Origin of the sequence: Pseudorhodoplanes sp. (assembly GCF_050250235.1) — a bacterium.
Classification (GTDB): domain Bacteria; phylum Pseudomonadota; class Alphaproteobacteria; order Rhizobiales; family Xanthobacteraceae; genus Pseudorhodoplanes.
This window is the reverse complement of record NZ_JBFWPA010000017.1, coordinates 1-54,509: the sequence shown is the minus strand read 5'-3', so window position 1 is coordinate 54,509 and position 54,509 is coordinate 1. Positions and strand designations below refer to the sequence as shown.

Below are 54,509 nucleotides of genomic sequence, written 5' to 3'. Positions count from 1 at the left end.
CCTTCCTTGATTTCCCCCAGCAGCGCGCCGACCGCAACGGTCTCGCCATCCTTCGCCGAGATGGCTTCCAGCACGCCGGCGGCAGGCGCCGGCACTTCGATCGTCACCTTGTCGGTCTCGAGCTCGACCAGCGGTTCGTCGACCGCAACGGCATCGCCGGGCTTCTTGAACCACTTGCCGATGGTCGCTTCGGAGACGGATTCGCCCAGGGTGGGTACGCGGATTTCGGTCATCTCTGTTTCCGTTCAATTCGATTTCTTTGTCATCGCCCGCCACCCGGTCCGCGCGCAGCGCGGCCGGATGACAAGCTCCGGCGGGCGATCCAGTGACCCACCGCATTGCGCGATCGATTACTGGGTCCCCCGCCTTCGCGGGGGACGACAGCAACAATTACCCAAGCGCCTCGTCGAGGAACTGCTTGAGCTGCGCATTGTGTTTCGACATCTGCCCGACCGCGGTCGACGCCGACGCCGGGCGGCCGGCATAGCGCGGACGACGGTGCCTGGCCTGAATCTGGTTCAGCACCCATTCGATGAAGGTGTCGACGAAGAACCACGCGCCCATGTTGCGCGGCTCTTCCTGGCACCACACGATCTCCGCCTGCTTGAATCGCTGCAATTCCAGCATCAGCGCCTTGGTCGGGAACGGATAGAGCTGCTCGACACGCAGGATGTAGATGTCGTCGATGCCGCGTTTCTCGCGCTCGTCGTAGAGATCGAAATAGACCTTGCCGGTGCACAGGATGACACGGCGAATCCTGTCATCGGAAACGAGCTTGATCTTCTCGTCCTCGAACACCTGCGCGTCGTCCCACAGCAGGCGGTGGAAGGTCGTGTCGGAGCCAAGTTCGTCGAGGCGCGACACCGCGCGCTTGTGGCGCAGCAGCGATTTCGGAGTCATCAGGATCAGCGGCTTCCTGATCTCGCGCTTCAGCTGGCGCCGCAGGATGTGGAAATAATTCGCCGGCGTCGTGCAGTTTGCGACCTGCATGTTGTCTTCGGCGCACATCTGCAGAAAGCGTTCGAGCCGGGCCGACGAATGTTCCGGCCCCTGCCCTTCGTATCCATGCGGGAGCAGGCACACGAGGCCGGACATGCGCAGCCATTTTCGTTCCGCCGACGATATGAACTGGTCGAAGACGACCTGCGCGCCATTGGCGAAATCGCCGAACTGCGCTTCCCAGAGCGCGAGGGCGTTGGGCTCGGCGGTCGAATAGCCGTATTCGTAACCGAGCACGGCCTCTTCCGAGAGCATCGAGTTGAGCACCTCGTAGCGAGCCTGACTGTCGCTCAGGTGATTGAACGGGGTGTAGCGTGCTTCGGTACGCTGATCGAACAGGACGGAATGGCGTTGCGAGAAGGTGCCGCGCTCGGAATCCTGTCCCGACAGCCGCACCGCATGGCCTTCCAGCAGCAGCGAGCAAAAGGCGAGCGCTTCGGCAGTCGCCCAGTCGATGCCCTGCCCGCTTTCGATCGCCTTCCGCCGGTTATCGAGAAAGCGGTTGATGGTGCGGTGGACCTGGAAGTCTTCCGGCACGCTGGTGATCTTCGTGCCGATCTCCTTCAGCGTCGCGACATCGACGCCGGTCACGCCGCGGCGCGGGTCGTCGATTTCGGTGCCGGCCTTGATGATCGACCAGCGGCCATCGAGCCAGTCGGCCTTGTTCGGCTTGTAGCCCTGCCCGGCCTCGAACTCGGCTTCGAGACGATGGCGCCAGTCGGCGCGCATCTTGTCGACCTCGCCCTCGGTGACGACGCCTTCGCCGATCAGCTTCTTCGCATAGATGTCGAGCGTCGACGGATGCTGGCGGATCTTCTGATACATCAGCGGCTGGGTGAATGCCGGCTCGTCGCCCTCGTTATGGCCGAATCGACGATAGCAGAACATGTCGATCACCACAGGCTTGGCGAAGCGCTGGCGATATTCGATCGCGACCTTGGCCGCGAACACCACCGCTTCCGGATCGTCGCCGTTGACGTGGAAGATCAGCGCCTCGATCATCTTCGCCACATCGGACGGATAGGGCGAGGAGCGCGAATAGCGCGGATAGGTGGTGAAGCCGATCTGGTTGTTGACGATGAAATGCAAGCTGCCGCCGGTGCGGTAGCCCTTCAGCTCCGACAGCCCGAAGCATTCCGCCACCACACCCTGACCCGCGAATGCCGCATCCCCGTGAATCAAGAGCGGCAGCGCCATGGTGCGGTTGTCGGGGGTGGCGCCGAGCTGGTCCTGCTTGGCGCGGACCTTGCCGAGCACCACCGGATCGACGATTTCGAGATGCGACGGGTTCGGCGTCAGCGACAGATGCACCTTGTTGCCGTCGAACTCCCGGTCGTTCGAGGCTCCGAGGTGATACTTCACGTCGCCCGAGCCTTCGACCTCGTCGGGCGTCGCGGATCCGCCCTTGAATTCGTGGAACAGCACGCGGTGCGGCTTGCCCATGACCTGGGTCAGTACGTTGAGCCGGCCGCGATGCGCCATGCCGAACACGATGTCCTGCACGCCGAGATTGCCGCCGCGCTTGATGATCTGCTCCAGCGCGGGAATCAGCGATTCCGCGCCGTCGAGACCGAACCGCTTGGTGCCCGTGAACTTCACATCGAGGAATTTCTCGAAGCCTTCGGCCTCGACGAGCTTGTTCAGGATCGCGCGCTTGCCCGCGCGGGTGAAGGTGATTTCCTTGTCCTTGCCTTCGATGCGCTCCTGGATCCACGCCTTCTGCTGCGGATCGGAGATGTGCATGAACTCGACGCCGAGCGTGTGGCAATAGGTGCGGCGCAGGATCGCAACGATCTCGCGCATGGTCGCGAATTCGAGCCCGAGTACCTTGTCGAGATAGATTTTGCGGTCCATGTCGGCTTCCGTGAAGCCGTAGGAGCGCGGGTCGAGCTCTTCCTCGCTCTTCTCGGGTTCGAGTTCGAGCGGATCAAGCTTGGCGTGGAAGTGACCGCGGATGCGATAGGCGCGGATCAGCATCAGCGCATGCAGCGAATCGCGCGTCGCCTGCAGGACGTCAGCGGAGGTCAGCTCAACACCGGCCTTCTGCGCCTTGCTCTTGATCTTGTCGGAGACGGCTTTTTCGGTCTCGGCCCAGTTGCCGTCGAGGGCTGCGACCAGTTCGCCGTTGCCGACCGGTGGCCAGCCCGGCTTTTTCCACGACGCGCCGCGCGCGCTCTTGGCGACGCTCGCGGGATCATCTTTCAGGGATTGGAAGAAGGATTGCCATTGTGCGTCAACCGACGCGGGATCGGCCTCGTAGCGGGCATACAGGTCCTCGATATAGGCGGCGTTGGCGCCATAGAGGAAAGAGGTAAGAGCAAAGGCTGCGTTCGCGTCCTGGCGAGACATGCGGGCCGTCCTGGCGTGGATAGTTTCCGTGATCCCTGCGTTGGATCGATGGCGTGTGAGGTCGTGCTGACCGCCGGAAGCGGCCATTTCGAGTCGAATCGGCTGGTAAAACGCGTTCCGGCAGTGACCCTTTTACAGATATGGGGACGATTGGGCCACGATAAGATGACATTGAAATGAATATGGATTCGTTTCTTTGTGCTGCGTCCGGTCTCCGGGGCCAGCCATCCACGAAAAAAGGCCCCGGTCGCCCGGGGCCTTCAGGCCTGTGTTCAGGCGTGGCTCAATATCTCGCGACGACCGGCGTCTTGCCAAAGTCGCCGAAGCGGTAGTTGATGCCGAACTTCACCGTCGAAATGTGGCTTTCGATGTCGGCATTGACCGGAAGCGTCAGCAGGCCTGCGATCGGAATTCCGTCAAACGTCCGGTTCTTCTGACCGAAGTCTGCATAGGTGCCTTCGACCTTCATCGTCCAGTTGCCCGCAAACGCCCACTCGATACCGCCGCCAATGAGCCAGCCGATCTCGGTCTCCGACACCGTCGACGCGTAGTTGAAGCCGATGACGGGAATCGAGGCGCTCACCGAATAATCGTTGTTCGCCCAGGCGACGCCGGCCTTGCCGTAAATCAGCAGCGTGTCGAAGGCGACGCCGAGGCGGGTCGCGGACGTGAACATCCAGTTGTTCTGGTAGGTACCGGTGACGGTCGCTCCCGGAACGAGCCCGAAGAGGAAGTTGGTATTCGAGCTGCCGCTGATGTCGGACCACGACCATTCGCCCTCGAAGCCGAGGACAATTCTGCCGGCCTGATAATTGTAGCCGAAGGTCACGCCGGCGAACCAGCTGTCATTGTCCGTGGTGAACGGATCGACCAGCAATCCGACGATGCCGGTCGGGGTTGCACCGGTTTCACCCCAGCCATATCCAACATGGCCGCCGACATAGAACCCGGTCCAGTTGTAGGAGGGAATGACAGGCGCGGGCGCCGCATACTTGACTGCCATGTCGGCCGCATAAGCCTCGCGGGCCGCATTCACCTGCTGCGGAGTCGGACCTGTCGATACATTGCCGATCGGCCCGATGTAACCCTGCTCTTGTTGTGGCCTGGCAGCGCGCGGCGCGGCTTCGACCTTTGTGAGCCGCGAACGAAGCGAGGCGTTCTCCTTCGCGAGCGCATCGATCTTCGCTTCCAGGCGACGGATCGCATCATCGGATGTCTGTGCATGTGCGGCGCCAAGCAGCGCGACGCTGGCGAGAGACGCAATGGCGAAAATACGAACAGGATGTGTTGACATGATGGTGACCCCCTCATCAGGACGTGATCACCAGCAGTATTCTCCGATTAAGGAAGCACCGATGTAGCCCGCGCGCAACATGTGTGGGTCGAACGGCACAGACGCTCTACCTAATTACCTTTTTTGATCACAATTCACAGGATCGGCGACAAATCGCTTACGTTCGCGCCATCAGGAACATCGTCCTGTTTGGTTTAACCAAGCACAACCGGCATCGGTCCTGATCGTTTCATGGTGCCAGCCACGAAGCCGCGCCTTGATCGATTTCCAGGCCAGACTACCCCTTCAGCACCTCGACCAATGTCTTGCCGACGCGCGCGGGCGACGGCGACACCTTGATGCCGGCGTCTTCCATCGCCGCGATCTTGGATTCCGCGTCACCCTTGCCGCCGGAGATGATCGCGCCGGCATGACCCATGCGGCGGCCGGGAGGCGCGGTGCGGCCGGCGATGAAACCTACCACCGGCTTCTTGCGGCCCTTGCGGGCTTCGTCCTTGAGGAATTGCGCAGCGTCCTCTTCCGCCGAACCGCCGATCTCGCCGATCATGATGATCGACTCGGTTTTCGGATCGCCGAGGAACATCTCCAGCACCTCGATGAATTCGGTGCCCTTGACCGGATCGCCGCCGATACCCACCGCCGTGGTCTGGCCCAGGCCCTCGCGCGAGGTCTGGAACACCGCCTCATAGGTCAGCGTGCCCGAGCGCGACACGATGCCGACCTTGCCCGGCTTGAAGATGTTGCCCGGCATGATCCCGATCTTGCATTCGCCCGCGGTCATCACGCCCGGACAGTTGGGCCCAACGAGGCGCGATTTCGATCCGCACAGCGAGCGCTTGACCTTGACCATGTCCATCACCGGAATGCCTTCGGTGATGCAGACGATCAGCGGGATCTCGGCGTTGATCGCCTCGCAGATCGCGTCGGCGGCCCCGGCCGGCGGCACGTAGATCACGCTCGCATCGGCGCCAGTTTTGATGCGCGCCTCGGCGACGGTGTCGAACACCGGCAGGTTGAGATGCGTAGTACCGCCTTTGCCGGGCGAGGTGCCGCCGACCATCTTGGTACCGTATGCGATCGCCTGTTCGGAATGGAAGGTGCCGTTCTTGCCGGTGAAGCCCTGGCAGATGACCCTGGTGTTCTTGTCGATGAGGATGGACATTAGTTTTCACCATCGACGTCATGGCCGGGCTCGTCCCGGCCATTCACGTCTTGCCTGTTGAACGGAGAAGTCGTGGATGGCCGGCACAAGGCCTGCGCTCGGCCCGCGCGCAAGCGCGCCGACCCATGTGCCGGGCATGACGGATGTTGCGAGGCCGGTCTGCGCATCACGCCCCGGCCTTCTTCACGGCGGCGACGATCTTCTGCGCGGCGTCGTCGAGATCGTCGGCCGGCAGAACGTTCAGCCCGGATTCCTTGATGATCTTCTTGCCGAGATCGACATTGGTGCCTTCGAGGCGGACCACCAGCGGCACCTTCAGCCCGACCTCCTTCACCGCCGCAACCACGCCCTCGGCGATCACATCGCATTTCATGATGCCGCCGAAGATATTGATCAGGATGCCCTGAACCTTCGGGTCCGACGTGATGATCTTGAAGGCCGCCGTTACCTTTTCCTTGGAAGCGCCGCCGCCGACATCGAGGAAGTTCGCAGGCTCGGCGCCATAGAGCTTGATGATGTCCATGGTCGCCATCGCGAGGCCTGCGCCATTGACCATGCAGCCGATCGAACCTTCGAGCGCGATATAGTTCAGGTCGTATTTCGACGCCTCGATCTCCTTCTCGTCCTCCTCGGTCTCGTCGCGCAATTCGGCGATGTCGGGGTGACGATAGAGTGCGTTGCCGTCGAACCCGATCTTGGCGTCCAGACACAAAAGCTTGCTGTCCTTGGTGACGACCAGCGGGTTGATCTCCAGCATGCTCATGTCCTTGTCGACGAAGGCCTGGTAGAGCCTGGTCAATAACGGACCCATCTGCTTGGCGAGCTCGGCATCGAGACCGAGCGCCTTCGACACGCTCCGCACGTGATGCGCCATGATGCCGGTCGCCGGATCGATGGTGATGGTGAGGATTTTTTCCGGCGTCTCGTGCGCCACCGCCTCGATATCCATGCCGCCTTCGGTCGACACGACGATGGCGATGCGCGACGATTCGCGGTCGACCAGCATCGAGAGATAAAATTCCTTCGCGATCTGCGAGCCGTCCTCGATATAGAGTCGGTTGACCTGCTTGCCCTTCGGTCCGGTCTGTGGCGTGACGAGGGTGGAGCCCAGGATTCGGGTTGCTTCGGTCTTCACGTCGTCATGCGACTTGACCACCTTCACGCCCCCGGCCTTGCCACGGCCGCCGGCGTGAATCTGCGCCTTCACCACCCAGACCGGCCCGGGCAATTCGCCCGCGGCCTTCATCGCCTCTTCGACCGAGAATGCCGGAATGCCTTTCGGCACCGGAACGCCAAATTCGCGCAGCACGGCCTTGGCCTGATATTCGTGGATGTTCATTCTTGTTTCCTGCCCCCGGTGTCATTGCCCGCGCAGGCGGGCAATCCAGCTTTCGAGTGGGAGATCACTCCCCCGGAAGTTGACTGGGTGCCCCGCAACTGCGCGGGGCACGACAGTGTGGAGTTTACTTCTTCAAATCCGGCGCGATGTTCTTGCAGGCATCGACCAGTTGCTGGACCGACAGCGCGGACTTGTCGAACATTTCGCGTTCCGCTGACGCAAGATCAATCTCGACGACGCGTTCGACACCCTTGGCGCCGATCACCACCGGCACGCCGACATACATGTCCTTCACGCCGTATTCGCCGTTAAGCCAGGCGGCGCAGGGCAACACGCGCTTCTTGTCCTTCAGGTAGCTTTCCGCCATCGCGATCGCCGACGACGCCGGCGCATAGAACGCGGAGCCGGTCTTCAGCAGGTTGACGATCTCGGCGCCGCCATTGCGGGTGCGGATCACGATGTCGTCCAGCCGCTTCTCGGTGGTCCAGCCCATCTTGATCAGGTCCGGCAGCGGGATGCCGGCAACGGTCGAATAGCGAACCAGCGGGACCATGGTGTCCCCGTGCCCGCCAAGCACGAAGGCGGTCACATCCTCCACCGACACGTCGAATTCGTCGGCCAGGAAATAGCGGAAGCGCGCGGAGTCGAGGACGCCCGCCATGCCGACCACCATGTTCTTGGGCAGGCCGGAATATTTCTGCAGCGCCCACACCATCGCGTCCAGCGGATTGGTGATGCAGATGATGAAGGCATTCGGTGCATATTTCTTGATGCCGGTGCCGACCTGCTCCATCACCTTGAGGTTGATGCCGAGCAGATCGTCGCGGCTCATGCCGGGCTTGCGCGGCACGCCCGCGGTAACGATGCAGACCGAAGCGCCCTCGATCGCATCGTAGGAATTGGTGCCCGACAGGCGCGCATCGAACCCGTCGACGGGCGAGGACTGGGCAAGGTCGAGGGATTTGCCCTGCGGAATGCCTTCCGCGATATCGAACATCACAACGTCGCCAAGCTCACGCAATCCGATGAGGTGGGCGAGCGTACCGCCGATCTGGCCGGAGCCGATCAATGCAATCTTGGGACGCGCCATGAGGAGATGAACCTTCTTGTCAGGACAACCTGGGCCCCATGTCCTCCGAAAGGCGCAGCGCGCTTCTCGGCATGAGGCCCGTGGAAAGGCCGCGCGAGGAACGCAGCCGCGCGGTGGTTAACGTGTCCCGCCATCGACGACAAGGATGCGAAAGGCCAACGCGCATGGTTCAGTCTCATTGCTGATATACATTATTCCAGCGCGGTTCGGCTTTGCCAAGAGCGAAGACGCCAAAGCATACACAAATCGACGTTGCAGCGCACAAGGGATGTTGTGCGAGTGCGAAGCGCCCGTCTGCGCCGGGACAAGCCGGCCTGACGCCATCCGCGATGCCCATGTCTGGCCTGACGGTGGGCCGCGCCGAGGCATCCAAACGTATCGGGTCCCTACACTCCGGCATACGCGACGCCGTGCGCCTTCCGGCCGATAGTGTCGGAGGGACAGGGGCTGACTGACGATGACCCAGAATTTGCGCGGGACGATTCACCGCATCGGATCGTCGATCTGGTTCATCCCGTTCGTCGCCATCCCGCTCGAACTGATCGCCGTCCGGATCGTGCACCGGCTGGACGAACAGCTGAACTGGACGCTGCTCGGCCTGGACATGTCGGGCGCCAAGGCGATGCTGGACGCGATCGTGACGGCGAACCTGTCGTTCCTGGTTTTCACCTTTGGCTCGCTGCTGGTCGCGGTCCAGGTCGCCAGCGCGCAACTCACACCGCGCATCATCGCGACCACTTTGCTCAGCGATCACACCATCAAGGTTTGCGTCGGCCTTTTCATCTTCACGCTTCTGTTCTGCGTCAGCGCACAAAACCGCATGGGCGCGGAGGTGCGTCAGCTCCCGGCCTTCGTCGCTGCGTCGCTCGGAATCATCTGCTTCGCCGCCTTCTTCTTTCTGATCGACCATGCATCACGGCTGCTCCGGCCGGTCACCGTGCTCGCACAGGTCGGGAACAGGGGCCTGGACGTCATCGCCGCGGTCTATCCGGAGCCGAGCCGCGGGTCTGCTGCAGAACCGGAGCCGGACCCGCGCGGCGATCCGGGCACCGTCCTTGGGCACCACAAGAGATCCGGCATAGTGCTCGCTGTCGATACATCCGCACTGACGGCGGAAGCAGCACGCACCGGCACCATAATCGAATTCGCACCGCAGGTCGGAGACTTTGTCGCGACCGGAGAAGCGCTGTTCCTCATCTATGGCCAGGGTGCAATCGACGAACCAAAACTTCGCGACGCCGTCGAGTTTGGCTCGGAGCGGACGATGGATCAGGATCCGACCTTCGCATTCCGGATCGTTGTCGACATTGCACTGCGCGCGCTGTCGCCAGCCATCAACGATCCCACGACCGCGGTGCTCGCGATCGACCAGCTTCACCGCCTGCTCCGGTCGGTGGGCATGAAGCATCTGCGGACCGACGAATTGCGCGACCGGAGCGGGCGCCTGCGCGCAATCGTGCGCACGCCGAATTGGGAGGATTTCGTCCACCTGTCGTTTCGCGAAATCCGGCGCTGCGGCAGCGACAATTTGCAGGTGGCGCGGCGCCTGCGCGCAATGATCGAAAACCTGCTGCAGGCCCTTCCGGCGCATCGCCTTCCCGCCGTCGCCCAGGAACTGGAGCTTCTCGACCGCGAGATCGAACAGAAATTCCCGTACCCCGAGGATCTCGCGCTCGCCCGTATCGGCGATCCGCAAGGTCTCGGCGGACGGTCCGGAGTGACCACCTGATGCCGCCCGGGACCAGCAATATGGATGAAGCCGCGCCATCAACGGGGGCGCAACTCAGAACACCGAAGGCCGCGGCAATCGCAGGCATCGTGTTCGCGATCCTGCTGATCGCGATCTTCATTCTGCTGCGCAGTGCGGTGCCGGGCAGTCCGACCGAAGCCGGCGACTGGCTCGTGGAGGATTGGCATACGGCCGCGATCGCACTGAACCTGATTCCGTTCGCCGGAGTCGCCTTTCTGTGGTTCATCGGCGTGCTGCGTGACCGGCTGGGCGCGAAGGAGGACCGCTTCTTCGCCACCGTGTTTTTCGGAAGCTCGCTGCTTTTCCTCGGCCTGATCTTCACGGCCGCATCTCTGGTCGGCGCGCTCATCCTGGTCGGTACAGCCGTGGGCCCGGGCGCGCTGGCGGGAACGCCGACATTCTACCTCGCGCGCGCCGCCTCATTCATACTGGTCAACGTCTATGCGGCCAAGGTCGCAACGGTCTTCATGGTGTCGACCTCGACGGTGATCGTCTACACGCGCATTGCACCGCGCTGGATTGCGCTGCTCGGTTATGCGCTCGCGGTCGTGCTACTGGCAGGCAGCTATGTGACCACCTGGGTGATCGTCGTGATGCCGCTTTGGGTGCTGCTGATCAGCGTCGCGATCCTGATCGATAACCTGCGCGAGCCGTCAGCATGAGCGAGGCGCATCACGTATCGATGATCTGCCCGCCCTTGACCGCGTCAGCGTCGCGGCGCGGGCCATGCGGAAGCGCGAGATAGCTCTGCGAACCCATTTCGATCAGGCGTGACACCGTGCGCTGGAATTCGAACAGTTCGAGCCCTTCGTCGGCGACATAAAGCTCGTGCGGCTGCGCTTCGGCGGAGGCGATCAACTTCACCGCGTTGTCGTACAGCGTATCGATCAGGATGATAAAGCGCTTGGCCTCGTTGCGCTGGGCGAAGCGCATCACCGGAATGCGGTCGATGACTAGCGTATGATATTCATGCGCCAGCCGCAGGAAATCCGCCGAGCCGAGCGGCAACACACACAAATCCGGGAACGCGAAACGCGCGGCGCCGATCGCGGCCTGCGGTACGCGCAGCTTGTGGCCCTTCACGGTCAGTTCATGCGGCGTGCCCTGCTGCCCGAGCGTGATGCGCGACCATGCCTCGTCGATCTCGCGCTCGGCCCGTTCGTCGGGCGGAACGTACCAGACCCGGCCCTTGACCAGCTTTTCCAGCCGGAAATCGGTGCGGGCATCGAGCCGCACCACGTCCACCTTTTCGAGCAGCAGCTTGATGAACGGCAGAAACTGCCCGCGATTGAGGCCGTCCCTGTAGAGATCGTCCGGCGCCACATTCGAGGTCGCGACCACCACCATGCCGCGGTTGAAGAATTGCGTGAACAGCCGGCCGAGGATCATCGCGTCGGCTATGTCGGTGACATGGAATTCGTCGAAGCAGAGCAGCGACGCATCGTCCGCGATCGCATTCGCGGTCAGTACGATCGCATCCTCGTCCGGAATCTCGCCAGCCTTGGCCTTCTGCCGGAAGTCGTGGATGCGCTCATGCACCTCCGACATGAATTCATGAAAATGCACACGCCGCTTCTGGCCGACGCGGCTCGCATCGAAGAACAGATCCATCAGCATGGTCTTGCCGCGTCCGACCTTGCCGTAGATGTAGAGTCCCTTCAGCGTCGCCTGCTTCTCGCGATTGCCGAACAGCCAGCCGAGCGACGACGACTTGGATGCACGGCGATGGTCGGCAAGGCGCTGTTCGAGGACCGCAAGCTTCTCGACCGCGGCGGCCTGAGCCGCGTCCGGCGTGATCGCGCCCTCCGCGATCAGGGCGGCATATCGGTCGCTGATGGAGGAGATCATGCGCAGGATCGGAGGGACGAAAGCGAATGCGAGGCATAGCCGCCACCGCGCGCCGCCTGCAAGGCAAGCTTTGCTTCGTTAACCAAGGTTTAAGGAGCACGCCTCGCTCTGCCTTAAATTGCGGCTTGGTTCTGTCTTAAAAATGCTGCATCGCAGCATTATCTGCGGGTGGCGGCGGCGGACGGCAACATTCGCCCGGCGCGTCTCTGGGGAGGGACGCAATATGGAGGTCTGCGACGCAAATGTCAGGAGACCCAATGAGCGCACTCGACCCGCTTCCCGATTCAGGCCTGATCCGCAAAATGTGGATCGGCGAGGCCTACAAGTACCGGGATCACCTGCTGCGGCTCGATCCGGAGAGCCGTCATCGCCGATTCGGCGGCGGAGTCTCGGACGCCTATATCCGGAACTTCGTCGAAACCACGGTGTGGCTGGACGCCATCGTGCACGGCTTTTTCGTGGACGGAAAGCTGCGCGGCGCCGCCGAACTGCGCGCCATCGGCGGCCGGTTCAGCAAGGAGGCCGAGGCCGCCTTCAGCGTGGAAAGCGACTGGCAGAGCCATGGGGTCGGGTCGGCGCTGCTCCAGCGCACGCTTTTGACCGCCCGAAACCGCGGCGTCACGCATCTGCACATGGCCTGTCTTGCCGACAACCGGCGGATGCAGCAGCTCGCCCGCAAATTCGACGCCGAATTGAGCTTTGATTTCGGCGAGGTCGTGGGCGAGGTCGCGGCGCCGCATCCCACCCCGCTTTCCATGGTCCGCGAGATGGTGTCGGACGGCCATGGTTTCGCAAACGCGATCCTGGATGCGCAATCCCGCCTGTTCAAGGCAACCTGACGTTAACCAGCCGGTACCGTTTCGGGCGCAAGCTTCCACCTCTCCGCATGCGGTGAGGATTCGGCCATGAACGGCAACGGCTTCAATATCAAGGTGCTGTCCAGCTGCAGCATCGAGGATCATTACGCACATCTGCTGCGGCTCGACTATCTCGATCGCTGCCTGTTCTTCTCGGTCGGCAACGACGACCGGGCCGTTGACGCGCATTGCCTGCGGCTGCTGTCATCCCAGGCGATCGTGATCGGCGCCTATGACGCAGGCCGGCTGCGCGCCAGCGTCGAGATCGTGCCGGAGCGCGACGGCAAGCGCGCCGCGGCGACGCTCATTGCCGAATGCGGCTATCAGTCCGACGGTCTGGCGGAAGCCCTGATGAACCGGGCGCGCGACGAAGCGAAGAAGCACGGCCTCGGACGGCTGGACGTGGTCGGCATGACCGGCGCGCCGCAGACGGTTCGCACGCAGATGGCGCGGTTCGGATAAGGACGTCGCGCGCTCAAATCGCGCGCTGCGCCGCAAGGGCCGCGAGCGGATAGGCTTCCTCGACGACATACGGCCCGCCGCCGACCGACGCACGCGACGAATACAACACGAACCGCTCGACGCGGAATGCAGCCGAGCGAAACGAACCGCGCTCGCTCAGATAGTCCGCCACCTGCCGGCTCGATGATTCGCGCAGCCGCGCCAGCGTTACATGCGGCGTATATTTGCGGCCTTCCGGCCCAAGTCCGACGCGCTGCATCAGCCGCTCATGCTCGGCCTGCAGATCCATCAGCGCCTGGGACGGCGCGACATTGGCGAAGACCGAGCGCGGCTTGCGGCCGCCGAAGGCGTCCAGCCCCTCCAGGCGCAGCTCGAACGGCGCGCGATTGACCCGATCCAGCATCGAGGCCAGTTCATTGGCCACGCTTGCGTCGACGTCACCGATGAAGCGCAGCGTGATGTGATAGTTCTCGGGATCGATCCAGCGCGCGCCCGGCAATCCGCCGCGCAGAAACGCCAGCATCTGCGCGACGCTTTCGGGAATCTCGATCGCGGTGAAAAGGCGCGGCATCGAGGACCTCCCATCTCCGTCACGTCCAGGACGTGACAATCGCGTGACAAGAACGCAGCAGGTGGCACGCCCGCTACAAGAACGGATTCGCCGGTTGCGTGCAAGCCTCAGCTCGGCGCGCGCTTCTTTGCGCGCGCAATCAGTTCTTCGACCTTCGGCAAGATGCCGTCGACGATGATCTGCACACCCGCCCCGTTCGGATGAACCCCATCGCGCAAGGCAAGCCTTGGATCGGCCGCGACGCCATCGAGAAAGAACGGATAGAACACCACGTCATATTTCTTCGCGAGATCGGGAAAAATCGCCTCGAACTCGCGCACATAATCCGCGCCCATATTGGGCGCCCCGCGCATGCCGCTGAGCAGCACCGGGATGTTGCGTGCCTTCAGCCTGGCAAGAATGTCATCCAGCGCCTGCCGCGTCACCCTGGGCTCGACGCCGCGCAGCATGTCGTTGGCGCCGAGCTCGACGATCACCGCGTCGGTCCCATCGGCGATCGACCAGTCAAGCCGCGACAACCCGCCCGAGGCGGTGTCGCCGGAGACCCCGGCATTCTCGATTTCGACATTGTAGCCCTTGGCCCTCAATGCACGTTGCAGGCTGGCGGGAAAGGCGTCCTGCGCAGACAGGCCGTAACCCGCGGTGAGCGAATCGCCGAAAGCCACAATCTTCAGAGGCGCATCCGTTTGCGCGGCAACCGGCGCCACAATGACGGCCGCGAAACCGGCCAGCGCCAGCATCGTAGCTGTCAATCTCTGGACTAAGCTCGTCATCGCACCATATGACCTTGAGACCGCGCCGGCCCGGATTCTGCCATATCGTCCTGTGGACCAAAGATTTCAATGCAGCAAAAGCCCTCGTCTGCCGGAACCGCGGTCACCCTGTCCGGTGTCAATCTGTCGCTCGGCAGCGGCGCCGCCCGGGTCCACATTCTCAAGGACATCGATCTTACCATCGGCCGCGGCGAGGCGATCGGCCTTGTCGGCCCCTCCGGCTCCGGAAAATCCACATTGCTGATGGTCCTTGCTGGCCTCGAACGCGCCGATGCCGGCGCGATCGTGGTTGCCGGGGAGGATCTGCGCCGCCTCGACGAAGACGCGCTGGCGCGCTTTCGCGGCCGCAATGTCGGCATCGTCTTCCAGTCCTTTCACCTCATTCCGACCATGACGGCACTCGAAAATGTCGCCGTCCCGCTGGAGCTTGCAGGGGTGCCCGACGCGCATGAGCGCGCCGCGGCTGAGCTCGCCGGCGTCGGACTGAGCGAACGCCTGTTGCACTATCCCGCACAATTATCAGGCGGCGAGCAGCAGCGGGTGGCGCTGGCGCGCGCGCTTGCGCCCAATCCCGCGATTCTCGTCGCCGACGAGCCCACCGGCAATCTCGATGAGAAGACCGGTTCGCAGGTGGTCGAGTTGCTGTTCAAGGGTCATGTCGATCGCGGCATGACGCTGATCCTGGTCACGCACGATCCTTCGCTCGCGCGCCGCTGCGCGCGCGTGGTGCGGCTGCGGTCGGGTCGCATCGAGACCGACGGATCGCAGGAAAGCCTGCGCGAGGCCGCGACCGCATGAGCCTCGTTGCGACACCTCCGCGGACACGTGGCTGGTCGCTGCCGCTTCGATTCGCAGCGCGCGAATTGCGCGGCGGGCTGCGCGGCTTCTATGTGCTGATTTTCTGCATCGGGCTCGGCGTGATGGCCATCGCCGGCGTCGGATCGTTCTCGGAAAGCCTCGCAGGCGGACTGGCGCGCGAGGGCCGGACCATCCTTGGCGGCGATGTTTCATTCGCGCTGTTTCATCGCGAGGCAAGCACCGGCGAGCGCGCATTGCTGACGCGATATGGCCGGGTGTCCGATGCAGCCACCCTGCGCGCCATGGCGCGAGCGTCCGGGGAACGCAGCGCCCTGGTCGAGGTCAAGGCCGTGGACGGGCTCTATCCGCTTTACGGCACGGTCTTGCTCGAACCGGCGATGCCGCTGTCCGATGCGCTCGCGGCTCGCGACGGAATATTCGGCGCTGCTGTCGACATCGCGCTGCTGACCCGGCTCGAACTGAAACTCGGCGATCGCGTCACCGTAGGCGACGCCCCGGTCGAAATCCGCGCCGTATTGCGCAGCGAGCCCGACAAGCTCGCCGGCGGGATCGGATTTGGCCCGCGCATGATCCTGAGTGTCGATGCGCTGCGCGCCACCGGCCTGCTGCAGCCCGGAAGTCTGGTACGCTGGCATTATCGCGTCGCGCTTCCGGACAACGATGCGAGCGACAGCGCGGTCAAGGCACTGATTGCGCAAGCCGACAGGCAGTTCCCGGAAGCCGGCTGGGAGACCCGGTCGCGCGACAATGCTTCGCCACAGCTCGAACGCAACATCGAGCGTTTCACCCAGTTTCTTACGCTGGTCGGCCTGACCGCACTCCTCGTCGGCGGCGTCGGCGTCGCCAATGCGGTCCGCAGCCATCTCGAGCGGCGCCGGGACACCATCGCGACCATGAAATCGCTTGGCGCGACCGGCGGCCGAATCTTCGCGATCTATCTGGTACAGGTCATGACGATCGCGGCCATCGGCACGGCACTGGGACTGGCAGCCGGTGCGGCGCTGCCGTTCCTGATCGCATGGGCTTTTGGCGCCGTGCTGCCGCTGCCGGTCGAGCCCGCCTTGCAATGGTCGCAGCTCGGGCTGGCCGCGATGTTCGGCCTGCTGACAGCGCTCGCCTTTGCGATGTGGCCGCTCGGACGCGCGCACGACATCCCGGTCTCGGCCTTGTTTCGCGAAGCGGTGAGCGGCGCTTTCAGCCTGCCGCGCAAGCCCTATCTGCTCGCCGCCGCCGCCGTGACGCTCGCGCTGGCCGCGCTATCCATCCTGCTCGCCTATGACAGGCGGATCGCAACCGTTTTCGTCGCCGCCTCGGCCGCGACCTTTCTCCTGCTGTACGTGATCGCCATCCTGATCATGCGGTTCGCGGCGATGCTGCCCCGCTCGAAAATCACCGCGCTCCGGCTCGCCATCGCCAACATCCACCGGCCGGGCGCGCTCACCCCATCGGTGGTGCTGTCGCTCGGCCTGGGACTGGCGGTGCTGGTGATCGTGGTACAGATCGACGGCAACCTGCGGCGGCAATTCGAGCAGGCGCTGCCGGACCGCGCACCGGCCTTCTTCTTCGTGGACATCCAGAACAACGACGCCGCACGGTTCGACGCCTTCATCCGCAAGACCGTGCCGGCTGCCAGCGTCGACCGTGAACCGATGCTGCGCGGACGGATCGTTGCTGCGAACGGCGTCAGGGCGGACGCGCTCAAACCAACGCCGCAGGCGGCATGGGCGCTGCAAAGCGACCGCGGTATCACCTATTCAAACGATGTCCCGCCCGGGTCGCGTCTGGTGGCGGGCGAGTGGTGGCCGGCCGATTATCAGGGGCCGCCGCTGCTTTCGATGGAGCAGCGGATCGCCGACGGGCTCGGCCTTAAGGTCGGCGACACCCTTACGGTCAACGTCCTGGGGCGCAACATCACCGCCCGCATTGCCAATCTGCGGGTGGTCGACTGGCAGAGCCTCGGAATCAACTTCGTGCTGGTGTTTTCGCCGAACGCCTTTCGCGGCGCGCCCCACACCCATATCGCAACCCTGACCTTCACCGGCGATACAACGGCGCAGCAGGACGCGGCGATCCTGCGCGACATGGCCGCGGCCTTCCCGGCGGTGACCGCGGTTCGGGTCAAGGATGCCGTCCAGGCGGTGGGCTCGGTGGTCGGAAACCTGATCCTCGGCATCCGCGGCGCGAGCCTCGTCACCCTGATCGCGGCGGCGCTGGTGCTGGCCGGAGCGCTGGCGGCAAGCCACCACAACCGGGTCTATGACGCGATCATCTTGAAGACACTCGGCGCCACCCGCGGACGGCTGATTTCGGCCTATGCGCTCGAATACGCACTGCTCGGGCTGGCGACGGCCATGTTCGGGGTGCTTGCCGGCTCGGTCGCGGCCTGGCTGGTCGTTACGCGGATCATGAACCTGTCCTACGTCTGGCTGCCCATCCCGGCGCTGGCCGCGGCGGCGGCCGCGCTTGCGGTCACGATTGTTTTCGGACTTGCAGGGACTTTCACGGCACTGGGACAGAAGCCGGCGTCGGTATTGCGAAACCTGTAAATTTGCGACATTCAGCCGCGTGGGTCGGTCGAAGCTGCGACGTTCACGACAGAGTATTTTTACCCCGATCCCCTGTATCATAGGCAAAGCTTCGCCATATGAGCGTCGAATCGCGCGATTGGCGATGAAGCTTGGGCGACACATTAGGGAGTTCGATGATGTCGGACTTTGATCGGAACGCGGCCACCTATGACAGGGCCGCAGGGCGCGCAACAACCGCGGTCATAGACCAAGGCCTGCGCTCCTACATGCTGCAAGTCTACAATTACATGATGCTCGGCCTGGCCATCACCGGCTTCGCCGCGCTCGGAATCTACATGCTGTCGGTGACCGGCGACGTTGCGGCAGCCGCAAAGGTCATGCGCAACGGCGCGGAAGTGCCGGCGGCCATCCGTGGCGGCCTGTTCCTGACCCCGATCGGCTACACGATCTTCGTCAGTCCGCTGAAATGGGTCATCATGCTGTCGCCGCTGGCGCTGGTATTCGCGCTCAGCTTCGGCATGGAGCGGATGCGTCCGGCGACGGCGCAGATGCTGTTCTGGCTGTTCGCAGCGCTGATGGGCATTTCGCTCGGCTCGATCTTCATGGTCTATACCCAGACCTCGATCACCCGGGTGTTCTTCATCACGGCAGCCACCTTCGGCGCTCTCAGCCTGTGGGGCTACACCACGCAGCGGGACATTTCCGGCTGGGGCTCGTTCCTCTTCATGGGCCTGATCGGCGTGATCCTTGGTTCTCTGGTGAACCTGATCTGGCCGAGCGGCATGCTGACTTTCGTGGTGTCGATCGTCGGTGTCCTGGTGTTTGCCGGGCTCACCGCCTACGACACGCAGCGCCTGAAGAACGAGTATGTCTATGGCCAGCTCGAAGGCGACATGCGCGAGCGGTCCGCCATCATGGGCGCGCTGTCGCTGTACCTGAACTTCATCAATCTGTTCACGCTGCTGCTGCAGCTGCTGGGACAGCGCGAGGAATAGCAGGGCGCAGCCCGCCGACGTTACGAAAGGTTAAGGGGCCCGGGGGTTTTCCGGGCCCTTTTTCGTTGGGCGGACGCCGAGTCGCTGGAAACAGACGCCGAGCTTCCCTACATTGGCGCCTTGTGTGGCTACCCGCCGGGCGGCCATCCGGCCCGGCGGTATCCGGGCTATCGAGAGGGTTTTCCATGTCCGATTTCGATCGGAATGCGGCCGCCGCACGCGGCGGCTACGCGGACCGCGCCGTCACCTTTGATGCCGGCCTGCGCGCGCACATGATCCGCGTCTACAATTACATGGCTTCGGCGGTCGCGCTGACCGGCGTCGTCGCCTACCTCACCTTCCAGATGGTTGGCGGCAACGCCATCACCGTCACGGGCGGACAGATAAGCGGCCTCACCCCGCTGGGCCAGTTCCTGTTCGGCGGCCCGTTCATGTGGGTGCTGATGCTGGCGCCACTGGCCATGGTGTTCGTGCTGAGCTTCGGCATCAACCGGCTCGCCGCCGGCACCGCGCTGCTGCTGTTCTATGTCTATGCCGGCATTCTCGGCGTATCGCTGGCGACGATCTTCATCGTCTACACCGCCAACTCGATCGCCAATGTGTTCTTCATCTCGGCGGCGGCATTCGGCGCCTTGAGCCTGTACGGCTACACCACCAAGCGCGACCTCTCCCCGATCGGCTCGTTCCTGATCATGGGCCTGATCGGCCTGATCCTCGCCTCGCTGGTGAATATCTGGCTGAAGTCGGACGCGATGTCGTTCGTCATCTCGATCGTGGGCGTGCTGGTCTTTGCCGGCCTGACCGCCTGGGACACCCAGAAGATCAAGGAAATGTACTCGGCCGCCGACGACGACCAGTCGGCCGGCCGCAAGGCGGTGATGGGCGCGCTGTCGCTCTATCTCGACTTCATCAACCTGTTCCTGATGTTGCTGCGGCTGTTCGGCGGCCGTCGCTGACGGCGGCAACTTCCGTGTCCTGCAAGCGCCCCGGTCGAAGCCGGGGCGTTTTTCTTGCTATGATCGGGTGGACGCCGCCCGATCGCGCCGCCTGACACCCTAGCCCATGTCGGTCCCCATCACCATTCGTCCCGTCGCGCCCGAGGATATCAGGGACATCGCGGCGATCTATGCGCATGCCGTCGCGTATGGCACCGCCTCATTCGAGATCGAGCCGCCAAGCGAAGCGGAGATGGCGACGCGCCGGAAAATGCTGGTCGATGGCGGCTTCCCATACCTCGTCGCCGATGTCGGCGGCCGGATCGCGGGATATGCCTATGCGGGTCCTTACCGGCCGCGCTTCGCCTATCGCCACACCGTCGAGGACAGCGTCTATGTCCATCCCCGCGCGCACCGCCACGGTATCGGACGGATGCTGCTCCAGGGCCTGATCACTGAGGCGGAAGAACGCGGATTTCGGCAGATGATCGCGGTGATCGGAGATTCGGCGCAATTGCCGTCGATCGAACTGCACCGTTCGCTGGGCTTCGAGCCGGTCGGAACATTGTCCAATATCGGCTTCAAGCATGGCCGCTGGCTGGACTCGGTTCTGATGCAGCGCGCGCTGGGTGACGGCGCGGCGACATTGCCGTAGCCACGGTCACTGTGTGTCCAGCGCTTTGCACCGCCTGAAAAGGACGGCCCGTGTTCAACCCGCAACCAGACGCAGCTCTTTCTCGAATACGCGCAGCACGCGGTCGAGTTCATGCCCGCGCCGCATGATCAGCCCGGTTGCCGAGATGACGCTATAGGCGCCCTGCCGGCGCGACAGCTTCGGGTTCTTCTCGATGCGATAGATCGGGACTTCGGAAGACCGACGGAAAATCGAGAACACGGCACGGTCCTTCAGGAAATCGATGGCGTAGTCCCGCCATTCGCCGTCGGCGACCTTGCGTCCGTAGACGCCAAGGATGCGGTCGAGTTCGCGGCGTTCGAATCGGACCGGCTGAGCGGGGGCGGATGCCGTGACGGCCGGGACGCCCCCGTGTCGCTCGCTCGGCTCAGTGTCGCCCGTCAAGCTCATGGGCGCCTCCTTTCCTGTGTGACAATCCGATGATGGCCGATGATTGCCGTTGCGGCCTCGCGCCGCAAGTCCCGCGCGCAATGGCAGACGCCGCGCGGCGAGCAAAAAAACCGCTGATCAATCAAGAGCGTGACGCGGTGCCGCAGTCACGGCTTCGTGCGGCCAACCACAATAACGCCCAAATTCGGTCCAGTGCATGCCCCTATGGATTGCGAGGTATGGGCCCTAAGACCCGGTCCGGAACGAGTTCCGGATTCCTCAGCCCCCCAGCCCCCCGGGGCTCCAACGGATCGGGTCCATTGTACCGCGTACGGTTCAATCCCCAATGCTTCAAGGCCGGCTTCGTGCCGGCCTTTTTTTGTCCGCAGACAGGATCGGGCGTTGCAGGAATGCGCGTCGCGCAATTCGCAGGTTCACCGAAGCGATGCAGTGGTGGCGCCGTAGACCTTGCCCGGTGCTTCCGGCTTTCCCGCCTGTACCAGCACGGCTACCGCATCGAAGTCGCCCTTCGCCACGATCTCCGAGATCGACTTTGAAAACTGCATCGGCTCGCCCTTCCAGTCACCGAGCTTGACCCAGCCGCGCACAACATTCGTATAGGTGACGGTGTGCCCGCGATTTTCACCGCGGCCGATCGGGACCGGAACCTTCTTGCTGAGCGGACACAGCCAGACCTCCGCCGGTTGCACGGGCTGCTTCGCCGCCGGCAGATCGACATTGATCTTGCCGTCAGCGATCGAAACCTTGAGCGGAAGCTGCGAATTCTGTGCGCCGGCGCGCGCATGCTTCACGGCGCGTTCGATCGCGTGCCTGTCACTGCCAAGCACATGCGCCGCGCCGTTGACCACCACTTGCGGCGTGTAAACCGCGCGATCGCCCCGCGCGCCCGCATAACCGCGTTGGCGTTTCACATGACCGGGCAGTGCAAGGGTGTCCTTCCAGCCGAGATAATCCCAATAATCAACCGACAGGCTCATCGGCAGAATTGTCGGGTCCTTGGAAAGCTCGCCGAGAAGCCGGTCCGCGGCTGGGCAGGACGAGCAGCCCTGACTGGTGAAGAGTTCGACCACCACGCGAGAATCTCCGGCCGCAACCGGGCCACCCGTCAACACCATCCATGCCGAACAAGCGGCTGCGAGAGCAGAACAGGACCTGCCGAGATTCATGCCGGACTTTCTGTTTCTTGGCCGGCGCGCCCGCACCGGCAATGGGACCGCCGTCCACATAGCCCCACCGCCCACGGCCCGCCACTCAATTCGGAGTGACATGGCCCCCGGAAAACCCTTGCTGAATCGCGGGAAAACGGCGCGGCATAACGACACCGCCAAACCGCGAATCGTCTCAGGCTGCAAGCTGCCGCAGCACATATTGCAGGATGCCGCCATTCTTGAAGTATTCGAGCTCGTCGAGCGTATCGATCCGGCAAATCAGCGGCACGTTCTTCATGGTACCGTCCGCCATCGTAATTTCTGCGGTCAGTGTCTGACGCGGTCGCAAATCCTGCATGCCCCGGATCGTGACGGTTTCGTCACCCTTCAGCCCCAGCGTCTGCCACGACGTGCCTTCCTCGAACACCAGCGGCAGCACACCCATGCCGACCAGATTGGATCTGTGGATGCGCTCGAAGGACTGCGTGATCACGGCGCGGATGCCGAGCAGAATCGTTCCCTTGGCGGCCCAGTCCCGCGACGAGCCGGTGCCGTATTCCTTGCCCGCAAACACCACCAGCGGGACCTTCTCCTGCTTGTAGCGCATGGCGGCGTCGTAGATCGGCATCTGCTCGCCGTCCGGATAGTGGATAGTGACGCCGCCTTCGACGCCCGGCACCATCTGGTTCTTGATGCGGATATTGGCGAAGGTGCCGCGCATCATCACCTCGTGATTGCCCCGCCGCGTGCCGTACTGATTGAAGTCGATCGGCTTGACGTGATGCTCGATCAGATACTTGCCGGCGGGAGAAGCCTGCTTGATCGAACCGGCCGGGGAGATGTGGTCGGTCGTGATCGAGTCGAGGAAAAGCCCCAGAATATGCGCGTTCATCACGTCGGTCGGCGGTGTCGGACGCGGCTGCAGCCCAACGAAATACGGCGGGTTCTGCACGTAGGTCGAGTTGCTGTCCCACGCATAGGTCAGCCCTTCGGGCACCGTGATCTTGCGCCAGTTGGCATCGCCCTTGAACACGTTGGCGTATTTCTTCGCGAACACTTTCCTGGTGACGTTCCTGCGGATGAAGCTGTCGATCTCCTTGGTGGTCGGCCAGATGTCCTTGAGCATCACCTTCTTGCCGTCCTTGTCGAAGCCGATCGGCTCCTTGGCCAGATCCTTCTGCATCGAGCCCGCGATCGCATAGGCGACGACCAGCGGCGGTGATGCCAGATAATTCGCGCGCACGTCCGCATTGACGCGGCCTTCGAAATTGCGGTTGCCGGACAGCACCGCAGCGGCGACCAGATCGTTGTCGTTGATGGCTTTCGAAATCTCCTCCGGCAGCGGCCCTGAATTGCCGATGCAGGTGGTGCAGCCATAGCCGACGAGATTGAAGCCGAGCTTGTCCAGATCCTTCTGCAGGCCCGAGCTCGCGAGATATTCGCCGACCACCTGCGAGCCGGGCGCAAGCGACGTCTTCACCCACGGCTTCGACGTCAGGCCCTTGGCAGCCGCCTTGCGCGCCAGCAGACCCGCACCGATCATCACGCTCGGATTGGAGGTGTTCGTGCAGGACGTGATGGCGGCGATCACCACATCGCCATTGCCGAGATCGTGCGCGCGACCGGGAACGGCGACGCGCGTGGCAAGCTCGCCGGCCTTCTTGAATTCCTTGTCCATCGCCGACGCAAACTCGGCCTTCACCGCCTTCAGCGTCACGCGGTCCTGCGGGCGCTTCGGACCGGCAAGCGACGGCTCCACCTTGGCGAGATCGAGCTTCAGCACGTCGGTGAATAGCGGATCCTGCGTCGCCGCGGTCAGATACATGCCTTGCGCTTTGGAATAAGCCGCAACCAGCTTGACGCGCTCGTCCTTGCGGTTGGTGTCGCGCAGATATTTGACGGTCTGCTCGTCGACCGGGAAGAAGCCGCAGGTCGCACCATATTCCGGCGCCATGTTGCCGATGGTTGCGCGATCCGCGATCGACAGATCGAGCACGCCAGGGCCAAAGAATTCCACGAACTTGCCGACCACGCCGCGCTTGCGCAGCATCTCGACCACGGTGAGCACAAGGTCGGTCGCGGTTACGCCTTCCTTCAGCTTGCCGGACAGCTTGAAGCCGACCACCTCGGGCAGCAGCATCGACAGTGGCTGGCCCAGCATCGCGGCCTCGGCCTCGATGCCGCCGACGCCCCAGCCGAGCACCGCCATGCCGTTGACCATGGTGGTGTGCGAATCGGTGCCTACCAGGGTGTCGGGATACGCGATCTCCGCCGCGACCGGCTTGCCGCCGACCTTGAGCTTGGTCTTCTTGCCGGTCCAGACAACCTGCGAGAGATATTCGAGATTGACCTGATGGCAGATGCCGGTGCCGGGCGGCACCACTCGGAAATTGTCGAACGCCTTCTGCGCCCATTTCAGGAATTTGTAGCGTTCCTGGTTCTGCTTGTATTCCTCATCGACGTTCAGCTTGAACGCGGCATTGTTGCCGAAGAAATTCACGATCACCGAATGGTCGATGACCAGATCGACCGGCACCAGCGGGTTGATCTTCTGCGGATCGCCACCGAGCAGATTCATCGCATCGCGCATCGCGGCAAGGTCGACCACCGCCGGCACCCCGGTGAAATCCTGCATCAGCACACGCGCCGGACGAAACGCGATTTCGCGATCCGAGGATTTCTTCTTGAGCCAGGCTGCCACCGCCAGGATGTGCTCCTTGGTGACGGTGCGCCCGTCTTCGTTGCGCAGCAGGTTCTCCAGCAGGACCTTCATCGAGAAAGGCAGCCGGGAGATTCCCTTCAGGCCGTTTTTCTCCGCCACCGGCAGGCTGTAATAGGCGTAGGTCTTGGCGCCGACTTTCAGGGTGCGGCAGCAGTCGAAACTGTCGAGCGAGGTCATGGATTTGTGTCTTCCGTTTGCCTTCCGGCCCTCGCGAATCACAGCTAACGTGTTGGGAACACGTCACTTTTCCGGGCGCGCCGGCGCGGCGCCAAGGATTGGCGAGAAGCGATCTAATCTACGGCTTATAAAATCTTTTTGCGCGATCTGCCATATGAACCAAAGGCTTCAACAACATGTCGCAGCAGGCGACCGCCCGGAAAGATCATAAGTGGCTGATACGATGACCCTTTCGGCGCAAGCCCTGAGCTGCCAGCGGGGCGGCCGCCCGGTTTTCGAAGGGCTTGGATTTTCCGTCGCAGGGGGCGAAGCGCTGCTGGTGACCGGGCGCAACGGCGCGGGCAAGTCATCGCTGCTTCGGATGATCGCGGGGCTGCTGCGGATTGCGGGGGGCACCTTGTCGCTTGCCGGCGGAGACCCTGAGCGCAGCATCGGCGAGCAGGCGCATTATCTCGGTCACAGCGACGCGCTGAAGCCCGCGCTGACGGTCGCGGAGAATCTCGCATTCTGGTCCGCATGGCTCGGCGGCGCCAGCGAACCGCGCGAGGCGCTCACCGCGGTCGCGCTGGAGGCGCTGGCCGAGTTGCCGGCGGCCTATCTCTCGGCCGGACAGAAGCGGCGCCTCTCGATCGCGCGCCTGGTCGCCGTGAAGCGGCCGCTCTGGCTGCTCGACGAACCGACCTCGGCACTTGATGCCGCCTCGCAGGCCGTGCTGCTCGATCTGATGCGCGGGCATCTCGCGGGCGGCGGAATGATCGTCGCGGCCACGCATCTTCCACTCGGCCTCCATGGCGCAAGCGAACTCAGGCTGGAGCGCGCCGCATGAGCGCGCTCAAAGCGCTGTTCGTGCGCGACATCCGGATCGCGATCCGCGTCGGCGGCGGCGCGATGATCGGGGTGCTGTTCTTCATGACCGTGGTGACATTGATGCCGTTTGCGATCGGGCCGGATCTGGCGCTGCTGCAGCGCATCGGCCCGGCGATCCTGTGGCTCGGCGCATTGCTGGCGAGCCTGCTGGCGCTCGACCGGCTGCTGGCCGCCGACCAGGAGGACGGATCGCTCGACCTGCTGGTGATGGGAACCGCGCCGCTGGAACTGGCGGTTGCAATCAAGGCGCTGGCGCATTGGCTCACTACTGCGCTGCCGCTGGTGATCGTCGCGCCGCTGCTCTCCCTGTTCCTGAATCTCGATCTGGCCGCCACCGGCGCGGTCACCGCCACGCTTCTGGTCGGAACTCCTGCGCTGACTTTCATCGGCCTGATCGGGGCCGGCCTGACCGTGACGCTGCGGCGGGGCGGTTTGTTGCTTCCCGTACTGATCCTGCCGCTGGCGGTTCCGGTGCTGATTTTCGGGGTGTCCGCTTCGAATGCCGCGGTGATCGGTCCGGTACCATTCGGCACGCCGTTCACCATCCTCTGCGCGCTGACCCTGATGTCGTTCGTGGTGGGTCCCTTTGCCGCGGCGGCGGCGCTCAGGGCGGGACAGGAATAGATCACGAATCCGTGTTCTTGGCTGCCCAGTGGCGGCTTTGTGCGACCAAAGCGGGAGACATCTTCCGCCATTTCGCGCGGATTGGATCGTGTATAAATAGCGGACGCCATCAAAAGCGAACGTCATGGCCCTGATCGATCTCGCCAATCCGACCCGCTTCCTGTCGCTGTCCGCGCGCATCCTGCCCTGGATCGCGGCGGCGACCGCGCTCTGTTTCGCCTGGGGTTTCTGGCTGATCGCCGGTGCGCCGGACGACTACCAGCAGGGCGCGACCGTCAAGATCATGTTCATCCATGTGCCGTCGGCCTGGCTCGCCATGATGGGCTGGACGGTAATGACCATTGCGGCGCTCGGCACGCTGGTGTGGCGCCATCCGCTCGCCGACATGGCCGGCAAGGCCGCAGCTCCGATCGGCGCGGCCTTCACCCTGATCTGCCTGCTCACCGGCTCGCTCTGGGGCCGGCCGATGTGGGGCACCTACTGGGTGTGGGACGCGCGGCTGACGTCGGTATTCGTGCTGTTCCTGATGTATCTCGGCGTGATCGTATTGTGGCGCACCGTCGACGATCCGACTCGCGCCGGACGTGCCGCCGCGATCCTGACGCTGGTCGGCGCCATCAACATTCCGATCATCAAGTTTTCGGTCGACTGGTGGAATACGCTGCACCAGCCCGCCTCCGTCGTGAAGATGAGCGGACCTGCGATCCATTCCAGCATCCTGATCCCGCTGCTGGTGATGGCGATCGCGTTCACGCTGCTGTTCTTCACGCTGCATCTCGCCGCGATGCGAAACGAAATCCTCAAGCGCCGCATCCGCTCCATGCAGTTGCTGCAGGCGGAAGCCGCACCAGGCCGCTAACGGATAGAACCCATGGACCTCGGACCGCACGCCACTTTCATCATCGCGTCCTACGCGGCGACCGCATTCATTCTCGCGATGCTGATCGGCTGGATCGTGGCGGAGAACCGCGCTCTGAAGCGTAGATTGGCCGACTTGGAATCCCGGGGCATCAAGCGCCGCTCCGATGAGCGCAAGGCAGCGCCACGGAAGTCCGAGGCGCATTCCCTCGCATGAGCATGGCATCCGAAACCACCGGCAGCGGCCTGCGCCGGAAGCTGCTCGTTGCGCTGCCGCTGATCCTGTTCCTCGCTCTCGCCGCGCTGTTCCTCTACCGGCTGGGCGCCGGCGACCCCTCGCGGATTCCGTCCGCGCTGATTGGGCGGGAGGCCCCGCGCGGCGACCTCCCGCCTGTGCTCGGACTGGTGACGGACGGCAAGCCGGTGCCCGGACTCAATGGCGCCGACTTCAAGGGCAATGTGACACTTGTGAATGTGTGGGCATCGTGGTGCGTGCCCTGCCATGACGAGGTCCCGCAACTGGAGGAGCTTGCGAAAGACAAGCGCATCCGGCTGGTAGGCATCAACTACAAGGATCAGCCGGACAATGCGCGCCGCTTCATCGGCCGCTACGGCAATCCGTTCACGGCGGTCGGCGCCGACCCGAACGGGCGCGCCGCGATCGAATGGGGCGTCTATGGCGTGCCGGAGACCTTCGTGGTCGGACGCGACGGACGCATCGCCTACAAGCTGGTCGGGCCCATCACCGAGCAGAACCTGAAAGCGGTGCTGATGCCGGCGATCGAAAAGGCGCTGGCGGCGAAATAGCCGCCGATCCGAGGTTCAGCCGCCTTTCGCTTTCAGCGCCTGCGCGGCCTGTTCGACCAGCGCCTCGCGCCGCTCGCGTCTGGCACGTCCCAACTCCGTCGCCGCGGCGACGATATGCGGCGGCGACGTGAACGGCGTGCCGCCTTCGAACGGCGGCGCCGGGTCGTATTCGATCAGAAGCTGGATCTGCCGCGCGGTGTCTTCGCCCATGACATCGGCGACCACACGGAACGCCGCGTCGATCCCGGAGGTCACGCCTCCCGAGGTGTAGAACTTGCCATCCACGGTGAGCCGCTCGTCGGAGGGCGTCACACCGAACTTCGCGAGGAAATCGCGCGCCTGCCAGTGTCCGCCAGCGCGACGGCCCGTCAGCAATCCGGCCGCGGCCAGCAGCAGCGAGCCGGTGCAGATGCCAAACACATATTTCGCGCGCTCGGCCTCCCGGCGGGCGTAATCGAGCCACGCCTCGTCGAGCATCGCGGTATCGATGCCGGTGCCGCCCGGGATCACGAGGATGTCGCTCGGCGCAGCGGTGTCGCGCGTCTGCGTCGGCAGGATGGTCAGCCCGCGATCGGTGCGGACCGGGTCCATCGACACGGCGACAAGGTCGAGCGTCCAGCCCGGCACTCGCGACAGCACTTCGTAAGGCCCGGTGATGTCGAGCTGCACCATCTCGGGGACGATGATGACGTTAACCTGCATGATGCGCATGTCCCTGGCGGCGAAGTGTCAGCCCTGCGCCTCATCCGCCTTCGCGTATTTCTGCAGCACCGGCAATTGCGCCAGCGCATAGACAATCGTCAGCGGAATGAAGCCGAAGGTCTTGAACGCCACCCAGAAATCCGTGGACTGCGTGCGCCATACGACTTCGTTGAGCATCGCCATCGCAACGAAGAACGCAATCCAGCGAATGGTCAGGATGCGCCAGCCTTCCTCGGTGAGGTGAAAGGCGGAATCGAACGCGATTTCCAGAAACGGCTGCTTCAGGATCAGACCGGCAGCCAGCACACCCGCGAACAGCAGATAGATAATGGTGGTCTTGAGTTTGACGAATGTCGGATCGTGCAGCCAGATCGTCAGCCCGCCGAATACCAGCACCACCGCGCCGGTCACCAGCGTCATCACCGGAAAGCGGCGGATCAGCGCGTAGGAGACCGCGACCGATACCACGAAAGCCGCCATGAACGCGGCCGTCGCCCAGAAAATCCCGGCGCGCCCATTCACCACGAAAAACAGGATCAGCGGCCCGAAATCGAGCGCGAGCTTCACGAACGGATTGAGCTGGGCTTTCTGTTCCATCGCCGATGTCTAGCCGATCTGATCCCTTGGCGCGACCTGCATGCTTGCGGTCGATCCTCACGGAGCCGACGCAGCCCGCGGCGTGCAGTCAGAACCGCGGCGCCGCCAGCATCTCGGCGTGCTCCTCCCTCGCGACCGGAACGAATTCGCCGCCCTCGCGATCGCATGCATACAGCGCGCCGGTCGCCACTCCGAAATAGGCGCCGTGGATCGAGACCATGCCCCGTTCGATCATCTTGGCAAGCCGCGGGAAACTCATCAGGTTGTCGAGACTGTTGACGATATTGGCCTGTTCGAGCCTGCGCAGATAATCGGCCGGAGATTCCGCGCCGCGCGGGCCGATGCGCTCCATCGCCGGCGCCATCAGCTTCATCCATTTGCCGATGAAGTCGCCGGGCGAGAGCGGCTCGGCGTCTTCCGCGAAGGCCCGCACGCCGCCGCATTGCGCGTGTCCCAGCACGACGATGTGGCGGATCTTCAGCGCGGCGACGCCGAATTCCAGCGCCGCCGACACGCCATGCGGCCGGTCGTCCGGCGCGTAGGGCGGCACGATATTCGCGACATTGCGCACCACGAAGAGTTCGCCCGGCCGCGCGTCGAAAATCACCTCGGGCGACACCCGGGAGTCGCAGCAGCCGATCACCATGATCTCGGGCGATTGCCCACTTTCGGCGAGCTCCCGGTAGCGATTCTGCTCCTCGCGCAGGCGGCCACCGAGAAATGCCGAATAGCCTTCAACGAGGCGGTTGGGGAAAGACATGGAACGCTCGCTTTCTGTTCGTCGTTCCGAGGCGCGAGCGCAGCGAGCGAACCCGGAATCCAGAGCGGGGAGCGGCGGTATTTGACGCGCTGGATTCCGCGCCCCTTCGCTGCGCGAAGGTCCCGGAATGACCATACTTATTCACGCCCAGATCGCCATCCGCAACCCGTAACGATCGACCGGCGGCGGATCGGGGAATGGCGTCGCCACGCCCGCATGAATGCGCCGCGCGATCGCGGCGCAAGCCAGCGCATCGAGCAGATCATCGGCGGCAGCGCCTCTGGGTGCCGCGCAATTGATCAGCGCGGCCGGAAGCGCGCTTGTCAGCAGCAGATGACGGCGCAAGGCGAGGCCCGCCTCGCAGAGCTTTCCCCTGACCTTCTTGGGCTCGGTCAGCGGCCGGGCGCCGTTCAGTCGCCAGAACGCGAGTTCGGGATGCACCTCGTGCACCCGCGCAGCCGCAGCGGCATCGGACCGGAGGCAGGCATCGACTTCGCGGATTTTCGGCGCGATCATGAAAAGCTGCCTGGAAATCTTGCGCGGCGGTTCGGAAGTCGCCAGCGCGATGTCGCAGGCAGCGCGGTAATCGGCTTGCTCCAGTGCCGCGCGCGACGGAACCGAAAACACGGCGGATTGCCGCGCGCCGAGCAGCGGACGAACCGCGTTTTCGGCCGCGCGTCCGCCAGGCCCGGTGCGCTCGGGCAGTCCGACGGGCATGTCGACCGCGATCACTGCGGGCGTCTCCGGCGCGCTCAGAATTTCGGCAAAATGCGGCGTGACCCGGATGCGCGCTTCGTCACCGGACCGCCGGACAAATGCAGCCACCCATCCCGCCCGGCAGCCGTCCACCCCGGCAAGCCATGCGTCCGCGTCATCCGTTCGGCCATTGTCGTCCATGGCTTACGCTGGCATGAGAATGGCAGCGCCGCTAGGCTGGCGGGACCAGGGAGACACCATGACGATCCGACCGCGCCGATCGGTCCTCTACATGCCGGGCTCGAACGCGCGCGCCATCGAAAAGGCTCGCACCCTGCCCGCCGACGGCGTGATCCTCGATCTCGAAGATGCGGTTGCACCGGACGCCAAGACGGCGGCCCGCGAGCAGGTCACCGCCGCGGTGAAGCAGGGTGGCTTTGGCGCGCGCGAAGTCTTCATCCGCGTCAACGGCATCGACACGCCATGGCATTCCGACGATCTGACGGCGGCGGCGCTGGCGGCTCCCGACGCGATCCTGGTGCCGAAAGTCAATTCATCGGCCCAGCTTGAGATTCTCGGACAGCGCCTGCTGGACATGAAGGCCGACCACAAGACGCGCATCTGGGCGATGATCGAGACGCCGGCGGCGATCCTCAACATCGTCGATATTGCGGCTGCCGCGAAGGATTCCGAAACACGGCTCGCGGGCTTCGTGCTCGGCACCAACGATCTTGCCAAGGAAACATCGGCTCGGCTCGTTCTTGGCCGCGCACCGATGCTGCCCTGGCTCACGACCTGCGTGCTGGCGGCGCGCGCCTATGGGCTCGCCGTTCTCGACGGTGTCTTCAACGATATCGGCAATGCGGAGGGCTTCTTCGCCGAGTGCGAGCAGGGCCGCGATCTCGGCATGGATGGCAAGACGCTGATCCACCCCAATCAGATCGAGCCCTGCAATCGCGCCTTCTCGCCGAGCGAGTCGGAGATTGCGCAGGCGCGCAAATTCATCTCCGCCTTCGATCTGCCGGAGAATGCGGACAAGGGCGCGATCATGCTGGACGGGCGCATGGTCGAGCGCATGCATGCCGACATCGCGCGGCGAACCGTTGCGATCGCGGACGCGATCGCGGCCAAGGGCTAGTCGTCCGCGCGGACAGGACCATGCTTGAACTCTATCATCACGGCTCGTCGGTCTGCGCCGCCAAGGTGCGGTTCGCGCTGGCAGAAAAGCGGCTCGGCTGGGACGGTCATTACGTCGACATTCTCGCCGGCGAGCAATTCCGGTCCGATTTCCTGCGCGTCAATCCGCGCGCGATGGTCCCCGCGCTGGTGCACGACGGCCATATCATCATCGAATCGACGGTCATCTGCGAATACCTCGAGGAGGTCTTTTCTGACCATCCGATCTTTCCGCGGGACCCGATCCTGCGCGCGCAGGCCCGGGTCTGGACCAAGGCGGTGGACGAGGAATTGCACCCCGCCTGCTCCGCCATCACCTACGTGGTTTCGCATCGCCATACCATTCTGCGGAGCGTGCAGAAGTTCGAAGACTTCCTGAAGGCGCCGTCTTCCGACAGCGCCGAGGCGCGCAAGGTCAAGTGGCAATGGATCGAGCACGGCCTCGCCGCACCGGGTGCGCCGGAAAAAATCCGGCTCTATGACCGCTATCTGCACAAGATGGAGGAGAGCCTGAAGGATCGGGACTGGCTGGTGGGAGACGCCTTCTCCATCGCCGACATCGCGCTTGCCCCCTATGTCAATCGTCTCGACATGATGTCGATGAATCCGATGTGGCAAGACGGCAGGCTGCCGCGCGTGGAGGACTGGTTCGAGCGTGTGCGCAGCCGCCCGAGTTTCAAGCCGTCCTTCCTTGACTGGATACCCGATGGCCTCAGAAACGATCTTGCCGCCAACGGCGCGAGGTCGTGGCCGCAGGTCAGAGCGACGCTGCAGATGCAATGAGCCGGAGTTGTCATGTCCATCGAACTCTTCGCCGCCTACCTTCTTGCCTGTGTCGTCTTTACGCTGGTGCCTGGTCCGACCGTCACGCTGATTGTCGCGAATTCGCTGACACACGGCACGCGGGCGGGCCTCGCCAATGTCGCCGGCACCCAGGCCGGCCTGGCCGTGTTCGTCGGAGTGTTGTTGATCGGGCTCGCTTCCGTGATCGAGACCATGGGCGTGTGGTTCGACTGGATCCGCTTTCTCGGCGCGGCCTATCTGATCTGGATCGGCATCCGGATGTTTCGCTCATCGGGCCGGCTCGACGATCCGGGACAGACGCCGAGGCCGCGCGGCGGCTTCTTTCTGCAGGGCTTTCTGGTGATGCTGTCGAATCCGAAGGTGCTGATCTTCTTCGGCGCCTTCATCCCGCAATTCGTCGATCCCGCGGGCGATTATGTCCTGCAGGTGATCCTGCTCGGATTGACCGCGATGCTGACGGCCGCAATCACCGACGGCGCCTATGCGATCCTGACCGGGAGAGCCCGCGTGATGTTCACGCAGGCGCGGGTGCGGCTGGTCTCGAAGCTGAGCGGGGTGTTCCTGATCGGCGGCGGCGTGTGGCTGGCGCTGACACGGACGCGGTAAGCGCGCGCTGCCATCTGTAGCCCGCATGAAGCGAAGCGAAATGCGGGACGGGCCGTCCCGGGTTTCGCTGCGCTCAATACGGGCTACGGTCCGTCCAGGCGATCACATCCAAGGCCGTTCTTCGCCGACCTTGCTCTCGAAGGTATCGATCTTGTCCTTCTTGATCATGGTGAGCCCGATATCGTCGAGACCGTTCAGCAGGCAATGCTTGCGGAAGGCATCGATCTCGAACCTGATCACGCCCCCGTCGGGGCCGCGGATCTCCTGCTTTTCGAGGTCGATGGTGAGCGTGGCATTGGCGCCGCGCTCGGCGTCGTCGAACAGCTTGTCAAGTTCGTCCTGTGTCACGCGAATCGGCAGAATGCCGTTCTTGAAGCTGTTGTTGTAGAAAATGTCGCCGAACGAGGTCGAGATCACGCAGCGGATGCCGAAATCAAGCAGCGCCCATGGCGCGTGCTCGCGCGAGGAGCCGCAGCCGAAATTGTCTCCGGCGACCAGGACCTTGGCATTGCGGTAGGCGGGCTTGTTGAGCACGAAGTCCGGGTTCTCGCTGCCGTCGTCGTTGAAGCGCTTCTCCGAAAACAGGCCCTTGCCGAGCCCGGTGCGCTTGATGGTCTTCAGGTATTGCTTCGGAATGATCATGTCGGTGTCGACATTGACCACCTTCAGTGGCGCCGCCACGCCTTCCAGAATAGTGAATTTTTCCATCGTTCCGGTACCCTTTGGCCGGCCGCCCCGAGGGCCGCCTGGAATTGTTGTTGTCATGCAATCGGCCGGGTCCGGGGTCAAGTAGGCGGCCCCGGCGCCGGTGTCGGGTCTGATGTGCAGGGTCGCGCGGGGGCGCGGTCAGCCGATTGTGTCGATGCCGGCCTTCGCGATCACCTCGTCTTCGTGCGACTGCACGCCCGAGACCCCGATCGCACCCACGCATTCGCCTTCAACCATGATCGGAAGGCCGCCCTGAATCTGCAGCACACCGGGAAAATTCATGAAGGCCGGACGCTCCTTGACGCGGTCCTCCCAGAATTTCGACGGACGCCGGGTGATGGCGGACGTCTTCGCCTTCAGGGCCGCGACCTCCGCGGTCGTGGCGCTCGCGCCGTCCATCCGGTCGAGATAGAGCAGAATTCCCGCGTCGTCGACGATGGCGACGGTGACGCTCCAATTGTTCTTTTCGGCCTCGGCGCGGCAGGCCGCGGCCATCGTGTGAACGTCGGACGATTGCAGGCACGGCTTCTTTCGCATGTGTCACTCCCCGGGGATTTGGCGCTTCGGATCAAACAACGCTGGCTTCGATCGCTTCCATATCTTCGTCTGACAGGCCGAAATGGTGGCCGATCTCGTGGATCAGCACATGGGTGATGATGGCACCCAGGGTTTCATCATGCTCGGCCCAGTAATCGAGGATGGGACGGCGGTACAGCCAGATCATGTTGGGCATCTGGCTGGGCGCGCTTTCGGAACGGAACGGCAATCCGATGCCCTGGAACAGGCCCAGAATGTCGAACTCGCTCTCGAGTTTCATTTCCGCAACCACGTCGGCGGAAGGAAAATCATCGACGCGAATGATGACGCCTTCGCACAGCGAGCGAAAGCCATCCGGCAGCCGCCGGTACGCATCCGCTGCAATGACTTCCATCTCGTCAAGCGAGAGCGACTTGACTGGCCGCCAGGCCAGCGGATCGGCGAGCGGACCTGCGGGATTGTCAGAGGACATAGGTGACGTACAGATAGACGGCCAGAGCAACAAACGCGACAGCGCTGAGGGTGCGGCCGATGCGGCGCCCCCACTTTTCGATCGAATCGCTGGACGGCGCGTCGGCTGCGGCGAAATAGTCGCGCGACCGTCCGAACATGCCGCCCAGGGCATCGCCTTCGCGGCGAAGCCGCGCGAGATCGGCGCGCGCCGCCTGTTCCTTGTCGGTTCGGGGACCCGGTTCCATGGGGGCACCATAGGCCGGCCCGCGTCCCGGATTCAAACGGTTGACGTTCCAATCCGAATGAGAGAGCGTTCCTGCATGAGCAGGTTGCCCGTCCTTGTCATCGCTGCGGCGATTGTGTTGCCGGCTGTGAACGCCTCCGCACCGGTTTCATCGGACGAAAACGCGCGTCGCGAAGGAACCGAGCTCTCGTCACAAGCGCGTCAGCGTCCGCGGGTTCGGGTGACTCCGCCAGCGGCCTACGACTATCCGCGGCCCGGACCCTATGCGTGGCCCGGTCCCGGCATGGTGCGCCGATGCGTCGACTGGTACGCGACCGAGTACCGGCCGAGTGGAACCGTGGTGACACCGCAGATGCGGTGCCGGTGGGTGCGGGGTTAACTTTCATTCGTCTTTGGGGTAACTTGTTCGACGGGGACGATTGCAACGAATGCCTCAGGGCGTCTATCTGGTGGAGAGGCAGGTTCACCTTGGAGAGACCTCATGATGAAAACTCTCGGCTTCCTCGCTCTGTTTGGTGCGCTGGTCGCGCTGACGCCCGCAACGGCGAACGCGGCATCGGATGGTGCACGCAACGCGGCTCCTGCAGTGACACACGACGAGATCAGTGCGCGGCGCTACTACCGGTATTACCGGCCGTATCGCTATTACCGGCCGTACCGGTATTACTACCGCCCGCGCTATTATTACCGGCCATACCGGTACTACCGCCGCTATTACTGATCGCGCGATAGCAAGGTTGACGAGAAGGCCCGCTCTACGAGGCGGGCCTTCTGCTTTTTGCGCATGGCTTGCGTCCACCCGCACGCAACCGCTGAACCGGGACCCGCACTGGCGCGTTATCGGGCCTGAGGCGACACGGAACAAGGAGTGAGCGCATGAAGAAGGCTATCGTTGCAACGCTGGCTGTGGCCGGCATCGCGGTCGTATTCTCGCTGCCCGCAAAGGCGGAGGCGGCATCGTCAGTGAATGGGGCTCGCAACAGCACGGTACAGGTCGGGCACACCGAGATCAGCTCGCAGCGGCGCCATTATCGACGGCATTACGGCTACCGGTACCGCCCTTACGCCTATCGAGGTCCGCGCTACGGCTATTACCGGCCCTACCGATATTATCGCCCCTATTACGGGCCCGGCGTGAGTTTCGGGTTCTGGGGCGGACCGCGTGTCGGTGTGTGGTTCTGATCGACATTCCTCCGCACCAATGAGCGTTGCGGGAAGTCCGCCGGGCGGCGGGCTTCCCTGGCTTTGACGCGCAAGTTGCCGGGCACGCCCGATGAAACCGGACCGGCGGTTGCGCGTTGGCTGGTTGCAGCCGTTGTGTCTTCACCAGCAGGGAGCCTGAGGATGAACAAGCCGATATTGGCATTGGCAGCAGCATGTTTCGCCGTGATGCTGGCAATGCCCGTGCAAGCGGACGCAAAATCACGACCGGGCGGTTCGAACGCCGGCGAGCGGGTTGACCAGACCACCGAAATCTCCTCACGCCGGCGCTGGCGCCACCGCCATTGGGGCTATCGACGCGCCTATTGGGGCCCGCGCTACCGCTATTGGGGTCCCCGCTACCGCTATTGGGGACCGAGACGCGTCTGGTGGGGCCCCCGCCGCGCCTATTGGGGACCGCGCTATTACGCTCCCCGCCGCGTCTATTGGGCTCCTCCCTATTACTGGCGCCCTCGTCCGGTGATCGGCATCGGGTTCGGCCCGCGCTGGTGGTGGTGATCCCGGAGCGACCCGTGCGACCAAGCTGACGACAGGAAAGGCCCGCGCATCCCCAACGCGCGGGCCTTTTTCCGCTGGATCACCCGATTTTGATCTGCGCTATTTCCAATCGCGCACATCGACGAAATGACCGGCAACCGCGGCCGCGGCTGCCATCGCCGGCGACACCAGATGGGTGCGGCCCTTGAAGCCCTGGCGGCCCTCGAAATTGCGGTTCGAGGTCGAGGCGCAGCGCTCTTCCGGCTTCAGCTTGTCGGGATTCATCGCCAGGCACATCGAGCAGCCCGGCTCGCGCCACTCGAAGCCCGCTTTCAGGAAAATCTTGTCGAGCCCCTCGGACTCGGCCTGTTCCTTCACGAGGCCCGAGCCCGGCACGATCATCGCGTTGACATTGGCGTTGACCGTATGTCCGTTCACGATCTTTGCGACTTCGCGCAGATCCTCGATTCGGCCGTTGGTGCAGGAGCCGATGAACACGCGGTCGAGCCTGATGTCCGTGATCCTGGTGCCCGGCTGCAGGCCGATATATTCCAGCGCCCGCTTCTTGGAGAGACGCTTGGCTTCGTCGGCGATGTCGTCGGGATTCGGCACCGCGCCGGTGATCGAGATCACGTCCTCGGGGCTGGTGCCCCAGGTGACCAGCGGCGGCAGGCTGCGCGCATCGAGCCGGATTTCCTTGTCGAAATGCGCGCCGTCGTCGGTCTGCAGCGTCTCCCAATAGCGCAGCGCGCGATCCCAGTCGGCGCCCTTCGGCGATTTCGGACGGTCCTTCAGATAGGCATAGGTCTTCTCGTCCGGCGCCACCATGCCGGCGCGGGCGCCGCCTTCGATCGACATGTTGCAGATCGTCATGCGGCCTTCCATCGAGATCGAACGGATCGCCTCGCCGGCATATTCCAGCGCATAGCCGGTGCCGCCGGCGGTGCCGATCTCGCCGATGATGGCCAGGATGATATCCTTCGCGGTAACGCCGGGCGGCAACTGGCCATCCACGACCGCGCGCATGTTCTTCGACTTCTTCTGGATCAGGGTCTGGGTCGCCAGCACATGCTCGACCTCCGAGGTGCCGATGCCATAGGCCAGCGCGCCGAATGCGCCGTGCGTCGCGGTGTGGCTGTCGCCGCACACGATGGTCGTGCCCGGCAGCGTGAAACCCTGCTCCGGTCCGATGATGTGGACGATGCCCTGGCGCCGGTCGAACTCATTGAAATATTCAAGCCCGAAGTCACGTGCATTCTCCGCCAGCACCGCGATCTGCTCTGCACTTTCCGGATCGGGGTTGGGCAATTTGCGGTCGGTGGTCGGCACGTTGTGATCGACAACAGCGAGCGTCTTTTGCGGTGCGCGCACCCTGCGGCCGGAGTTGCGCAGACCCTCGAAGGCCTGCGGCGAGGTTACCTCATGCACGAGATGACGGTCGATATACAGGAGGCAGGTGCCGTCCGGCTGCTCGTCCACCAAGTGGTCGTCCCAGATCTTGTCGTAAAGGGTGCGGGGTTTCATGGCGTGTCTCGATCTCGTTTCAACGGACGCAGGCAGGAGGCGAAGCGCGCGCAACGGCGGCGCGGCGTTTCACGCACTCAAAGACCGGCCTGAATCGATGCGGTCATGCGGCCGAAAAAGCGGCCGGGCAGGCGGTCATGATCCCGCAGCACGAAAGCGAAGGGCCCGGTGAAACCGCTCGTGTCCATGGCGGCGGATATAACAATTCCAGTCTTTGGCTGCAATGAAGCGCGTGGGCTCGGCCGCCGCTGTCATGCCCGCCCCTTTTTCGCGGGCATCCACGTTGGTTTCCTGGGACAAGGACGCAGATGGCCGGGACGAGCCCGGCCATGACGCGCATTTTCCAATGGCGGCTGAAGCGCAGGTTACTCCGCCGCCTGCTTCGCGGCTTCGGCGGCTCCGCCGCCATGGCGGCCCTGCGCTTCGGCGATGCGCGCCGACTTGCCGCGCAAGCCACGCAGATAATAGAGCTTCGCGCGGCGCACCTTGCCGCGGCGCACGACCTTGATGGAGTCGATCATCGGTGCATAGAGCGGGAACACGCGCTCGACGCCTTCGCCATAGGAAATCTTGCGCACGGTGAAGTTTTCGTTCAGCCCGCCGCCGGACCGCGCGATGCACACCCCTTCATAGGCCTGCACGCGGGTGCGCTCGCCTTCCTTGACCTTCACGTTGACGATCACGGTGTCGCCCGGTTCGAAATCCGGAATGTCACGGCCAGTGGAGAGCTTCGCAACCTGTTCCTGTTCGAGCTGCTCGATGATGTTCATGGCGGTGTCTCCGTATCGGTCGGCGGCGCCCGGTCTCGGTGTGCGGCGAGGCATCACCGACATGCGCGGCGCGGCAAAAGAGGATCTCATGTCCGGTTTCGGGCGGGTTCTAGTCGAAAGACACGGACTTGTCACGCTTTGGATGGGCCCTTTTTGGGCGGATTTTCGAGGACGCTGTCCAAGTCGCCCCGGGTCGCGAGGTCGGGCCGGCGTTCCCGCGTCAGCCGTTCGGCTTCCGAGCGCCTCCAGGCGGCAATTTTCGCGTGGTCGCCCGAGAGCAATATCCCCGGAATGGGACGCCCTTCGAACACCTGCGGTCGCGTGAAATGGGGGTATTCCAGCAGCCCCTGCGCGAAACTCTCCTCCTGCGCCGACACCGCCTTGCCCATGACCCCCGGCAGCAGCCGGATACAGGCATCCAGCAGGACCAGCGCCGCGATCTCTCCGCCGGACAGCACGTAATCGCCGACCGACACTTCCTCGAGTCCGCGCGCCTCGATCAGGCGCTCGTCCACCCCCTCGAACCGCCCGCACAAAATCACCGCGCCGGGGCCCGCCGCCAGGTCAATGACGCGCCGCTGGGTCAATGGCCGACCCCGCGGGCTCATCAGCAGGCGGGGCCGGTCGTCCGCCCCGATCGAGTCGATGGCGCGGGCCAGCACATCGGCCTTCATCACCATGCCCGGGCCGCCACCCGCAGGGGTGTCGTCGACCTGACGATGCACGCCGATGCCGAAATCGCGGATGTCAATTGTTTCCAGCGACCATGTGCCGGCTGCCAGCGCCTTGCCGGCAAGGCTCATGCCCAGCGCCCCCGGAAACATGTCCGGGAAGATGGTGAGCACGGTGGCGCGGAAGGTCATGGTTCTTTTTCCGGTCGTCCCCGCGAAGGCGGGGACCCATACGCACCGAGATCAATAATCGAATTCTGTGGCTATGGGTCCCGGCTCGCACGCGGCGTTGCCGCGTTTGGCCGGGACGACGCAGGATCGTCCTGCACCACAATCTCCTCCGGCATCACCACGACGATCCTGCCGCCGGCGATATCCACCTCCGGAACCGTTGCCGTGTCGAACAGCAGCATCGTGCTCGTGCCGTCGGCGCAAAGCTTCAACTCGATGATGTCACCCGCACCAAAATTGTGCACCGCGATCACTTCGCCGAACGGCTCGCCCTGCGGCGTAACCGCGGCAAGACCGATCAGATCGGCGAAATAGAATTCGCCGTCATCGGGCGCCGGCAGCCGGTCGCGATCGACATACAGATGGATGTTGCGCAGCGCCTCCGCCTGTTCGCGACGTGTGATCCCGACGAAACGGACGGTGAAGCCATCCTTCGACGGCTTCACGGAATCGATCTCGAGCCGGCGCGATCGGTCCTCGGTCTCGAGCGGACCGTATTGCGCAAAGGCGTCGGGCGCTTCCGTGAAGGAGCGCAGATGCACGCCGCCCCGCAGGCCATGCGCGGCGCCGATTTGCGCCACACAGACTCGTGTCTCGCGCCCGTCGGTCGGACGCGGCATGCGTGCCTAGCCCGCCTTGGGAGCGGCGGCTGCGGCCTTTGCGGCCTCTTCCGCGCGCGCCTTGCGTTCCTTGCGCGGCACCGCCTTTTCCGGATTGTTGCGCGTCTCGCGCTTCATCACGCCGGCGGCGTCGAGAAAACGCGCGACGCGATCGGACGGCTGCGCCCCTTTCGCCATCCAGGCCTTCGCCTTCTCGACATCGAACTTGAGGCGGTTCTCGTTATCCTTCGGCATCAGCGGATTGTAATAGCCGAGCCGCTCGATGAAGCGGCCGTCGCGCGGGCTCCGCGAGTCGGCGACGACGATATGATAGACGGGGCGCTTCTTGGTGCCGGCACGGGCCATGCGCAATACGACGGGCATTGGTGGTTCTTCCTTTCAAAAATTGTCATTCCGGGACGCATGCGAAGCGCGCGAACCCGGAATCCAGATGCAGACATCCCTGTCGCTGGATTCCGGATCGCGACTTCGTCGCGTCCGGAATGACTGTGAGGGTGGATTCATTTTCACTTCTTCTTGCCGATGCCGTGGAAGCCGCCAGGAAGGCCCGGCAGCTTGCCGCCGCCAAGGCCGGGCAATCCGCCGGGCATTCCCGGCATGTTCTGCGGCAGTCCGGGCATGCCGGGCGGCAAGCCGCCACCCTGCTGCATCTTTTCCGCCATCTTCTGCATCTCCTCCGGCGACGGCATGCCGCCGCCGAAACCCATCGCGCCGGCAAGCTGCGCCAGCGGTCCGCGCTTGGCGCCACCCATGGCCTTCATCATGTCGGACATGCCGCGATGCATCTTCAGAAGCTTGTTGATCTGTTCCGGCGAGGTGCCGGAGCCCGACGCGATGCGCTTCTTGCGGCTGGCTTTCAGAAGGTCCGGATTGCGCCGTTCCTGCGGCGTCATCGAATCGATGATGGCGCATTGCCGCTTGAGGACTGAATCGTCGAGATTGGCGGCGGCGAGCTGGTTCTTCATCTTGGCGATGCCCGGCATCATGCCCATCAGGCCGCCAAGGCCGCCCATCTTCTGCATCTGCTTGAGCTGTTCGCGCAGGTCGGTGAGATCGAATGCGCCCTTGCGCATGCGCTCGGCGGTGCGCGCGGCCTTCTCGGCGTCGATATTGGCCGCGGCCTTCTCGACCAGCGAGACGATGTCGCCCATCCCGAGGATGCGGCCGGCGATGCGCTGCGGATCGAAGGTTTCGAGCGCATCCATCTTTTCGCCGGTGCCGATCAGCTTGATCGGCTTGCCGGTGACCGCGCGCATCGAAAGGGCCGCGCCGCCGCGGCCATCGCCGTCGACGCGGGTCATCACGATGCCGGTGAGGCCGACGCGCTCGTCGAACGAGCGCGCGAGATTGACCGCATCCTGGCCGGTCAGCGCATCGGCGACCAGCAGCACTTCATGCGGATCGGCGGCGCGCTTCACTTCCGCCGCTTCCGCCATCATCGCTTCGTCGAGGGTGATGCGGCCGGCGGTATCGAGCAGCACCACATCGTAGCCGCCGAGTTTGGCGGCTTCGATGGCGCGCCGCGCGATCTGCGGCGGCGTCTGGCCGGCGACGATCGGCAGCGTGTCGACCTCGACCTGCTTTCCGAGCACCGCAAGCTGTTCCATCGCCGCCGGGCGGCGGGTATCGAGCGATGCCATCAACACCTTGCTTTTGGAAAGGTCGGTGAGACGCTTTGCCACCTTCGCGGTGGTGGTGGTTTTACCGGAGCCTTGCAGGCCGACCATCATGATCGCGACCGGCGCCGGCGCATTCAGGTCGATCGGGTCCGCGTCGGAGCCGAGCGTGCTGACCAGCTCGTCATGGACGATCTTCACCACCATCTGGCCGGGGGTGACCGACTTGACGACGATTTCGCCGACCGCCTTCTCGCGCACCCGCTCGATGAAGCCGCGCGTGACTTCAAGCGCCACATCGGCTTCGAGCAGCGCGCGCCGCACTTCGCGCATCGCGGCGTCGACGTCCTCAGGCCGCAGCGCGCCGCGCCGCGTCAGGCTGTCCAGAATTCCGCTCAGCCGATCCGACAGATTGTCGAACATTGCTTCTCTTTCCTTCCCTCTCCCGCAGGCGGGAGAGGAAAGCACTAAAGCGCCCGAGGGCGCACAGCGCTGTCGGGCGGGGACCTCCGGCCTCACGGGACCGGTCGGCGGCTCAAACTTTCATCTCTTGCGAGAACGGGCGGAAACTAGGGGCGGGGGCCCACGAAGTCAAGGAAACCCCGGAAACCTGTCCGATTTATTGCGGCCTCGACCCCGTTTCGGGCGGCGCCGGCAGCGGCTCCGGTGCCTTGGGGGCTTCGACGGGTGCACCGTTTCGAACCGGGAAGATGACCTCGATCACCAGCTCGTCCTCCGACGTGGTCCGCGGGTCGGTGACATAGCGCTCGATGAAGAGGTCGCCGGGTTCCAGGTTCTTCTCGTCGAAGAAATTGGTGATCGCCTCGTACAGGTTTTCCATCCCGTCATAGGCGCCGCGATGAACGAATTTGTAGGCCTTGCCGGTGGGCGAGGTGCCGACCGCCATGTCGCCCTTGGGCGGATTGTCGAACGGGCCCATCACCGGCACGGCCGCGCGGTAATCGAAGCCGGTATCGTCGGCGCCGGTATAGATCATCATGGCTTCGCCGTCCGGCTTGAGCCCGCGCTTGTCGATGTATTCGTGGACGGTCCTGAAGGCTTCGACCAGCGTCTCGTAAGCGGTATCCCAGGTTCCGGTGCCCTGGAGATAGATGATCGTCTTCTCGGGCAGGGTGATTTCCTGACCGAAGGCATCATCCTGCGCGGAGTTGGTCGCGGCCAGTCCCGGATGGATCGCCAGGGCCAGAAGGGCGACGACGGCCATCAAACGGGCGGGCAGCATTGAAAATTCTCCTTGAAGGCACCCCTACGGGGCGATGCGGACGTTTTCATGTCGTAACAAGCGCCGCGCCACTTTATGCCGTGAAGACCGTCGTCAGCCGAATAAAGTTGCGGTGCTGGCCAAGCCGAGCCGGTTGGCCCATATAGGCGGCATCGGGACACCCACAGCACCGTCATGAGCGCGCTCGCCAACCACGCTTTCGTGAAGATGAACGGCATCGGCAACGAGATTGTCGTGGTCGATATGCGCGCACGCCCGCAACCCGTCACCGCCGACGATGCGCGGGCGATCGCTTCACCCGCGGGAGCGCCCTACGATCAGCTGATGGCGCTCTATCCGCCGCGCGCCGCGGGAACCGAAAGCTTCGTGCGCATCTTCAACAACGACGGCTCGGAGGCGGGCGCCTGCGGCAACGGCATGCGTTGTGTCGCATCGATTGTGTTCGAGCAGACCGGCAAGAATGCGCTCACCTTCGAGACCAAGGCCGGTCTCATCAATTGCTGGCGCGGAACGGAGCCGGGCACCTTCACCGTCGATATGGGCAAGCCGCGCTTCGGCTGGCAGGAGATTCCGCTGGCCGAGGAGTTCCGCGACACCCGCGGCATCGAATTGCAGATCGGGCCGATCGATGCTCCGGTCCTCCACACGCCCTCGGTGGTCAATATGGGCAATCCTCACGCAATATTCTGGGTGGACGACCCGTGGGCGTATGACCTTGAAAAATTTGGTCCGCTGCTCGAACATCACCCGATCTTTCCTGATCGGGCCAACGTCACCCTTGCCGCGGTCAGATCGCGTGATCACATCGTCATGCGCACCTGGGAGCGCGGCGCGGGACTGACCAGGGCTTGCGGTTCGGCCGCATGTGCAACTGCCGTCGCCGCCGCCCGCCTCAATCGTACCGACCGCAAGGTCCGGATGTCGCTGCCGGGCGGCGAACTCCTGATCGAGTGGCGCGAGCACGACGATCATGTGCTGATGACCGGCGGCGTGGAATTCGAACGCGAGGGCCGTTTTGATCCGTCGCTGTTTGTACGGAAGGCGACGGCATGAGCGTCGAGATCGTCACCTTCGGCTGCCGCCTCAACACGCATGAATCCGAAATCATGCGCAACAGGGCGCATGAGGCCGGGCTCACGGAGGCGGTGGTGGTCAATACCTGCGCGGTGACCGCCGAAGCGGTGCGGCAGGCGCGCCAGACCATCCGCAGGCTTCGCCGCGACAAGCCGAACGCGCGAATCGTGGTGACCGGCTGCGCCGCGCAGACCGAGCCCGCAACCTTTGCCGCGATGCCGGAAGTCGACCGCGTGGTCGGCAACACCGAGAAGTTCGATGTCGCGACCTGGAGCGACACGCGGGCCGCGTTCGAGCGCGAAGCCTTCGGCCTCGATACGGAGGAAAAGGTCGTCGTCAACGACATCATGGCGGTCCGCGAGACCGCCCTGCATCTGATCGACGGCATCGAGGGGCGGGCACGCGCCACGGTGCAGATTCAGAATGGCTGCGACCATCGCTGCACCTTCTGCATCATCCCCTATGGCCGCGGTAATTCGCGTTCCGTGCCGATGGGAGAAATCGTCACGCAGGTGCGCAGACTGGTCGAGAACGGCTATCGCGAAATCGTGCTGACCGGTGTCGATATCACGAGCTACGGCGAGAACCTGCCGGGCACGCCGAGACTCGGCGCGCTGGTGAAACAGATCCTCAAGCATGTACCGGGGCTCTCGCGACTGCGCCTCTCTTCCATCGATTCCGTCGAGGCCGATGCCGACCTGCTCGATGCGCTGGCGAGCGAGCAGCGGCTGATGCCGCACCTGCATCTGTCACTGCAGGCGGGTGACGACATGATCCTGAAGCGCATGAAACGGCGGCATCTGCGCGCCGATGCGATCCGCTTCTGCGATCAAGTCCGGCGCTTGCGTCCGGATGTGTTGTTTGGCGCCGATATCATCGCCGGCTTCCCGACCGAAACCGAAGCGATGTTTGCGCGTTCACTCGATATCGTGAACGAATGCGAGCTTACCCATCTGCATGTGTTTCCGTTCTCGCCGCGGCCAGGCACTCCGGCCGCTCGCATGCCGCAAGTTCCGCGCCAGATCGTGAAGGAGCGAGCGAAGCGACTGCGCGAGCGGGGCGAGGCGGCGTTGCACCGCCATCTCGATGGCGAAGTCGGCCATATCCGCCGCGTTCTGGTCGAGACCGGCGATATCGCACGAACCGCACAATTTACGCCGGTGCGCATCGGTGGACGGGCAACAGCCGGAAGCATCGTCGACGTGAACATTGCCGGACATGACGGCCGCCACCTGATTGCGGCGTGACGTGATGCGTGCCCGTGTTGGCGAGACCTTCTCCGAAACGCTGACCATGACGCCCGGCGAGGCGAAAGCCTTCTCGCGCGCCGCGCGTGATTTCAATCCGCTGCATCTCGACGACGACTTTGCCGCGAGCAGCCGTTACGGCAGACTGATCGTCAGCGGCACCCAAACCGCCGCCCATTTGATGGCGATGCCCGCGACCTACTTTACCGCTCGCAGTGAAGCGGTCGGACTCGATTTCTCGATCCGCTTTCACAAGCCGGTCTATGCCGACGAAACCATTACGCTGACCTGGGAAGTCATCGAAGTGAAGCCGACCGCGGCCGGCCGCGATGTGGTCGACATGAAGGGCCGCGTGACCAACGAGAAGGGCGAGCTTGCGGTCGCCGCTACCGGCCGCGTCATGCTGGCGGAGAAGCTGTAGCCGCCGACTCACCGGCTTTCTCGATCCACCCGCAGGCCATCAGCGCGTCCCGCATCTGCGGCGGCACCGGCGCGGTGACGCGGACCGGTTCGCGGTTCTTGTAAAGCGGCACCACGATTTCGCGCGAGAGCAGATGCAGGCCTGGCCCGCCGAAGCGCGGCGCGTTGCCGTAGATCGTGTCGCCCAGGATCGGCCAGCCCATGGCCTGACAATGCACCCGAAGCTGATGCGTGCGACCGGTGACCGGTTCAAGTGCGAGCCAGGTCAGAGACTGGGCTCCCGGCGCAGAAGCGCGCCCCATCACTGTCCAGGTCGTGAGGCTCTGTTGTCCCGCCGGATCGACCTTCATCCACCAGCCACGCGACTGGTCCCTGCGGCCCAGCGGCAGGTCGACCGTGCCTTCGTCGGCCTCCGGACCACCCTCGACCACCGCCCAATAGGTCTTGCCGACCTTGCCGGCCTTGAACAGGTCGCCGAGCGTCGCCAATGCCTTGCGGTGCCGGCCCAGCACCAGGCAGCCGGCCGTTTCCCGGTCGAGCCGGTGCGCCAGTTCCGGCGCCCGCGGCAGGCCGAAGCGCAAGGCGTCGAAATGGTCCTGCAACGCACGCTCGACACCGGCTGCTTTGCTTGCCGCACCCTTCGGTCCGCGATGCACCGGCAGCCCGGCCGGCTTGTCGAGCACCAGCATCAACCCGTCGCGATACAGGAGCCGCGCCACCATCTCTTCCGGTGTCATGCATAAACCGCTATCACGACGCCGCCCATGAATGACAGCACCCATAAAGATGCCCAGGACACCGGTTCCGGGGAGAGCAGCGGAAGCTGGTGGAAACGCCTCAGCTCCGGCCTGAAACGCAGTTCCAGCTCGATCGGGACCGCGATCAGCGATCTCGTCACCAAGCGCAGGCTCGAAAACGAAGCGCTGGACGCGATCGAGGAGGCGATGATTCGCGCCGATCTCGGGATGGCGACCGCCGCGCGCATCAGTGACGTGATCGGGCAGGGAAAATACGCTCAGAATCCGGATGAGAGCGCTCTGAAGGCCATCATCGCCGGCGAGGTCGAAAAGGTGCTGATTCCGGTTGCGCATCCATTGAAGATCGAAGGCGCGAAGCCGTTCGTGATCCTGGTCGCGGGCGTGAACGGCTCCGGCAAGACCACGACCATCGGCAAGCTTGCATCGAAATTCGCGCAGGAGGGCCGCAAGGTGATGCTGGCCGCCGGCGACACATTCCGGGCGGCGGCGATCGAGCAGCTCAAGATCTGGGGCGAACGCGTTGGCGCCAAGGTGATTGCGCGCGAACAGGGCGCGGACGCCGCCGGAATCGCCTTCGATGCCGTCACAGCGGCCAAGACCGAGGACGTCGACGTGTTGCTGATCGACACGGCGGGCCGGCTGCAAAACCGCACCGAGCTGATGACCGAGCTCGAAAAGATCATCCGCGTGATGAAGAAGGTCGACGAGTCGGCGCCACATGCGGTGTTGCTGGTGCTGGATGCGACCGTCGGCCAGAACGCGATCTCGCAGGTCGAAGCGTTCGGCAAGACCGCAGGCGTGACCGGCCTCGTCATGACCAAGCTCGACGGCACCGCGCGCGGCGGCATCCTCGTCGCCATCGCCGAGAAGTTCAAGCTGCCGGTGCATTTCATCGGCGTGGGCGAAGGTGTCGACGACCTGCAGCCATTCACGGCGCGCGACTTCGCGCGCGCCATGGCGGGCCTGGAGAACTGATCAACGTTCCGGGAAGGGAGCGAGCTTACGCTGCCTTCTTTTTTGCGGTGATCAGCTTGCGGTTGATCAGACTCTCGGCGATCTGGATCGCGTTGAGTGCCGCACCCTTGCGCAGGTTGTCCGACACACACCACAGCGCGAGCCCGTGCTCCACCGTCGGGTCTTCGCGTACGCGACTGACATAGGTGGCGTCGTCACCGGCCGCCTCGTAGGGCGTGGCGTAGCCGCCATTCTCGCGCTTGTCGACGACCAGCACGCCCGGCGCCGCGCGCAGGATTTCGTGCGCCTGATCCGTGGTGATCTCGTTCTCGAATTCGATATTCACCGCCTCGGAATGGCCGATGAACACCGGCACGCGCACGCAGGTCGCGGTCAGCTTGATCTTCGGGTCGAGAATCTTCTTGGTCTCGACCACCATCTTCCACTCTTCTTTCGTCGAGCCGTCGTCCATGAATACGTCGATATGCGGAATCACGTTGAAGGCGATGCGCTTGGTGAACTTCTTCACTTCGAGCTCGCCGAGCGAATAGACCGCCTTGGTCTGGCGATCGAGCTCGTCCATGCCGTCCTTGCCGGCGCCGGACACCGACTGATAGGTCGAGACCACGACGCGCTTGATCTTCGCCGCGTCATGCAGCGGCTTCAGCACCACGACCAGCTGCGCGGTCGAGCAGTTCGGATTGGCGATGATGCCCTTCTTGCGGAAATCCACGATTGCATCGGCATTCACCTCCGGCACGATCAGCGGCACATCCGCGTCGTAGCGCCAGGCCGAAGAATTATCGATAACGACTGCGCCCGCTGCTGCGATGTTCGGCGACCATTCCTTCGACACCGAACCGCCGGCCGACATCAGACAGATATCGACGTCCGCAAAATCGTAATGCTCCAGCGCTTTCGCCTTAAGCGTCTTTTCACCATAGGAGACCTCGACGCCCATCGAACGGCGCGAGGCGATGGCCACGACCTCGTCGGCGGGAAACCGCCGCTCGGCTAGGATATCGAGCATTTCACGGCCCACATTGCCGGTGGCGCCGACTACCGCGACCTTGTAACCCATCGTTCACTCTCCGAGGGAAAATTGCCGGTATTTCGCTGCTGCAGAAACCCGGACGGAGGCGCTTCTAAGGGAGAAAGACAGCCGTGACAACGCCGGCCTGAAAGGCCGTCGAGGGAGGCTGTTTTTGGGGCTCGTCCAATCGCCGTCCGGGGCCAGTAGCGCCCCGCCGCAGCCTTTCGCGCGCGCCGCCGGCGCGACCGCCGCTGCGGCCCTGCGTCCGCGCCTTCTGGCTCTGCGCAGCAGGCTGGGCCGTCAGCTGTCGATCTTGCGGCTGCATGCGCACCTGTTGAGCGATCGACGGTTCTGGAACGAACGCATCGGCGCGGGGGCTACCGCAGCCTTCGATCGCGCCGGTCGCGCGATTGAAGCGTTGAGTCTGCGGGCCCTGAAAGCCGCCATTCGGACGATCCAATGGCGACGAGTCGCGCTGGTTGCGAGCGCTCCTTTCGTACTGCCTTCGGAATTCCGGGCAGCGGTGGTTCGCATCCTCGCCTATCTCGGCGCCATCGGCGCCATGTCGCTGATCGCCGCTGAACTCGCAAGGCAACCGGAACTGACCGCAATGGTCGAGCCGCGCCCGCGGCCGGCCTGGATCGAAGTCGATCGGCCATGGCCGGCGTTCCAGCTTTCGATGCCGGGATTCGGCGAAGACAATTCGCATTATTCGATCCGCCGTCACGCAAAGGGTGGCGGCCGCAAGGACACCTTGTCATTCGGTGAGTTGGGCAAGACACAGCGTTTCCTGAGTTTCGAAATCTACCGTCCCGGGAGCGAGATCGATGGATTCGGCCATGCGCCCAACGACATGCGCGAACTGGCCGCCGAGTATGGCCGCGTGAGCGGCCTCCATAGTGCAATGCCGATACCGTCCAAGTTCGGCAAGTTTCACGCGTTCGAATTCGCGGTCGGGCCGTTCAGCGGCTATAGTTGCGTCGGGTTCATCCGCACGACCAACAAGCCGCGGGTACAGATCGGCGGTCTATCCTGCAGCATGAAACTTCTGGTCGACCGTTCCGCCATCTCCTGCGCGCTGGACCGGCTGTCGCTGATTTCCGCGGGCAGCGACCCGGACATTGCGCGGCTGTTCGCAAAGGCCGAATTGAAGCGAAGCTTCTGCGGCCAGCGCGATCACTTGCTGTATGCAACTCCCAGACGGCCGGGCGACGTGACCAGCTCGGTGGTGACGAAGCCGCGACTGCGCGGGCGGATTGCGCGCTAGTCGAGTGGAGTGAATTAGACTAACGCTTGAGAAACGGATTCTGCCAGCCGCCTCCGCCCGAGGGAGCGCTCGGTGGATAGGTCCTTTCCAGATAGTCGAGCACCAGTTGGCGGTCCTCGCCTTCAATATTCGCCATCCCGTGCTTGTCCACCATGAGCTGGAACGATTCCTCCCATTGCCGGCGATTCATGCCCTGTGCCGCGACAAGCTTGAAGTTGTGGCACGCGGTGCAGAGATAGAAGGTCTCGTCGCGGCCCGGCCCATCGGGGAATTCTTCCGGAGATTCGTCCCGCGGCACGAATTGCTTCTGCTTGTGCAATTGCGCACCCGCGACGGACGAAACCAGTCCGATGCCAGCGATTGACAGGAGGATGGAGAGCCGCCGCGCAAGACGCGCGGCGGCGGACGACAGATTTGTCAGACCCATGCGGTCAGCCCACCAGCACCGCAATTCGGTGCATGGCATTGCCACCATAGCCCTGTGGATTCCAGTCGCCGGTGGTGTGTGGCTGCATGGCGCCGTTGGAATCGGTCGCCCGCACCCAGATCTCGTAATAGCCGTCGGTCGGGAAGTCGACCGAAGCCGTCCAGCGCTGCCAGTCGTATTTGTTCTTCGGCTGCCCGAGATTGGCGGGCTTCCAGCGCGCGCCATAATCGGTAGAGACGTCCACCGCCTTGACGGTGTTGTCGCCGGCCCAGGATGCGCCGCGAAGGTCGAGCTTGCGGGTACCGGCCGCGAGTTTCGCACCATTCGCAGGATTGGTGATGATCGAGCGCACCGGCATCGATTCGAGAATCTTGAAGTTTTTCGGATCGCCCTTGTCGCCGGGAATCATCGGCTTGATCGGCGTGCGATAGGAGAAATTGGTCATGCCCGGACCGTCATGCTCCTTGTCGCGGATCCAGATGCGATTGAGCCACTTCTGCGAGGCCGATCCGGTCCAGCCCGGATAGAGCAGGCGCACCGGGCCGCCATGAATATTGGGCAGGGGCTGCCCGTTCATGGCGAACACGATCATGCTGTTCGGGTCCATTGCCTTGGCGATGCGAACGCCGCGCGACAGGGTCAGGCGCTTCGGGTCGCCGGAGAGATGCTGGTCGGCACCGTAATGCGCCGTATAGATGCCGGACTGCTTCAGTTCGGCCATCTTGAGGACGTCGGCGAGCGACACGCCTGTCCATTCGGCGCAGCCGGCGCCGCCGGTTGTCCATTGGTTGCCGCGTGCCGGCGGCTGAAACCCGGAGCGGCCGTTGCCGCCACATTCCAGCACCGCCCGGATGGTCTGCGGCTTGAATTTCGACTTGAGTTCGCCGAGCGTGATCTTGAACGGCTTGTTGACCTCGCCGTCGATGGTGATTTCCCACTTGTCGGGGTCCTTGGCCTCTTCCGGGATCTGGCCATTGTTGCGGATGTAGAACTTGCCGAACGGGGTGGTTTCGTCGTCAAGCAATTCCGGTGGAGTCTCCGCGACCAGCGGGCGGTCGCCCAGGAGCGTCAGCTTCGGGTCCTTGCCTGGAAATTCGAACGGCTTCGGCGCCTTGTCCGCCGCTGCCGCGGGAGCCGCCGGCTTGTCCTGCGCCATCGCCGCCGGTATCAGTCCGCCCGGCATGTTGGCCGCGAATGGAATGGAGCCACCGACCACCGCGCCCATTGCCGCAAGGCCGGCACCGCCCAGGAAACCACGGCGGTCGACACCGGTCTTGCGGCCGAACGCCACCGCATCCGCACGCTCCGGATCGTCCGCGTACAATTCCTCGATCGTTCGCTCGATCTTCGACATTATCGTCCTCCCTGCGGGCATCATCATGCCGCTTCTTTTGGCGTGGCACCGCCGTGCCACGTATTCATTAATCCTAATGCGTTATGGTCCGTGGTCAATCGGCCACACGGCGGCCTTCCGACGCGGTTGCGACAGGTCAAAGCCGCCCGAATGTCTTGTTGGCAGGAACCAAAGCTGCGTAAAGTGCTTGGAAAGCTGAATCACCCGCTGAGGACGGCATGCGCCTGACCCTATTGTCCACCCTGACCGCGACCGCGATTGCCGGCGTGCTGCTCGTAAGCGCCGACCCGGCGGACGCCCAGTCCCGCAAACGTCAGGCCGATGACATGTTCATGTATTCGGCTCAGCAGCGCGAGGCGAAGCATCGCGTGCGGCCTCGGGTGGTCGTACGGTCGCGCTCCTATCTCGATCCGGGACCTGAATTGCTGCCTGGCGAGTACAAATATCGCGAATATGCCGAGCCCTACGGGTATTCGGCGCTCGACAACGCCAATCCGAACCTGACCTGGAACCGGAACCCCTTCAATGGGCCGTTCGACACGCCGGGTGGCCGTCCCTGGCCCGGCCGCGTCGACTGGTGGTGAACGGGTTTGCTTGTTGATTTGAGGAGAAAGCGCGGACAAGTTCCGCGCTTTTCGGTTCCCGTTCGGGGCTGCACCACTCTCGCGCATGCGTCCGCAATAAAACGCCGCCCCCGCGCATCGCGGCCCATAACCGGCGGCTTGCGGAACAGGCGGTTCGCAGGCGAACACCGGGTTTCTCTTCTGGCGACGCAGCACAGAGCAGACCGTCACTGACGGACCGGTCGATCCGCCCGCAGGCTATACCACCGCCTTCTCGACTTCCGCGACGATTGCCGCCCCCATTTCCGCGGTTCCGACCGTCGCCTCTCCCGGAGCGGCGATGTCGCCGGTTCGAAGCCCCTGGGCGAGCGCGGCCGAAATCGCAGCGTCCACCATGTCGGCTTCCTTGCCCATGCCGAAGGAATAGCGCAGCGCCATCCCGAACGACGCGATCATCGCGATTGGATTGGCAATGCCCTTGCCGGCGATGTCGGGCGCCGAGCCATGCACCGGCTCGTACAGCGCCTTTCGCTTTTTCGTTTTCGGATTGACTTCGCCGAGCGAGGCCGAGGCCAGCATGCCGAGCGAGCCGGTCAGCATCGCGGCCACGTCCGACAGCATGTCGCCGAACAGGTTGTCGGTGACGATCACGTCGAACTGCTTCGGGTTGCGCACAAGCTGCATGCCGCCGGCATCGGCCAGCATGTGTTCGAGCTTCACATCCTTGAATTCGCGCTCATGCACCTGCGTGACGACCTCGTTCCAGAGCACACCGGATTTCATCACGTTGCGCTTTTCCATCGAGGTGACCTTGTTGCGGCGCTGCCGCGCCAGTTCGAAGCCAACGCGGGCGATGCGCTCGATTTCGTAGGTGTCATAGACCTGGGTATCGACCGCGCGCTTCTGGCCGTTGCCGAGATCGGTGATGGTCTTGGGCTCGCCGAAATAGACGCCGCCGGTCAGCTCGCGCAGGATCATGATGTCGAGGCCCTCGACCAGCTCGCGCTTGAGCGAGGAAGCATCGGCCAGCGCCGGATAGGTCACGGCAGGACGCAGATTGGCGTAGAGCGCGAGGTCCTTGCGCAGCCGCAAAAGCCCGGCCTCGGGGCGGACGTCGTAGGGCACCTTGTCCCATTGCGGACCGCCGACCGCGCCGAAGATCACCGCGTCCGCGGCCTGCGCCTTGTCCATGGTGGCGTCGGTGATCGAGACCTTGTGGGCGTCGTAGCAGGAGCCGCCGACCAGTCCTTCCTCGTATTTGAATGTCGCGATCCCCTTCCGGTTGAACAGGTCGATCAGCTTTTTGACCTCGGCCATGACCTCGGGGCCGATGCCGTCGCCGGGAAGCAGAAGCAGATTGTAGCTGGCCATAAAAAGCGCCTCGCAGGATGGGAACCGGCGGAGTGCTAAAGGCCCGGCGGCCAAATGACAAGCCGCGTGGGCAACCTTGAACCGCCCGGGCCGAAACCGACACCAAGGGTCACGTGGAGGGCGCGATGCAAAAGTTCGTTCCGCGCCGAACTCGGCGTGTGAGCTTCCCTCACTAGGACGTCCAAGCCCCGACGGTGTGCTGATCGACCCCGGTCACAATACAGATTCAACGATCGAACGCCGAACCGGTTTGGCGCGACAAAGACACAGTGGAGGGCGCGATGCAAAGATTTGTTCCGGCGCTGAAGATCGTCCTGATTGTTTGCA

The 54,509-nt window shown here is 63.9% G+C and carries 59 protein-coding genes (1 of these 59 running past the window's edge); 27 read left to right on the top strand and 32 right to left on the bottom strand.

Annotated elements, in window-relative coordinates; translation table 11 throughout:
• From odhB to mdh, 6 genes are all read right to left on the bottom strand, one after another.
• Positions 1-233 carry the 5' end (the start) of a 2-oxoglutarate dehydrogenase complex dihydrolipoyllysine-residue succinyltransferase gene (gene odhB / locus AB7F49_RS10475; protein WP_428522004.1) on the bottom strand. Its footprint begins 1,063 nt before the window's first position, so only the first 233 of its 1,296 coding nucleotides appear in the window; it begins with the start codon at positions 231-233; its stop codon lies beyond the left edge, outside the window.
• 157 nt (positions 234-390) lie between these two features.
• On the bottom strand, positions 391-3,348 hold the full coding sequence (locus AB7F49_RS10470) for a 2-oxoglutarate dehydrogenase E1 component (protein WP_428522002.1): 2,958 nt from the start codon (positions 3,346-3,348) through the stop codon (positions 391-393).
• Positions 3,349-3,631: 283 nt separating this feature from the next.
• On the bottom strand, positions 3,632-4,642 hold the full coding sequence (locus AB7F49_RS10465; RefSeq protein WP_428522000.1) for an outer membrane beta-barrel protein: 1,011 nt from the start codon (positions 4,640-4,642) through the stop codon (positions 3,632-3,634).
• A 277-nt stretch (positions 4,643-4,919) separates the two neighbouring features.
• Entirely contained in the window at positions 4,920-5,804 is an 885-nt protein-coding gene (gene sucD / locus AB7F49_RS10460) for a succinate--CoA ligase subunit alpha (protein ID WP_428521998.1), read from the bottom strand.
• Between the two features lie 166 nt (positions 5,805-5,970).
• Entirely contained in the window at positions 5,971-7,143 is a 1,173-nt protein-coding gene (sucC, locus tag AB7F49_RS10455) for an ADP-forming succinate--CoA ligase subunit beta (protein WP_428521996.1), read from the bottom strand.
• A gap of 124 nt (positions 7,144-7,267) precedes the next feature.
• Positions 7,268-8,233, bottom strand: a complete 966-nt coding sequence (mdh, locus tag AB7F49_RS10450) for a malate dehydrogenase (protein WP_428521994.1) — start codon at positions 8,231-8,233, stop codon at positions 7,268-7,270.
• A 457-nt stretch (positions 8,234-8,690) separates the two neighbouring features.
• Between mdh and AB7F49_RS10445 the strand changes: the two genes are divergently transcribed.
• Both AB7F49_RS10445 and AB7F49_RS10440 read left to right on the top strand, forming a co-directional pair.
• Positions 8,691-9,962: a DUF2254 domain-containing protein gene (locus AB7F49_RS10445; RefSeq protein WP_428521992.1), complete on the top strand. Its 1,272-nt coding sequence runs from the start codon at positions 8,691-8,693 to the stop codon at positions 9,960-9,962.
• The gene (locus AB7F49_RS10440; protein WP_428521990.1) at positions 9,962-10,645 is read left to right on the top strand and encodes a hypothetical protein; all 684 of its coding nucleotides are present in this window, start codon (positions 9,962-9,964) and stop codon (positions 10,643-10,645) included. Before AB7F49_RS10445 ends, AB7F49_RS10440 begins: the two co-directional genes overlap by 1 nt.
• 10 nt (positions 10,646-10,655) lie before the next feature.
• Here the strand turns inward: AB7F49_RS10440 and zapE are convergent, their stop codons facing one another.
• Positions 10,656-11,831 (bottom strand): cell division protein ZapE, encoded by a 1,176-nt coding sequence (gene zapE, locus AB7F49_RS10435; protein ID WP_428521988.1) that lies wholly within the window; start codon positions 11,829-11,831, stop codon positions 10,656-10,658.
• A gap of 302 nt (positions 11,832-12,133) precedes the next feature.
• Here zapE and AB7F49_RS10430 point away from each other — a divergent pair, with 302 nt between their 5' ends.
• On the top strand, positions 12,134-12,670 hold the full coding sequence (locus tag AB7F49_RS10430) for an N-acetyltransferase family protein (RefSeq protein ID WP_428521986.1): 537 nt from the start codon (positions 12,134-12,136) through the stop codon (positions 12,668-12,670).
• A gap of 66 nt (positions 12,671-12,736) precedes the next feature.
• Positions 12,737-13,150, top strand: coding sequence for a hypothetical protein (locus tag AB7F49_RS10425; protein WP_428521984.1), 414 nt, complete (start codon positions 12,737-12,739; stop codon positions 13,148-13,150).
• A 13-nt stretch (positions 13,151-13,163) separates the two neighbouring features.
• On the opposite strand, the gene thpR is transcribed toward AB7F49_RS10425, so the two are convergent.
• Both thpR and AB7F49_RS10415 read right to left on the bottom strand, forming a co-directional pair.
• Complete coding sequence (thpR, locus tag AB7F49_RS10420; RefSeq protein ID WP_428521982.1) at positions 13,164-13,721, bottom strand: RNA 2',3'-cyclic phosphodiesterase; 558 nt, start codon at positions 13,719-13,721, stop codon at positions 13,164-13,166.
• A gap of 107 nt (positions 13,722-13,828) precedes the next feature.
• Entirely contained in the window at positions 13,829-14,461 is a 633-nt protein-coding gene (locus AB7F49_RS10415) for an arylesterase (RefSeq protein WP_428521980.1), read from the bottom strand.
• 102 nt (positions 14,462-14,563) lie between these two features.
• On the opposite strand from AB7F49_RS10415, the gene AB7F49_RS10410 reads away from it, so the two are divergent.
• The 5 genes from AB7F49_RS10410 (at position 14,564) to AB7F49_RS10390 (ending at position 20,426) form a co-directional block, all read left to right on the top strand.
• Entirely contained in the window at positions 14,564-15,292 is a 729-nt protein-coding gene (locus AB7F49_RS10410) for an ABC transporter ATP-binding protein (RefSeq protein ID WP_428521978.1), read from the top strand.
• On the top strand, positions 15,289-17,859 hold the full coding sequence (locus AB7F49_RS10405; RefSeq protein WP_428521976.1) for an ABC transporter permease: 2,571 nt from the start codon (positions 15,289-15,291) through the stop codon (positions 17,857-17,859). The genes AB7F49_RS10410 and AB7F49_RS10405 overlap by 4 nt, the downstream gene beginning before the upstream one ends.
• Positions 17,860-18,017: 158 nt before the next feature.
• Entirely contained in the window at positions 18,018-18,836 is an 819-nt protein-coding gene (locus tag AB7F49_RS10400; RefSeq protein WP_428521975.1) for a Bax inhibitor-1/YccA family protein, read from the top strand.
• A gap of 185 nt (positions 18,837-19,021) precedes the next feature.
• On the top strand, positions 19,022-19,792 hold the full coding sequence (locus AB7F49_RS10395; RefSeq protein ID WP_428521973.1) for a Bax inhibitor-1/YccA family protein: 771 nt from the start codon (positions 19,022-19,024) through the stop codon (positions 19,790-19,792).
• 106 nt (positions 19,793-19,898) lie between these two features.
• Complete coding sequence (locus AB7F49_RS10390) at positions 19,899-20,426, top strand: N-acetyltransferase family protein (RefSeq protein ID WP_428521971.1); 528 nt, start codon at positions 19,899-19,901, stop codon at positions 20,424-20,426.
• 54 nt (positions 20,427-20,480) lie between these two features.
• Here AB7F49_RS10390 and AB7F49_RS10385 read toward each other — a convergent pair whose 3' ends face one another.
• The 3 genes from AB7F49_RS10385 to acnA form a co-directional block, all read right to left on the bottom strand.
• The gene (locus tag AB7F49_RS10385) at positions 20,481-20,855 is read right to left on the bottom strand and encodes a DUF2794 domain-containing protein (RefSeq protein ID WP_428521969.1); all 375 of its coding nucleotides are present in this window, start codon (positions 20,853-20,855) and stop codon (positions 20,481-20,483) included.
• A 413-nt stretch (positions 20,856-21,268) separates the two neighbouring features.
• Positions 21,269-21,928: a DUF1223 domain-containing protein gene (locus tag AB7F49_RS10380; RefSeq protein WP_428521967.1), complete on the bottom strand. Its 660-nt coding sequence runs from the start codon at positions 21,926-21,928 to the stop codon at positions 21,269-21,271.
• Between the two features lie 268 nt (positions 21,929-22,196).
• Positions 22,197-24,902 carry an aconitate hydratase AcnA gene (gene acnA, locus AB7F49_RS10375; RefSeq protein WP_428521965.1) on the bottom strand — a complete coding sequence of 902 codons (2,706 nt, stop codon included), beginning with the start codon at positions 24,900-24,902 and terminating at the stop codon, positions 22,197-22,199.
• A 223-nt stretch (positions 24,903-25,125) separates the two neighbouring features.
• Here acnA and ccmA point away from each other — a divergent pair, with 223 nt between their 5' ends.
• From ccmA to AB7F49_RS10350, 5 genes are all read left to right on the top strand, one after another.
• Positions 25,126-25,728, top strand: a complete 603-nt coding sequence (ccmA, locus tag AB7F49_RS10370) for a heme ABC exporter ATP-binding protein CcmA (protein WP_428522058.1) — start codon at positions 25,126-25,128, stop codon at positions 25,726-25,728.
• Entirely contained in the window at positions 25,725-26,393 is a 669-nt protein-coding gene (gene ccmB, locus AB7F49_RS10365) for a heme exporter protein CcmB (protein ID WP_428521963.1), read from the top strand. Before ccmA ends, ccmB begins: the two co-directional genes overlap by 4 nt.
• A 124-nt stretch (positions 26,394-26,517) precedes the next feature.
• Entirely contained in the window at positions 26,518-27,252 is a 735-nt protein-coding gene (locus AB7F49_RS10360; RefSeq protein ID WP_428521961.1) for a heme ABC transporter permease, read from the top strand.
• A gap of 12 nt (positions 27,253-27,264) precedes the next feature.
• The gene (ccmD, locus tag AB7F49_RS10355; protein WP_428521959.1) at positions 27,265-27,468 is read left to right on the top strand and encodes a heme exporter protein CcmD; all 204 of its coding nucleotides are present in this window, start codon (positions 27,265-27,267) and stop codon (positions 27,466-27,468) included.
• 2 nt (positions 27,469-27,470) lie between these two features.
• On the top strand, positions 27,471-28,058 hold the full coding sequence (locus AB7F49_RS10350) for a DsbE family thiol:disulfide interchange protein (protein ID WP_428522056.1): 588 nt from the start codon (positions 27,471-27,473) through the stop codon (positions 28,056-28,058).
• Positions 28,059-28,073: 15 nt separating this feature from the next.
• Here AB7F49_RS10350 and AB7F49_RS10345 read toward each other — a convergent pair whose 3' ends face one another.
• From AB7F49_RS10345 to AB7F49_RS10330, 4 genes are all read right to left on the bottom strand, one after another.
• On the bottom strand, positions 28,074-28,769 hold the full coding sequence (locus AB7F49_RS10345) for a DJ-1/PfpI family protein (RefSeq protein ID WP_428521957.1): 696 nt from the start codon (positions 28,767-28,769) through the stop codon (positions 28,074-28,076).
• An 18-nt stretch (positions 28,770-28,787) separates the two neighbouring features.
• The gene (locus AB7F49_RS10340; protein WP_428521955.1) at positions 28,788-29,357 is read right to left on the bottom strand and encodes a septation protein A; all 570 of its coding nucleotides are present in this window, start codon (positions 29,355-29,357) and stop codon (positions 28,788-28,790) included.
• 88 nt (positions 29,358-29,445) lie between these two features.
• A complete protein-coding gene (locus AB7F49_RS10335) occupies positions 29,446-30,117 on the bottom strand; it encodes a carbonic anhydrase (protein WP_428521954.1) in 672 nt (223 codons plus the stop codon).
• A gap of 141 nt (positions 30,118-30,258) precedes the next feature.
• Positions 30,259-31,014, bottom strand: a complete 756-nt coding sequence (locus AB7F49_RS10330; protein ID WP_428521952.1) for a DUF429 domain-containing protein — start codon at positions 31,012-31,014, stop codon at positions 30,259-30,261.
• A gap of 58 nt (positions 31,015-31,072) precedes the next feature.
• On the opposite strand from AB7F49_RS10330, the gene AB7F49_RS10325 reads away from it, so the two are divergent.
• From AB7F49_RS10325 to AB7F49_RS10315, 3 genes are read left to right on the top strand one after another with little or no spacing between them, the layout of a single operon-like run.
• Positions 31,073-31,951 (top strand): HpcH/HpaI aldolase/citrate lyase family protein, encoded by an 879-nt coding sequence (locus AB7F49_RS10325; RefSeq protein WP_428521950.1) that lies wholly within the window; start codon positions 31,073-31,075, stop codon positions 31,949-31,951.
• A gap of 20 nt (positions 31,952-31,971) precedes the next feature.
• Positions 31,972-32,772: a glutathione S-transferase family protein gene (locus AB7F49_RS10320; protein ID WP_428521949.1), complete on the top strand. Its 801-nt coding sequence runs from the start codon at positions 31,972-31,974 to the stop codon at positions 32,770-32,772.
• 12 nt (positions 32,773-32,784) lie between these two features.
• The gene (locus AB7F49_RS10315; protein ID WP_428521947.1) at positions 32,785-33,399 is read left to right on the top strand and encodes a LysE family translocator; all 615 of its coding nucleotides are present in this window, start codon (positions 32,785-32,787) and stop codon (positions 33,397-33,399) included.
• Positions 33,400-33,501: 102 nt separating this feature from the next.
• On the opposite strand, the gene leuD is transcribed toward AB7F49_RS10315, so the two are convergent.
• The 4 genes from leuD to AB7F49_RS10295 form a co-directional block, all read right to left on the bottom strand.
• Positions 33,502-34,107, bottom strand: coding sequence for a 3-isopropylmalate dehydratase small subunit (gene leuD, locus AB7F49_RS10310; RefSeq protein ID WP_428521945.1), 606 nt, complete (start codon positions 34,105-34,107; stop codon positions 33,502-33,504).
• Positions 34,108-34,245: 138 nt separating this feature from the next.
• Positions 34,246-34,644 (bottom strand): GlcG/HbpS family heme-binding protein, encoded by a 399-nt coding sequence (locus AB7F49_RS10305; RefSeq protein ID WP_428521944.1) that lies wholly within the window; start codon positions 34,642-34,644, stop codon positions 34,246-34,248.
• A 31-nt stretch (positions 34,645-34,675) separates the two neighbouring features.
• Complete coding sequence (locus AB7F49_RS10300; protein WP_428521942.1) at positions 34,676-35,116, bottom strand: metallopeptidase family protein; 441 nt, start codon at positions 35,114-35,116, stop codon at positions 34,676-34,678.
• Complete coding sequence (locus AB7F49_RS10295) at positions 35,106-35,342, bottom strand: hypothetical protein (protein ID WP_428521940.1); 237 nt, start codon at positions 35,340-35,342, stop codon at positions 35,106-35,108. Before AB7F49_RS10295 ends, AB7F49_RS10300 begins: the two co-directional genes overlap by 11 nt.
• A gap of 75 nt (positions 35,343-35,417) precedes the next feature.
• On the opposite strand from AB7F49_RS10295, the gene AB7F49_RS10290 reads away from it, so the two are divergent.
• The 4 genes from AB7F49_RS10290 to AB7F49_RS10275 all read left to right on the top strand — a co-directional run bounded on the left by AB7F49_RS10290 (position 35,418) and on the right by AB7F49_RS10275 (position 37,060).
• A complete protein-coding gene (locus tag AB7F49_RS10290; protein ID WP_428521938.1) occupies positions 35,418-35,720 on the top strand; it encodes a hypothetical protein in 303 nt (100 codons plus the stop codon).
• Between the two features lie 102 nt (positions 35,721-35,822).
• Positions 35,823-36,062 carry a hypothetical protein gene (locus AB7F49_RS10285; protein ID WP_428521936.1) on the top strand — a complete coding sequence of 80 codons (240 nt, stop codon included), beginning with the start codon at positions 35,823-35,825 and terminating at the stop codon, positions 36,060-36,062.
• Between the two features lie 155 nt (positions 36,063-36,217).
• On the top strand, positions 36,218-36,523 hold the full coding sequence (locus AB7F49_RS10280) for a hypothetical protein (RefSeq protein ID WP_428521934.1): 306 nt from the start codon (positions 36,218-36,220) through the stop codon (positions 36,521-36,523).
• A gap of 162 nt (positions 36,524-36,685) precedes the next feature.
• Positions 36,686-37,060, top strand: coding sequence for a hypothetical protein (locus tag AB7F49_RS10275; RefSeq protein ID WP_428521932.1), 375 nt, complete (start codon positions 36,686-36,688; stop codon positions 37,058-37,060).
• Positions 37,061-37,159: 99 nt separating this feature from the next.
• Here the strand turns inward: AB7F49_RS10275 and leuC are convergent, their stop codons facing one another.
• The 7 genes from leuC to AB7F49_RS10240 all read right to left on the bottom strand — a co-directional run bounded on the left by leuC (position 37,160) and on the right by AB7F49_RS10240 (position 43,714).
• Positions 37,160-38,563, bottom strand: a complete 1,404-nt coding sequence (leuC, locus tag AB7F49_RS10270; RefSeq protein WP_428521930.1) for a 3-isopropylmalate dehydratase large subunit — start codon at positions 38,561-38,563, stop codon at positions 37,160-37,162.
• A 365-nt stretch (positions 38,564-38,928) separates the two neighbouring features.
• Positions 38,929-39,333, bottom strand: coding sequence for a 50S ribosomal protein L19 (gene rplS, locus AB7F49_RS10265; RefSeq protein ID WP_428521928.1), 405 nt, complete (start codon positions 39,331-39,333; stop codon positions 38,929-38,931).
• Positions 39,334-39,464: 131 nt separating this feature from the next.
• Positions 39,465-40,196, bottom strand: a complete 732-nt coding sequence (gene trmD / locus AB7F49_RS10260; RefSeq protein WP_428521926.1) for a tRNA (guanosine(37)-N1)-methyltransferase TrmD — start codon at positions 40,194-40,196, stop codon at positions 39,465-39,467.
• 71 nt (positions 40,197-40,267) lie between these two features.
• Positions 40,268-40,855 carry a ribosome maturation factor RimM gene (gene rimM, locus AB7F49_RS10255; protein ID WP_428521924.1) on the bottom strand — a complete coding sequence of 196 codons (588 nt, stop codon included), beginning with the start codon at positions 40,853-40,855 and terminating at the stop codon, positions 40,268-40,270.
• A gap of 6 nt (positions 40,856-40,861) precedes the next feature.
• Positions 40,862-41,218, bottom strand: a complete 357-nt coding sequence (gene rpsP / locus AB7F49_RS10250) for a 30S ribosomal protein S16 (protein ID WP_428521922.1) — start codon at positions 41,216-41,218, stop codon at positions 40,862-40,864.
• A gap of 143 nt (positions 41,219-41,361) precedes the next feature.
• Positions 41,362-42,894: a signal recognition particle protein gene (gene ffh, locus AB7F49_RS10245; protein ID WP_428521921.1), complete on the bottom strand. Its 1,533-nt coding sequence runs from the start codon at positions 42,892-42,894 to the stop codon at positions 41,362-41,364.
• Positions 42,895-43,090: 196 nt separating this feature from the next.
• Positions 43,091-43,714, bottom strand: a complete 624-nt coding sequence (locus AB7F49_RS10240; protein ID WP_428521919.1) for a GyrI-like domain-containing protein — start codon at positions 43,712-43,714, stop codon at positions 43,091-43,093.
• A 174-nt stretch (positions 43,715-43,888) separates the two neighbouring features.
• Between AB7F49_RS10240 and dapF the strand changes: the two genes are divergently transcribed.
• The 3 genes from dapF to AB7F49_RS10225 are packed head-to-tail and all read left to right on the top strand — an operon-like array spanning position 43,889 to position 46,456.
• The gene (gene dapF, locus AB7F49_RS10235) at positions 43,889-44,767 is read left to right on the top strand and encodes a diaminopimelate epimerase (protein ID WP_428521917.1); all 879 of its coding nucleotides are present in this window, start codon (positions 43,889-43,891) and stop codon (positions 44,765-44,767) included.
• Positions 44,764-46,035, top strand: coding sequence for a tRNA (N(6)-L-threonylcarbamoyladenosine(37)-C(2))-methylthiotransferase MtaB (gene mtaB, locus AB7F49_RS10230; protein WP_428521915.1), 1,272 nt, complete (start codon positions 44,764-44,766; stop codon positions 46,033-46,035). The genes dapF and mtaB overlap by 4 nt, the downstream gene beginning before the upstream one ends.
• A gap of 4 nt (positions 46,036-46,039) precedes the next feature.
• Complete coding sequence (locus AB7F49_RS10225; RefSeq protein WP_428521913.1) at positions 46,040-46,456, top strand: MaoC family dehydratase; 417 nt, start codon at positions 46,040-46,042, stop codon at positions 46,454-46,456.
• On the opposite strand, the gene AB7F49_RS10220 is transcribed toward AB7F49_RS10225, so the two are convergent.
• Positions 46,434-47,192, bottom strand: coding sequence for an RluA family pseudouridine synthase (locus AB7F49_RS10220; protein WP_428521911.1), 759 nt, complete (start codon positions 47,190-47,192; stop codon positions 46,434-46,436). The genes AB7F49_RS10225 and AB7F49_RS10220 overlap by 23 nt on opposite strands.
• A gap of 27 nt (positions 47,193-47,219) precedes the next feature.
• Here AB7F49_RS10220 and ftsY point away from each other — a divergent pair, with 27 nt between their 5' ends.
• A complete protein-coding gene (ftsY, locus tag AB7F49_RS10215; protein WP_428521909.1) occupies positions 47,220-48,188 on the top strand; it encodes a signal recognition particle-docking protein FtsY in 969 nt (322 codons plus the stop codon).
• Positions 48,189-48,213: 25 nt separating this feature from the next.
• Here ftsY and AB7F49_RS10210 read toward each other — a convergent pair whose 3' ends face one another.
• Positions 48,214-49,248 (bottom strand): aspartate-semialdehyde dehydrogenase, encoded by a 1,035-nt coding sequence (locus AB7F49_RS10210; protein WP_428521907.1) that lies wholly within the window; start codon positions 49,246-49,248, stop codon positions 48,214-48,216.
• A 124-nt stretch (positions 49,249-49,372) separates the two neighbouring features.
• On the opposite strand from AB7F49_RS10210, the gene AB7F49_RS10205 reads away from it, so the two are divergent.
• A complete protein-coding gene (locus AB7F49_RS10205) occupies positions 49,373-50,467 on the top strand; it encodes a hypothetical protein (RefSeq protein ID WP_428521905.1) in 1,095 nt (364 codons plus the stop codon).
• A 19-nt stretch (positions 50,468-50,486) separates the two neighbouring features.
• Here AB7F49_RS10205 and AB7F49_RS10200 read toward each other — a convergent pair whose 3' ends face one another.
• Together AB7F49_RS10200 and AB7F49_RS10195 are read right to left on the bottom strand one after the other, a co-directional pair.
• Positions 50,487-50,894 carry a hypothetical protein gene (locus AB7F49_RS10200; RefSeq protein WP_428521903.1) on the bottom strand — a complete coding sequence of 136 codons (408 nt, stop codon included), beginning with the start codon at positions 50,892-50,894 and terminating at the stop codon, positions 50,487-50,489.
• A gap of 4 nt (positions 50,895-50,898) precedes the next feature.
• Entirely contained in the window at positions 50,899-52,248 is a 1,350-nt protein-coding gene (locus AB7F49_RS10195) for a sulfite oxidase (protein WP_428521901.1), read from the bottom strand.
• 218 nt (positions 52,249-52,466) lie between these two features.
• Here AB7F49_RS10195 and AB7F49_RS10190 point away from each other — a divergent pair, with 218 nt between their 5' ends.
• Positions 52,467-52,832: a hypothetical protein gene (locus AB7F49_RS10190; RefSeq protein WP_428521900.1), complete on the top strand. Its 366-nt coding sequence runs from the start codon at positions 52,467-52,469 to the stop codon at positions 52,830-52,832.
• A 237-nt stretch (positions 52,833-53,069) separates the two neighbouring features.
• On the opposite strand, the gene leuB is transcribed toward AB7F49_RS10190, so the two are convergent.
• Positions 53,070-54,182: a 3-isopropylmalate dehydrogenase gene (gene leuB / locus AB7F49_RS10185; protein WP_428521898.1), complete on the bottom strand. Its 1,113-nt coding sequence runs from the start codon at positions 54,180-54,182 to the stop codon at positions 53,070-53,072.
• Between the last annotated feature and the right edge of the window lie 327 nt (positions 54,183-54,509).

Excerpts from the sequence above, each read along its gene's own strand:
- AB7F49_RS10440 (WP_428521990.1), top strand. The coding sequence starts at position 9,962 with ATGCCGCCCGGGACCAGCAATATGGATGAAGCCGCGCCATCAACGGGG.
- AB7F49_RS10360 (WP_428521961.1), top strand. The coding sequence starts at position 26,518 with ATGGCCCTGATCGATCTCGCCAATCCGACCCGCTTCCTGTCGCTGTCC.
- AB7F49_RS10350 (WP_428522056.1), top strand. The coding sequence starts at position 27,471 with ATGGCATCCGAAACCACCGGCAGCGGCCTGCGCCGGAAGCTGCTCGTT.
- ccmD (WP_428521959.1), top strand. The coding sequence starts at position 27,265 with ATGGACCTCGGACCGCACGCCACTTTCATCATCGCGTCCTACGCGGCG.
- AB7F49_RS10395 (WP_428521973.1), top strand. The coding sequence starts at position 19,022 with ATGTCCGATTTCGATCGGAATGCGGCCGCCGCACGCGGCGGCTACGCG.
- rpsP (WP_428521922.1), bottom strand. The coding sequence starts at position 41,218 with ATGCCCGTCGTATTGCGCATGGCCCGTGCCGGCACCAAGAAGCGCCCC.
- AB7F49_RS10345 (WP_428521957.1), bottom strand. The coding sequence starts at position 28,769 with ATGCGCATCATGCAGGTTAACGTCATCATCGTCCCCGAGATGGTGCAG.
- AB7F49_RS10290 (WP_428521938.1), top strand. The coding sequence starts at position 35,418 with ATGAGCAGGTTGCCCGTCCTTGTCATCGCTGCGGCGATTGTGTTGCCG.
- dapF (WP_428521917.1), top strand. The coding sequence starts at position 43,889 with ATGAGCGCGCTCGCCAACCACGCTTTCGTGAAGATGAACGGCATCGGC.
- sucC (WP_428521996.1), bottom strand. The coding sequence starts at position 7,143 with ATGAACATCCACGAATATCAGGCCAAGGCCGTGCTGCGCGAATTTGGC.
- zapE (WP_428521988.1), bottom strand. The coding sequence starts at position 11,831 with ATGATCTCCTCCATCAGCGACCGATATGCCGCCCTGATCGCGGAGGGC.
- AB7F49_RS10280 (WP_428521934.1), top strand. The coding sequence starts at position 36,218 with ATGAAGAAGGCTATCGTTGCAACGCTGGCTGTGGCCGGCATCGCGGTC.
- AB7F49_RS10400 (WP_428521975.1), top strand. The coding sequence starts at position 18,018 with ATGTCGGACTTTGATCGGAACGCGGCCACCTATGACAGGGCCGCAGGG.
- sucD (WP_428521998.1), bottom strand. The coding sequence starts at position 5,804 with ATGTCCATCCTCATCGACAAGAACACCAGGGTCATCTGCCAGGGCTTC.
- AB7F49_RS10430 (WP_428521986.1), top strand. The coding sequence starts at position 12,134 with ATGTGGATCGGCGAGGCCTACAAGTACCGGGATCACCTGCTGCGGCTC.
- ccmB (WP_428521963.1), top strand. The coding sequence starts at position 25,725 with ATGAGCGCGCTCAAAGCGCTGTTCGTGCGCGACATCCGGATCGCGATC.
- thpR (WP_428521982.1), bottom strand. The coding sequence starts at position 13,721 with ATGCCGCGCCTTTTCACCGCGATCGAGATTCCCGAAAGCGTCGCGCAG.
- AB7F49_RS10470 (WP_428522002.1), bottom strand. The coding sequence starts at position 3,348 with ATGTCTCGCCAGGACGCGAACGCAGCCTTTGCTCTTACCTCTTTCCTC.
- leuC (WP_428521930.1), bottom strand. The coding sequence starts at position 38,563 with ATGAAACCCCGCACCCTTTACGACAAGATCTGGGACGACCACTTGGTG.
- trmD (WP_428521926.1), bottom strand. The coding sequence starts at position 40,196 with ATGACCTTCCGCGCCACCGTGCTCACCATCTTCCCGGACATGTTTCCG.
- AB7F49_RS10390 (WP_428521971.1), top strand. The coding sequence starts at position 19,899 with ATGTCGGTCCCCATCACCATTCGTCCCGTCGCGCCCGAGGATATCAGG.
- AB7F49_RS10285 (WP_428521936.1), top strand. The coding sequence starts at position 35,823 with ATGATGAAAACTCTCGGCTTCCTCGCTCTGTTTGGTGCGCTGGTCGCG.
- AB7F49_RS10195 (WP_428521901.1), bottom strand. The coding sequence starts at position 52,248 with ATGTCGAAGATCGAGCGAACGATCGAGGAATTGTACGCGGACGATCCG.
- AB7F49_RS10210 (WP_428521907.1), bottom strand. The coding sequence starts at position 49,248 with ATGGGTTACAAGGTCGCGGTAGTCGGCGCCACCGGCAATGTGGGCCGT.
- AB7F49_RS10340 (WP_428521955.1), bottom strand. The coding sequence starts at position 29,357 with ATGGAACAGAAAGCCCAGCTCAATCCGTTCGTGAAGCTCGCGCTCGAT.
- AB7F49_RS10225 (WP_428521913.1), top strand. The coding sequence starts at position 46,040 with ATGCGTGCCCGTGTTGGCGAGACCTTCTCCGAAACGCTGACCATGACG.
- AB7F49_RS10240 (WP_428521919.1), bottom strand. The coding sequence starts at position 43,714 with ATGCTGCCCGCCCGTTTGATGGCCGTCGTCGCCCTTCTGGCCCTGGCG.
- mdh (WP_428521994.1), bottom strand. The coding sequence starts at position 8,233 with ATGGCGCGTCCCAAGATTGCATTGATCGGCTCCGGCCAGATCGGCGGT.
- AB7F49_RS10405 (WP_428521976.1), top strand. The coding sequence starts at position 15,289 with ATGAGCCTCGTTGCGACACCTCCGCGGACACGTGGCTGGTCGCTGCCG.
- acnA (WP_428521965.1), bottom strand. The coding sequence starts at position 24,902 with ATGACCTCGCTCGACAGTTTCGACTGCTGCCGCACCCTGAAAGTCGGC.
- AB7F49_RS10410 (WP_428521978.1), top strand. The coding sequence starts at position 14,564 with ATGCAGCAAAAGCCCTCGTCTGCCGGAACCGCGGTCACCCTGTCCGGT.
- rplS (WP_428521928.1), bottom strand. The coding sequence starts at position 39,333 with ATGAACATCATCGAGCAGCTCGAACAGGAACAGGTTGCGAAGCTCTCC.
- AB7F49_RS10200 (WP_428521903.1), bottom strand. The coding sequence starts at position 50,894 with ATGGGTCTGACAAATCTGTCGTCCGCCGCCGCGCGTCTTGCGCGGCGG.
- AB7F49_RS10295 (WP_428521940.1), bottom strand. The coding sequence starts at position 35,342 with ATGGAACCGGGTCCCCGAACCGACAAGGAACAGGCGGCGCGCGCCGAT.
- AB7F49_RS10445 (WP_428521992.1), top strand. The coding sequence starts at position 8,691 with ATGACCCAGAATTTGCGCGGGACGATTCACCGCATCGGATCGTCGATC.
- ccmA (WP_428522058.1), top strand. The coding sequence starts at position 25,126 with ATGACCCTTTCGGCGCAAGCCCTGAGCTGCCAGCGGGGCGGCCGCCCG.
- AB7F49_RS10320 (WP_428521949.1), top strand. The coding sequence starts at position 31,972 with ATGCTTGAACTCTATCATCACGGCTCGTCGGTCTGCGCCGCCAAGGTG.
- leuD (WP_428521945.1), bottom strand. The coding sequence starts at position 34,107 with ATGGAAAAATTCACTATTCTGGAAGGCGTGGCGGCGCCACTGAAGGTG.
- rimM (WP_428521924.1), bottom strand. The coding sequence starts at position 40,855 with ATGCCGCGTCCGACCGACGGGCGCGAGACACGAGTCTGTGTGGCGCAA.
- mtaB (WP_428521915.1), top strand. The coding sequence starts at position 44,764 with ATGAGCGTCGAGATCGTCACCTTCGGCTGCCGCCTCAACACGCATGAA.
- AB7F49_RS10300 (WP_428521942.1), bottom strand. The coding sequence starts at position 35,116 with ATGTCCTCTGACAATCCCGCAGGTCCGCTCGCCGATCCGCTGGCCTGG.
- AB7F49_RS10305 (WP_428521944.1), bottom strand. The coding sequence starts at position 34,644 with ATGCGAAAGAAGCCGTGCCTGCAATCGTCCGACGTTCACACGATGGCC.
- AB7F49_RS10330 (WP_428521952.1), bottom strand. The coding sequence starts at position 31,014 with ATGGACGACAATGGCCGAACGGATGACGCGGACGCATGGCTTGCCGGG.
- AB7F49_RS10220 (WP_428521911.1), bottom strand. The coding sequence starts at position 47,192 with ATGACACCGGAAGAGATGGTGGCGCGGCTCCTGTATCGCGACGGGTTG.
- AB7F49_RS10425 (WP_428521984.1), top strand. The coding sequence starts at position 12,737 with ATGAACGGCAACGGCTTCAATATCAAGGTGCTGTCCAGCTGCAGCATC.
- ftsY (WP_428521909.1), top strand. The coding sequence starts at position 47,220 with ATGAATGACAGCACCCATAAAGATGCCCAGGACACCGGTTCCGGGGAG.
- AB7F49_RS10465 (WP_428522000.1), bottom strand. The coding sequence starts at position 4,642 with ATGTCAACACATCCTGTTCGTATTTTCGCCATTGCGTCTCTCGCCAGC.
- AB7F49_RS10315 (WP_428521947.1), top strand. The coding sequence starts at position 32,785 with ATGTCCATCGAACTCTTCGCCGCCTACCTTCTTGCCTGTGTCGTCTTT.
- AB7F49_RS10415 (WP_428521980.1), bottom strand. The coding sequence starts at position 14,461 with ATGCTGGCGCTGGCCGGTTTCGCGGCCGTCATTGTGGCGCCGGTTGCC.
- AB7F49_RS10190 (WP_428521900.1), top strand. The coding sequence starts at position 52,467 with ATGCGCCTGACCCTATTGTCCACCCTGACCGCGACCGCGATTGCCGGC.
- AB7F49_RS10385 (WP_428521969.1), bottom strand. The coding sequence starts at position 20,855 with ATGAGCTTGACGGGCGACACTGAGCCGAGCGAGCGACACGGGGGCGTC.
- AB7F49_RS10275 (WP_428521932.1), top strand. The coding sequence starts at position 36,686 with ATGAACAAGCCGATATTGGCATTGGCAGCAGCATGTTTCGCCGTGATG.
- leuB (WP_428521898.1), bottom strand. The coding sequence starts at position 54,182 with ATGGCCAGCTACAATCTGCTTCTGCTTCCCGGCGACGGCATCGGCCCC.
- ffh (WP_428521921.1), bottom strand. The coding sequence starts at position 42,894 with ATGTTCGACAATCTGTCGGATCGGCTGAGCGGAATTCTGGACAGCCTG.
- AB7F49_RS10335 (WP_428521954.1), bottom strand. The coding sequence starts at position 30,117 with ATGTCTTTCCCCAACCGCCTCGTTGAAGGCTATTCGGCATTTCTCGGT.
- AB7F49_RS10325 (WP_428521950.1), top strand. The coding sequence starts at position 31,073 with ATGACGATCCGACCGCGCCGATCGGTCCTCTACATGCCGGGCTCGAAC.